The organism is Blautia sp. MSJ-36 (assembly GCF_018917985.1).
Taxonomy (GTDB): Bacteria; Bacillota; Clostridia; order Lachnospirales; family Lachnospiraceae; genus Blautia_A.
The window spans coordinates 403,701-452,603 of sequence record NZ_JAHLPQ010000001.1 but is presented as its reverse complement, the minus strand read 5'-3'; the positions used below and the strand labels follow the sequence as shown (position 1 = coordinate 452,603).

The 48,903-nt window shown below is 43.4% G+C and carries 51 protein-coding genes and 1 pseudogene (1 of these 52 cut by a window edge); 38 read left to right on the top strand and 14 right to left on the bottom strand.

Annotation, left to right across the window (positions count from 1 at the left end; genetic code table 11):
• The first annotated feature begins 209 nt into the window (after nt 1–209).
• Nucleotides 210–1,448 carry an AGE family epimerase/isomerase gene (locus KQI39_RS02095; RefSeq protein WP_216416074.1) on the top strand — a complete coding sequence of 413 codons (1,239 nt, stop codon included), beginning with the start codon at nt 210–212 and terminating at the stop codon, nt 1,446–1,448.
• Nucleotides 1,449–1,591: 143 nt separating this feature from the next.
• On the opposite strand, the gene KQI39_RS02090 is transcribed toward KQI39_RS02095, so the two are convergent.
• Nucleotides 1,592–3,343 (bottom strand): Rqc2 family fibronectin-binding protein, encoded by a 1,752-nt coding sequence (locus KQI39_RS02090; protein WP_216416072.1) that lies wholly within the window; start codon nt 3,341–3,343, stop codon nt 1,592–1,594.
• A 150-nt stretch (nt 3,344–3,493) separates the two neighbouring features.
• Between KQI39_RS02090 and KQI39_RS02085 the strand changes: the two genes are divergently transcribed.
• The 8 genes and pseudogenes from KQI39_RS02085 (at nt 3,494) to KQI39_RS02050 (ending at nt 10,588) form a co-directional block, all read left to right on the top strand.
• Nucleotides 3,494–4,372 carry a YicC/YloC family endoribonuclease gene (locus KQI39_RS02085; protein WP_216416071.1) on the top strand — a complete coding sequence of 293 codons (879 nt, stop codon included), beginning with the start codon at nt 3,494–3,496 and terminating at the stop codon, nt 4,370–4,372.
• A 44-nt stretch (nt 4,373–4,416) separates the two neighbouring features.
• Nucleotides 4,417–4,689, top strand: coding sequence for an extracellular matrix/biofilm biosynthesis regulator RemA family protein (locus KQI39_RS02080; protein WP_148446984.1), 273 nt, complete (start codon nt 4,417–4,419; stop codon nt 4,687–4,689).
• Nucleotides 4,682–5,302, top strand: coding sequence for a guanylate kinase (gene gmk / locus KQI39_RS02075; RefSeq protein WP_148446983.1), 621 nt, complete (start codon nt 4,682–4,684; stop codon nt 5,300–5,302). Before KQI39_RS02080 ends, gmk begins: the two co-directional genes overlap by 8 nt.
• A 53-nt stretch (nt 5,303–5,355) precedes the next feature.
• A pseudogene (gene rpoZ / locus KQI39_RS02070) lies at nt 5,356–5,610 on the top strand (DNA-directed RNA polymerase subunit omega); the annotation flags it as partial.
• A 100-nt stretch (nt 5,611–5,710) separates the two neighbouring features.
• Nucleotides 5,711–7,048 carry a 30S ribosomal protein S12 methylthiotransferase RimO gene (gene rimO / locus KQI39_RS02065; RefSeq protein WP_216416069.1) on the top strand — a complete coding sequence of 446 codons (1,338 nt, stop codon included), beginning with the start codon at nt 5,711–5,713 and terminating at the stop codon, nt 7,046–7,048.
• Nucleotides 7,032–7,571 carry a CDP-diacylglycerol--glycerol-3-phosphate 3-phosphatidyltransferase gene (pgsA, locus tag KQI39_RS02060; RefSeq protein ID WP_216416067.1) on the top strand — a complete coding sequence of 180 codons (540 nt, stop codon included), beginning with the start codon at nt 7,032–7,034 and terminating at the stop codon, nt 7,569–7,571. The genes rimO and pgsA overlap by 17 nt, the downstream gene beginning before the upstream one ends.
• A gap of 31 nt (nt 7,572–7,602) precedes the next feature.
• A complete protein-coding gene (locus KQI39_RS02055; RefSeq protein WP_216416065.1) occupies nt 7,603–8,859 on the top strand; it encodes a competence/damage-inducible protein A in 1,257 nt (418 codons plus the stop codon).
• A 286-nt stretch (nt 8,860–9,145) separates the two neighbouring features.
• Nucleotides 9,146–10,588 (top strand): DUF6935 domain-containing protein, encoded by a 1,443-nt coding sequence (locus tag KQI39_RS02050; RefSeq protein WP_216416063.1) that lies wholly within the window; start codon nt 9,146–9,148, stop codon nt 10,586–10,588.
• A gap of 96 nt (nt 10,589–10,684) precedes the next feature.
• Here KQI39_RS02050 and KQI39_RS02045 read toward each other — a convergent pair whose 3' ends face one another.
• On the bottom strand, nt 10,685–11,515 hold the full coding sequence (locus tag KQI39_RS02045; RefSeq protein ID WP_216416061.1) for a Cof-type HAD-IIB family hydrolase: 831 nt from the start codon (nt 11,513–11,515) through the stop codon (nt 10,685–10,687).
• Nucleotides 11,516–11,602: 87 nt separating this feature from the next.
• On the bottom strand, nt 11,603–13,186 hold the full coding sequence (locus KQI39_RS02040; protein ID WP_216416059.1) for a glucose-6-phosphate isomerase: 1,584 nt from the start codon (nt 13,184–13,186) through the stop codon (nt 11,603–11,605).
• A 314-nt stretch (nt 13,187–13,500) separates the two neighbouring features.
• Here KQI39_RS02040 and KQI39_RS02035 point away from each other — a divergent pair, with 314 nt between their 5' ends.
• The 17 genes from KQI39_RS02035 to rsfS all read left to right on the top strand — a co-directional run bounded on the left by KQI39_RS02035 (nt 13,501) and on the right by rsfS (nt 27,980).
• The gene (locus KQI39_RS02035; RefSeq protein WP_253293019.1) at nt 13,501–14,817 is read left to right on the top strand and encodes a Na+/H+ antiporter NhaC family protein; all 1,317 of its coding nucleotides are present in this window, start codon (nt 13,501–13,503) and stop codon (nt 14,815–14,817) included.
• On the top strand, nt 14,814–15,515 hold the full coding sequence (locus KQI39_RS02030; RefSeq protein ID WP_216416055.1) for a DNA alkylation repair protein: 702 nt from the start codon (nt 14,814–14,816) through the stop codon (nt 15,513–15,515). Before KQI39_RS02035 ends, KQI39_RS02030 begins: the two co-directional genes overlap by 4 nt.
• 22 nt (nt 15,516–15,537) lie before the next feature.
• A complete protein-coding gene (locus tag KQI39_RS02025; RefSeq protein WP_216416053.1) occupies nt 15,538–16,986 on the top strand; it encodes a DNA/RNA helicase domain-containing protein in 1,449 nt (482 codons plus the stop codon).
• Nucleotides 16,987–17,025: 39 nt separating this feature from the next.
• Entirely contained in the window at nt 17,026–17,952 is a 927-nt protein-coding gene (locus tag KQI39_RS02020) for an AEC family transporter (protein ID WP_216416051.1), read from the top strand.
• Between the two features lie 22 nt (nt 17,953–17,974).
• Nucleotides 17,975–18,436 carry an NUDIX hydrolase gene (locus KQI39_RS02015; RefSeq protein WP_216416049.1) on the top strand — a complete coding sequence of 154 codons (462 nt, stop codon included), beginning with the start codon at nt 17,975–17,977 and terminating at the stop codon, nt 18,434–18,436.
• A gap of 73 nt (nt 18,437–18,509) precedes the next feature.
• Complete coding sequence (locus KQI39_RS02010) at nt 18,510–19,400, top strand: alpha/beta hydrolase (RefSeq protein WP_216416047.1); 891 nt, start codon at nt 18,510–18,512, stop codon at nt 19,398–19,400.
• Nucleotides 19,401–19,843: 443 nt separating this feature from the next.
• A complete protein-coding gene (locus KQI39_RS02005) occupies nt 19,844–21,715 on the top strand; it encodes a TIGR03960 family B12-binding radical SAM protein (RefSeq protein ID WP_216416045.1) in 1,872 nt (623 codons plus the stop codon).
• A complete protein-coding gene (locus KQI39_RS02000) occupies nt 21,690–22,406 on the top strand; it encodes a TIGR03936 family radical SAM-associated protein (RefSeq protein WP_334300786.1) in 717 nt (238 codons plus the stop codon). Before KQI39_RS02005 ends, KQI39_RS02000 begins: the two co-directional genes overlap by 26 nt.
• Entirely contained in the window at nt 22,390–23,613 is a 1,224-nt protein-coding gene (locus KQI39_RS01995) for a ribonuclease E/G (RefSeq protein WP_334300785.1), read from the top strand. Before KQI39_RS02000 ends, KQI39_RS01995 begins: the two co-directional genes overlap by 17 nt.
• Before the next feature lie 141 nt (nt 23,614–23,754).
• Entirely contained in the window at nt 23,755–24,060 is a 306-nt protein-coding gene (gene rplU, locus KQI39_RS01990; RefSeq protein ID WP_015525170.1) for a 50S ribosomal protein L21, read from the top strand.
• Between the two features lie 12 nt (nt 24,061–24,072).
• Entirely contained in the window at nt 24,073–24,393 is a 321-nt protein-coding gene (locus KQI39_RS01985; RefSeq protein ID WP_216416041.1) for a ribosomal-processing cysteine protease Prp, read from the top strand.
• Nucleotides 24,394–24,398: 5 nt separating this feature from the next.
• Entirely contained in the window at nt 24,399–24,686 is a 288-nt protein-coding gene (rpmA, locus tag KQI39_RS01980) for a 50S ribosomal protein L27 (protein ID WP_015525168.1), read from the top strand.
• Nucleotides 24,687–24,750: 64 nt separating this feature from the next.
• On the top strand, nt 24,751–26,043 hold the full coding sequence (gene obgE / locus KQI39_RS01975; protein WP_216416039.1) for a GTPase ObgE: 1,293 nt from the start codon (nt 24,751–24,753) through the stop codon (nt 26,041–26,043).
• Nucleotides 26,044–26,055: 12 nt separating this feature from the next.
• Nucleotides 26,056–26,346 carry a ribosome assembly RNA-binding protein YhbY gene (gene yhbY, locus KQI39_RS01970; protein ID WP_021978046.1) on the top strand — a complete coding sequence of 97 codons (291 nt, stop codon included), beginning with the start codon at nt 26,056–26,058 and terminating at the stop codon, nt 26,344–26,346.
• Between the two features lie 16 nt (nt 26,347–26,362).
• The gene (gene nadD / locus KQI39_RS01965) at nt 26,363–27,004 is read left to right on the top strand and encodes a nicotinate-nucleotide adenylyltransferase (RefSeq protein WP_216416037.1); all 642 of its coding nucleotides are present in this window, start codon (nt 26,363–26,365) and stop codon (nt 27,002–27,004) included.
• Nucleotides 26,991–27,605, top strand: a complete 615-nt coding sequence (yqeK, locus tag KQI39_RS01960; protein WP_216416035.1) for a bis(5'-nucleosyl)-tetraphosphatase (symmetrical) YqeK — start codon at nt 26,991–26,993, stop codon at nt 27,603–27,605. Before nadD ends, yqeK begins: the two co-directional genes overlap by 14 nt.
• A gap of 6 nt (nt 27,606–27,611) precedes the next feature.
• Entirely contained in the window at nt 27,612–27,980 is a 369-nt protein-coding gene (rsfS, locus tag KQI39_RS01955) for a ribosome silencing factor (protein WP_021978043.1), read from the top strand.
• A 79-nt stretch (nt 27,981–28,059) separates the two neighbouring features.
• Here the strand turns inward: rsfS and lexA are convergent, their stop codons facing one another.
• Nucleotides 28,060–28,680 (bottom strand): transcriptional repressor LexA, encoded by a 621-nt coding sequence (gene lexA, locus KQI39_RS01950; protein ID WP_021978042.1) that lies wholly within the window; start codon nt 28,678–28,680, stop codon nt 28,060–28,062.
• A 215-nt stretch (nt 28,681–28,895) separates the two neighbouring features.
• Between lexA and KQI39_RS01945 the strand changes: the two genes are divergently transcribed.
• From KQI39_RS01945 to KQI39_RS01895, 11 genes are all read left to right on the top strand, one after another.
• Complete coding sequence (locus tag KQI39_RS01945; protein WP_253293018.1) at nt 28,896–30,341, top strand: HlyD family efflux transporter periplasmic adaptor subunit; 1,446 nt, start codon at nt 28,896–28,898, stop codon at nt 30,339–30,341.
• 18 nt (nt 30,342–30,359) lie between these two features.
• A complete protein-coding gene (locus tag KQI39_RS01940; RefSeq protein ID WP_216416033.1) occupies nt 30,360–31,052 on the top strand; it encodes a YggS family pyridoxal phosphate-dependent enzyme in 693 nt (230 codons plus the stop codon).
• 24 nt (nt 31,053–31,076) lie between these two features.
• Nucleotides 31,077–31,730: a cell division protein SepF gene (locus KQI39_RS01935; protein WP_173761617.1), complete on the top strand. Its 654-nt coding sequence runs from the start codon at nt 31,077–31,079 to the stop codon at nt 31,728–31,730.
• 4 nt (nt 31,731–31,734) lie between these two features.
• Nucleotides 31,735–32,487 carry a YlmH/Sll1252 family protein gene (locus KQI39_RS01930; RefSeq protein ID WP_173761618.1) on the top strand — a complete coding sequence of 251 codons (753 nt, stop codon included), beginning with the start codon at nt 31,735–31,737 and terminating at the stop codon, nt 32,485–32,487.
• 19 nt (nt 32,488–32,506) lie between these two features.
• On the top strand, nt 32,507–33,598 hold the full coding sequence (aroB, locus tag KQI39_RS01925) for a 3-dehydroquinate synthase (protein WP_216416032.1): 1,092 nt from the start codon (nt 32,507–32,509) through the stop codon (nt 33,596–33,598).
• Entirely contained in the window at nt 33,595–34,131 is a 537-nt protein-coding gene (lspA, locus tag KQI39_RS01920) for a signal peptidase II (protein ID WP_216416029.1), read from the top strand. Before aroB ends, lspA begins: the two co-directional genes overlap by 4 nt.
• A gap of 47 nt (nt 34,132–34,178) precedes the next feature.
• Entirely contained in the window at nt 34,179–35,093 is a 915-nt protein-coding gene (locus tag KQI39_RS01915) for an RluA family pseudouridine synthase (protein ID WP_021978035.1), read from the top strand.
• Between the two features lie 102 nt (nt 35,094–35,195).
• Nucleotides 35,196–35,837: a cytidylate kinase-like family protein gene (locus tag KQI39_RS01910; RefSeq protein ID WP_021978034.1), complete on the top strand. Its 642-nt coding sequence runs from the start codon at nt 35,196–35,198 to the stop codon at nt 35,835–35,837.
• A gap of 169 nt (nt 35,838–36,006) precedes the next feature.
• Nucleotides 36,007–37,434, top strand: a complete 1,428-nt coding sequence (locus tag KQI39_RS01905; protein WP_216416027.1) for an AI-2E family transporter — start codon at nt 36,007–36,009, stop codon at nt 37,432–37,434.
• Complete coding sequence (dtd, locus tag KQI39_RS01900) at nt 37,431–37,880, top strand: D-aminoacyl-tRNA deacylase (RefSeq protein WP_118063858.1); 450 nt, start codon at nt 37,431–37,433, stop codon at nt 37,878–37,880. The genes KQI39_RS01905 and dtd overlap by 4 nt, the downstream gene beginning before the upstream one ends.
• Before the next feature lie 231 nt (nt 37,881–38,111).
• Nucleotides 38,112–39,173, top strand: coding sequence for a tyrosine-type recombinase/integrase (locus KQI39_RS01895; RefSeq protein ID WP_195566272.1), 1,062 nt, complete (start codon nt 38,112–38,114; stop codon nt 39,171–39,173).
• 193 nt (nt 39,174–39,366) lie between these two features.
• Here the strand turns inward: KQI39_RS01895 and KQI39_RS01890 are convergent, their stop codons facing one another.
• The 9 genes from KQI39_RS01890 to KQI39_RS01850 form a co-directional block, all read right to left on the bottom strand.
• The gene (locus tag KQI39_RS01890) at nt 39,367–39,624 is read right to left on the bottom strand and encodes a hypothetical protein (RefSeq protein WP_195566270.1); all 258 of its coding nucleotides are present in this window, start codon (nt 39,622–39,624) and stop codon (nt 39,367–39,369) included.
• 154 nt (nt 39,625–39,778) lie between these two features.
• Nucleotides 39,779–40,609 carry a rhamnulose-1-phosphate aldolase gene (gene rhaD / locus KQI39_RS01885; protein ID WP_195566268.1) on the bottom strand — a complete coding sequence of 277 codons (831 nt, stop codon included), beginning with the start codon at nt 40,607–40,609 and terminating at the stop codon, nt 39,779–39,781.
• 390 nt (nt 40,610–40,999) lie between these two features.
• Nucleotides 41,000–41,572 (bottom strand): class IV adenylate cyclase, encoded by a 573-nt coding sequence (cyaB, locus tag KQI39_RS01880; RefSeq protein ID WP_195566266.1) that lies wholly within the window; start codon nt 41,570–41,572, stop codon nt 41,000–41,002.
• A 4-nt stretch (nt 41,573–41,576) separates the two neighbouring features.
• Nucleotides 41,577–41,924 (bottom strand): molecular chaperone Hsp90, encoded by a 348-nt coding sequence (locus tag KQI39_RS01875; RefSeq protein WP_216416025.1) that lies wholly within the window; start codon nt 41,922–41,924, stop codon nt 41,577–41,579.
• A gap of 108 nt (nt 41,925–42,032) precedes the next feature.
• Entirely contained in the window at nt 42,033–42,905 is an 873-nt protein-coding gene (locus KQI39_RS01870) for a DegV family protein (RefSeq protein ID WP_216416023.1), read from the bottom strand.
• Nucleotides 42,906–42,927: 22 nt separating this feature from the next.
• Nucleotides 42,928–43,569, bottom strand: coding sequence for a GNAT family N-acetyltransferase (locus KQI39_RS01865; RefSeq protein WP_216416021.1), 642 nt, complete (start codon nt 43,567–43,569; stop codon nt 42,928–42,930).
• 209 nt (nt 43,570–43,778) lie between these two features.
• Complete coding sequence (locus tag KQI39_RS01860) at nt 43,779–44,789, bottom strand: HAMP domain-containing sensor histidine kinase (protein WP_195566259.1); 1,011 nt, start codon at nt 44,787–44,789, stop codon at nt 43,779–43,781.
• Nucleotides 44,786–45,457, bottom strand: coding sequence for a response regulator transcription factor (locus KQI39_RS01855; protein WP_148446930.1), 672 nt, complete (start codon nt 45,455–45,457; stop codon nt 44,786–44,788). The genes KQI39_RS01860 and KQI39_RS01855 overlap by 4 nt, the downstream gene beginning before the upstream one ends.
• Before the next feature lie 10 nt (nt 45,458–45,467).
• A complete protein-coding gene (locus tag KQI39_RS01850; RefSeq protein WP_216416019.1) occupies nt 45,468–46,796 on the bottom strand; it encodes a uracil-xanthine permease family protein in 1,329 nt (442 codons plus the stop codon).
• A gap of 300 nt (nt 46,797–47,096) precedes the next feature.
• On the opposite strand from KQI39_RS01850, the gene KQI39_RS01845 reads away from it, so the two are divergent.
• Complete coding sequence (locus KQI39_RS01845; protein WP_253293017.1) at nt 47,097–48,479, top strand: citrate/2-methylcitrate synthase; 1,383 nt, start codon at nt 47,097–47,099, stop codon at nt 48,477–48,479.
• A 244-nt stretch (nt 48,480–48,723) separates the two neighbouring features.
• Here the strand turns inward: KQI39_RS01845 and KQI39_RS01840 are convergent, their stop codons facing one another.
• Nucleotides 48,724–48,903: the 3' end of an alpha-amylase family glycosyl hydrolase gene (locus KQI39_RS01840; RefSeq protein WP_216416017.1), read on the bottom strand. The gene runs 1,572 nt beyond the window's last position; only the last 180 of its 1,752 coding nucleotides appear in the window; its start codon lies off the right edge, out of view — the gene reads right to left on this strand; the stop codon is at nt 48,724–48,726.

The following is a 48,903-nucleotide window of genomic DNA, read 5'->3' as shown; positions in this document are numbered from 1 at the left end:
TTAGGTGCGAAAAAAATTGGCAGAAAATCAACGTACAAAGATTTTCTGCCAATTTTCTTTTCTAAAAAGCAGAAAGTGCCGCTCAATCACCTATTCCGGTGATTTTGCGACACTCCCTTTTTTCGTCAATCTGTCAAAAAGATCCAAAAGAATTGAAGTCCCCGAAAAAGAATGGTATCCTAAGGAAAAAAGCAGATGGGGTGGTTAAAATGAACAGCAAATATGAGATCAACACAAAAGAAAACCGGGAATTCCTGAACGCGTCCTGTGAGGATCTTCTGAATTTTGGACACAGGTTTCCTTCTCCAAACGGAGGTTCCTACTATCTGGGGGATGACGGAACACCATGGAAGGACAGAAACCGGGAGACCTGGATCACCTGCCGTATGGCACATGTATACAGCCTGGGGCTGATGCTTGGCCACGAGGGAAGAGGAGAGCTTGTGGATGCAGCGCTTAAGGGCCTTAAAGGAGAGCTTCACGATGACAAAAACGGCGGCTGGTATGCAGGAGTGACACCGGATGGCGGCATTGTGCCGAACAAACAGTGTTATGCCCATGCATTTGTGATCCTGGCAGCATCTTCCGCTCTGACAGCAGGAAGGCCTGGGGCAAAAGAACTCCTTGAGGAGGCGCTGGATGTTTATGATCAGCATTTCTGGAATGAAGAGGAAGGCCTGGCCTGCGATACCTGGAATACAGAATTTACCGTGCTGGACGATTACCGGGGATTAAATGCAAACATGCATACTGTGGAAGCGTTTCTGGCAGCAGGTGATGTCACCGGGGACAAAAAATATCACATCCGCGCAGGCAGGATCATTGACCATGTGATCCGTTGGGCAGAGGATAACTCCTGGAGGATTCCGGAACATTTCACAAAGGAATGGGTGGCAGATCTTGACTGCAACCGCGACCGCCCGGATGATCCGTTCAAACCATATGGTGCAACACCGGGCCATGGAATTGAGTGGGCAAGGCTGATCACTCAATGGGCACTTGCAAACTGCGGGGAAGAGAAAGAAAAACTGGAAAATTATCTCCAGGCAGCAGAGAATCTTTATACAACAGCCATAAAAGACGGCTGGGATGCAGATGGTGCACCGGGGATTGTATACACAACAGACTGGCAGGGAAAACCTGTGGTACATGACCGTATGCACTGGACACTTGCAGAGGCAATCAATACTTCTGCGGTTCTTTATCATGTGACCGGCAGGGAAAAATATGCGAAAGACTATGCAGAATTCATGAAGTATCTGGATGAAGTGGTCATGGATCACGAGAATGGCTCCTGGTTCCATCAGCTGGACGAGCATAATCATCTGAAAGGAACCGTATGGCCGGGAAAATCCGACCTGTATCATGCGCTGCAGTCTACACTGATCCCATATCATAAGGCGGACACATCCATTGCGCCGGCAGTAAAGAAAAAACTGGAGATCTGAATGTCCGCTGCAAGAATATTAAAAGCAATAAAAAACCTTCCTGTGTTTACAGAAAAATCTCTTAGAACAGATACTTACAGAGATACGGGTATCCTGTTCTGAAGAAATACGAGAACACAGGAAGGTTTTTTATTGAATAGTTATTACTCCGTAACTTCTTTCAGATCCGAAATATCCGGAGAGGCCATCAGAGAATAGTTGGTGTAATAAACAACGAAACCAGGCTTTGCACCGGCAGGTTTCTTGACATGTTTTTTCTGGATGTAATCAATCTCTACCTTGGGAGCAGAATGTCCCTTGGAATACCAGGCTGCCAGGCGTCCTGCCTCTTCAAAGGTACGATCCGGAAGTTCCCCGTCTTTGGTGCGGACGATCACATGTGAACCGGCCATTTTTTTTGCATGGAACCACCAGTCATTTCCAGTTGCGAACTTGAAAGTCAGCTCATCATTCTGGAAATTGTTTTTGCCCACATAGATATCAAAACCGTCGCTGGATATGTAGTGGAGCGGCTTGGATTTCGGCTGGGCTTTCTGGCCTTTCTTGTTGGTGTAGTGACGTTTGATATAGCCGTACTCGGTGAGCTCTTCCTTGATCTGGGAAAGGTCACTTTCAGATCTGGCGATATCCAGAGCATTGGAGATGGATTCCAGATGGGAGATCTCACTTTCCGTATCTGCGATCTGTTGGGTGACTGCTTCCTCTGTACGTTTCAGTTTTCCGTATTTATCAAAATATTTCTTGGAATTCTGTGCAGGTGTCAGCGTCGGATCAAGGGGAATGGTGATTTCCTCATTGGTGTAATAATTCAGCGCTTTAAACGATTTGCATCCTTCTTCAAGCCCGTATCCGTAGGTATTGATCAGTTCGCCGTAAACTTTGAATTTATCTTTCTTGGCAGTATCGTTCAGCTGTTTTTTCTGGATGTTATATTTTTTTCGGTTACGTTCCAGAGCAGTCTGTACTACGCGACGAAGATCGGAAGATTTCTGGTGGATCCTTGTCAGCAAACTCTTGGTAGCATAATAAGTCTCCAGCATGGCAGAAACACTGTCAAAAGTTTCGCTGCGGTATTCACTGCCAAACTGCTGATAAGGAAAGACACCGTATTCCACAGGTTCTTCTCCGCGGTAGACAATATTCGGAGTGAACTCTCGGTTCTGGATCTGTTCCATCAGGCGGAGGAAGGTGTGGTAAAGATGGGTGCAGGCCGTCTCATCCAGAGACTGTGCCGCATCACTTCCGTCAATAGATGCACGGTAGCAGATCTCCTCAGCCATTACCGGGCTCATACCGGTGAGGGAAGTATAAAGCGCTTTGGAAATGTTTACCGGTTTTTTGCAGATATGTCCGGTAAATTCTTCCTCGGAAACTGTCAGCGGATTTTCTTTATCCCGGGTATTTGGAATGAAATATTCTCTTCCTGGAAGGACTTCACGGACAGAACTCATATGGGAAGAGACATGTTTGATACTGTCCAGGATCATGCCTTTTTCATCGCAGAAGATGATGTTGCTGTGTTTGCCCATCAGCTCCATGATCAGGCGCTTCTGGCAGGGGTCGCCAAGTTCATTGAGGTGCTCCAGCTCAAATTCCACCACACGCTCCATTCCCGGCTGTTTTACATCCAGGATTCGGGCGCTTCCGATATGCTTTCGAAGAAGCATACAGAAGTTGGGTGCAGTTAAAGGGCTGATACGGTTCTTATCTGTAAAATAGATCAGAGGAAGAGATGCGCTTGCACTTAAGAGAAGACGTTTCTGTCCGTTGGCGCCTTTTCCTGTGATCAGAAGTTCATCGTTTTCCGGCTGGGCGATCTTGTTGATACGTCCGCCTTTTAAATTATCATCGATCTCTGCCACAAGGGCGGAGACTGTAATTCCGTCAAATGCCATGATTTTTACCTCCATTTCAACATCAGTTATTATAACAGTAAAAAAAGAGTTTGACTAGGGTTTTGGAATGAACTATAATAAATCCGTATGCAATCATTGGCTGCATTTATCCGCAGCCGATAAACTTAAGAGGCAGTATTGGAGGATAACATGATAAAAAGTATGACCGGCTTTGGCAGAGCAGAAGCAGTTTCCAGGGAGCGTAAGGTTTCTGTTGAGCTGAAATCCGTCAATCACAGATATCTGGACCTGAACATCAAAATGCCGAAGCGACTCAGCTATTTTGAGGGAGAGATCCGAAATGTGATGAAGACCTATATCCGCCGTGGCAAGGTTGATGTGTTCATCACCTATGAAGACTATACAATGGGCGGAATGGCTCTGAAATATAACGCAGAGCTGGCAAAGGAATATCTGGGCTATTTAAACCAGATGAGTGAGGAACTGGGGATCGAGAATGATATCCGTGTTTCCACACTTTCCAGATATCCGGATGTGTTTACAATGGAGGAACAGGCTCCGGATGAGGAAGAACTCTGGAACTTTCTGGAGGGACCTCTTCATGAGGCATGTCGGAAATTTGTGGAAACCCGTGAGCGTGAGGGCGCCAATCTGAAACGGGATCTTCTGGAGAAGCTTAACGGCCTGGAGGAGAAAGTTGATATTGTGGAGAAACGTTCGCCGGAAGTTGTAAAGGCTTACAGAGAGAAGCTGGAAGCCAAGATGCATGAGCTTCTTGAGGATAACCAGATCGATGATTCCAGGATCGCCGCAGAGGTGATACTTTTTTCAGATAAGATCTGCAATGACGAGGAGACGGTACGTCTTCGGAGCCACATCCACGGAATGAGAAAGATCCTGAATGAGAACGAAGGCGTGGGACGTAAGATGGATTTCATGGCACAGGAGATGAACCGCGAGGCGAACACCATCCTGTCCAAATCCAATGATCTTACCGTATCCAACGCGGCCATCGATCTGAAAACAGAGATCGAGAAGATCCGTGAGCAGATCCAGAATATCGAGTAATCGGACAGATAAAGACTGTACACAGACAGAAAAGGAGAGCGGAAATGGCGAAACTGATCAATGTAGGCTTTGGAAATGTTGTCAATTCACGCAAGATCGTGGCTGTGGTAAGTCCGGATGCCGCTCCTGTGAAGCGCATGATACAGAGTGTCAAGGGAACCCGCACCCTGATCGATGCCACACAGGGAAGAAAAACAAAAGCAGTGATCGTTACTTCCGATGATTATCTTGTGCTTTCCGCTTTGCAGCCGGAAACCATTGCCAAGAGATTTTCGGAAGCCTACGGAGAGGAAGAGAGGGAGGAAGGAAATGAGTAAGGGAATTTTAGTTGTTGTTTCTGGCTTTTCCGGTTCCGGAAAAGGCACCGTCATGAAACGGCTGATGGAGAAATATGACAATTATGCATTATCCGTTTCTGTTACCACCAGAAATCCAAGACCAGGAGAGAAAGACGGAGAGGCATATTTCTTCCGCACAAAAGAAGAATTTGAGCAGCTGATCCGGGAAGACGGACTGATCGAATACGCACAGTATGTAGAGAATTATTACGGTACTCCACGGAAATATGTGGAGGAACAGCTGGCAGCAGGGAAAGATGTGATCCTTGAGATCGAGATCCAGGGAGCCATGAAGATCCGTGAGAAATTCCCGGATACACTGCTTGTATTTGTCTGCCCGCCATCTATGGAAGAGCTTAAGAACCGCCTGGTAGGCCGTGGAACGGAAACGCTGGATGTGATCAACGGACGTCTCAGAAGAGCCGTTGAAGAATCCAAGGGAATGGATAAATACGACTATCTCCTGATCAACGATGATCTGGAGGAATGTGTTGATACACTTCATGAGACTATCCGGTGTGAGCGTATGCGTGCATCCAGGAACCATGATTTTGTATCCAGAATTCAGAAAGAAGCGGAAGCTTTTTTATAAATACCAATTAACAAGTTAAATACGGCCCTGCCGTTACAGAAGGGAGAAAAGATATGATACATCCATCTTATTCAGAATTAATTGAGGCTATCAACACAAACAACGAGGACGACGATGAGGCTCTCGTGCTGAACAGCCGTTATTCTCTTGTACTTGCAGCAAGCAAACGTGCACGTCAGCTGATTGCAGGAGCAGAGCCCCTTGTACCAGGTGCAGCAGGCAAGAAACCGCTTTCTGTTGCCATTGACGAGCTTTATAAAGGCAAAGTAAAGATCCTTCCGGGACAGGAAGAAGAGGAAGAGATCGAAGCTCTGGAAGCAGAGAAAGAGGCTCTTGAGGCAGCAGAAGGTGAGACCGCAGAGAACACTGAGACTGCAGAGACAGCTCAGACAGAAGCGGAGTAACTGTATGAAGATATTATTCATCTCTCTTGGCTGTGATAAAAACCTGGCAGACTCTGAGGAAATGCTGGGACTTCTCACAGCCAGAGGACATGAGATCGTAGACGACGAGACACAGGCAGATGCCATTGTGATCAATACCTGCTGTTTTATCAAGGATGCCAAAGAAGAAAGTGTGGAAACCATTCTCGAGATGGCAGAATACAAGAAAACCGGAAGCTGTCATGCCCTGGTTGTCACCGGATGCATGGCACAGCGGTATCAGAAGGAGATCATCGAGGAGGTTCCGGAGGTAGATGCTGTCCTTGGAACCACATCCTACGGAGACATTGTAAAGGCACTGGAAGAAGCAGTAGCCGGAAATCATTTCGAAGAGTTCCGTGATATTGATTATCTTCCGGATACAGGAAGCAAACGTGTCCTTACCACTGGCGGACATTTCGGTTATCTGAAGATCGCAGAAGGCTGTGACAAGCACTGTACCTACTGTATCATCCCGAAACTCCGTGGCAGGTTCCGAAGCGTTCCCATGGAGCGCCTCATTGCCCAGGCAGAGGATATGGCAGAGCAGGGTGTGAAGGAACTGATCCTGGTAGCACAGGAGACCACTGTTTACGGCAAGGATCTTTACGGCAAAAAATCTCTTCACATTCTTTTAAAGAAGCTCTGTGAGATCAAGGGTATCCGCTGGATCCGTGTTCTTTACTGCTATCCAGAGGAGATCTACGATGAGCTGATCGAGACTATCCGTGATGAGAAGAAGATCTGTCATTACCTGGATATTCCGATCCAGCACGCATCGGACCGCATTCTTAAGAGAATGGGCCGCCGTACTTCCAAACAGGAACTGATCGATATCGTCGGAAAACTCCGTAAGGAAATTCCGGATATCGTACTGCGTACAACATTGATCACCGGATTTCCGGGAGAGACAGAAGAAGATCATGAAGAACTGAAAGAGTTCGTAGATGAGATGGAATTTGACCGTCTTGGTGTCTTCACTTACTCTCCGGAGGAGAATACCCCGGCGGCAGAGATGGCAGACCAGATTCCGGAAGAAGTGAAAGAAGAACGCAGAGACGAACTGATGGAGCTTCAGCAGGAGATCTCTTACGACAAAGGACAGGACCGTATCGGACAGGAACTTCTTGTTATGATCGAGGGAAAAGTTGCAGATGAAAGTGCCTATATCGGACGTACCTACGGGGATGCACCGAAAGTTGACGGATACATTTTCGTTCAGACAGGCGAACTGCTTATGACAGGTGATTTTGCAAAGGTACGTGTGACAGGTGCGCTTGAGTATGATTTGATAGGAGTGCTGAGCGATGAATACACCGAATAAACTGACAGTTGCAAGAATGATACTTGTACCATTTCTTGTAGTTTTCTTACTGACAGGCTGGGGAGGAGAAGCAAACCGCTGGATCTGTCTTGCGATTTTTGTCGCAGCAAGTGTGACAGACTGGTTTGACGGTCATCTTGCCAGAAAATATAACCTGATAACCAATTTTGGAAAATTTATGGATCCGCTGGCAGACAAGCTTCTGGTATGCTCTGCCATGATCTGCATGATCGAGGTTGACAAGCTTCCGGCATGGGTTGTGATCATTATCATCGGACGGGAATTTATCATCAGCGGTTTCCGTCTGATCGCAGCGGAGAACGGAATTGTCATTGCCGCAAACTACTGGGGAAAATTCAAAACCGTTTCCCAGATGATCATGATCATACTTCTGATGCTGGACTTTGGAGGTGTTTTTGCAGTGCTGACACAGGTGTTTATCTGGTTGTCTGTTGCACTGACCATTATCTCCCTGCTGACTTATATCATGCAGAACAGAAAGGTCCTTTCCATGCAGGAGTAGGGATCTGAGCATACGAAAGGAGTTTCTTTTCATGATCACAGAACTGATATCCGTAGGAACCGAGATTCTTCTTGGAAATATCGTAAATACCAACAGTGCCTATCTTTCTGAAAAATGTGCCCTGCTTGGGTTAAGTGTTTACTATCAGGATGTAGTAGGTGATAACGAAGGCCGTATGCGTGACGTGATCCGTACCGCACTGGACCGATCCGATGTTGTGATCCTCACCGGAGGCCTTGGACCAACAGAGGATGATATCACCAAGGAAGTAACTGCTGATCTGATGGGAATGCCGCTTAAGGAAGATTCCCACTCAAGGAAACTGATCGATAAATATCTGAAGGAATATGAAAAAAACAATCCTCAGAGACGTATCACGAAGAACAACTACAAACAGGCCATGGTTCCAAAGGGAGCCATTGTCCTGGATAACCATAACGGAACCGCACCGGGACTGATCCTTGAGAAAAAAGGAAAAACCGCCATTCTTCTTCCAGGGCCTCCAAATGAAATGAAGCCTATGTTTGAGGAGTACATTGTTCCGTATCTGCAGAAAAACCAGCCGGAGATCATTGTATCCCAGATGGTGAAGATCAGCGGGATCGGTGAGAGCCAGGTGGCAGAGGAAATTCAGGATCTGATCGAAAGTCAGACCAATCCTACTATTGCACCTTATGCCAAAACCGGTGAAGTGCATCTTCGTGTGACAGCAAGGGCAGAGAATGAAAAAGCCTGCAGAAAGCTGATCAAACCGGTTGTCAAGGAGTTAAAGAAGCGTTTTGGGGAGAATGTTTTTGCCACAGATGAGAGCAAGACACTGGAGGAAGCTGTGATCGATCTTCTGAAAGAAAAAGATCTGAAGCTTTCCCTGGCGGAATCCCTTACTGGCGGCATGATCGCCCAGCGCATTGTCAATGTATCCGGTGCATCTGAGGTGTTTGGCTACGGCTTCGTGACCTATAGTAATAAGGCCAAGCATAAATGCCTGGGAGTGAAGAAGAGCACTCTGAAGGAGCAGGGTGCAGTTTCTGCCAAATGTGCCAGAGAAATGGCAAAGGGTGCCTGCAAAGCATCCGGAGCAGATATCAGTATTTCCGTGACAGGTTTAGCAGGACCGGGAGGCGGAACAAAGGAAACTCCGGTTGGAACTGTATTTATGGGCTGCTGCTATAAGGGCAAGGCCATTGCCAAAGAGTTCCACTTTACAGGAAACCGCATGCGGATTCGCGAGCAGACTACAGCGCATGCACTGGCGATGTTACGTGACTGTATCATTATGAGCAAATAGCGAATGCCTTTATCGGCCTGGTGTTACAGATCAACATAATATTTTTTTATAAACAGGACTGATTTTTGAACAGATGAAACTTTTGATTTCAAGTATCTGTATCAACAATCAGTCCTGTTTTATTTTTGTTTCCTGACAATAAGCCCGGTATGGACGACGAAAGAATATAAATGTTTATAATGATACTATCATAAGTGCTAGTGTTTTTATCAGGGATTTCCTCTAAAATGTGATTAAAGCAATATATGACGTAAATATACGTTTTACCGGAAAGGGGGAAATCAGAATGAAAAAGAAAAAAAATCTGTTATGTTTTGTGCTGCTGATCAGCCTTGTTTTTACGATGGCATTTGGAAGTGTGACTGTCAGCGCCGCACCAAAACTGAACAGAACAAAAGTAACTCTTTTAAAAGGTGAGAAGACAACACTTAAGGTTACCGGAACCAGACAGAAAGTTGCCTGGAGATCTTCCAAAAAGAGCGTTGCAACCGTAAACAGCAAAGGCCAGGTGGTTGCAAAAAATAAAGGCTCCGCAACGATCTATGCAAAGGTAAGCAAAAAAACATACAAATGTGTTGTAAAGGTAGAGACACCGAAGCTCAGCAGGACATCGCTGACATTAACAGAAAAGAAATCCAGTGCCATTAAACTGACAGGAACAACTGTGAAGGTGAAATATTCTTCTTCTAATCCTAAGGTCGCACGTGTAGATTCCAAAGGAAAGATCACCGCAGTGAAAAAAGGAACGGCAGTGATCACAGCGAAGGCAAATACTAAGAAATTTAACTGTAAGGTTACAGTAAAAGCAGCGCAGAAACCGAAGCCGACACCTACACCGGTGCCGAAACCATCTTTAAGTGCCACCACCTTAAATATGAACAAAGGTGATGTGAGACAGCTTCAGGTAAAGAATTATAAAGAGATTCTTGTATGGACCAGTGACGATACATCTGTTGCAACTGTAGACAGTAAAGGCAAAGTAACGGCGGTGAATGTGGGAACAACAAAGATCCAGGTCCGGGATAAGAGTACTTGGCGAGGCAGCTGTACTGTCCACGTGACACAGACAGTAAAGAAACAGGTGGAGCCGGTTCTTACAAAAGGAACTAAATCTGCAAAAAAAGAGATCACCAATGATAAAGGACAGAAGGAAGTCATTGATGTAACGATAAATACCTATACCTACACCTTTACCACGATCCCGACCAATGCAGAGGAGCTGAAACAGTATGATATCACAACGGCAGACAGCCGCTATAAGACCATGGCTCTTCTGATCCTTGCATATCGTACCTGGACACCGACCAATCCGACGGACTGCGAGGAAATGATTTCTTATCTCAATAATAAAGAGATGACCCAGTATTACAAAAACTTTTTGAGGGATCGTATGAAAGCGGATAACGGATATAAATATCTTGGCAATTCTTACCTGAACGGAGCAACTCCGGCCAACAATTATACTCCGTCTAAACCGATTTCCATTACGTTAAGACAGGACACACTTCCGGGTAAAGGAAATTCCATCAGTGAAGATATCCCGTATTTTGAACCGACCCAGACCACTCCTGCGATCTACAGATCATTTACTGATTTTGCAGGCAGTGACAGTTCCAGATGGATCTGTACATATAAGCACTCCAAAACCGGAAAATGGTATATTTGGGATCAGTCCTGGCATGATCTTCTTACCAGGATCAAACAGCCGGCAGGAAACTATGAATATTGATCGAATGTGAATGTACCGCTATTCAATCCCATTCTAAAAAAGGAACCGACAGCGTAAAAACTGTCGGTTCCTTTTTGACATACATAATAGAATATCTCATCGGTGCAGCGCAAACTTTTCAATGGCATGTGCTACGCCGTCTTCGTCATTGGAAGCAGTAATATAATCGGCTGCTTCCTTCACCTGGGGCTGTGCATTGGCCATGGCTACGCCAAAACCGACTTCCTGTAGAAGATGTACATCGTTGTCACCGTCTCCGCATGCCATAATGGATTCCCGTGGGATTCCAAGCATTTTGCCAAGAGCAACAAGAGCAGTTCCTTTGTTGACACCGGCGGCGTTGATCTCAATATTGTAGCTTAAGGAGCCTACAAGCTCCAGCTCCTTAAGTTCACTTAATTCCTTCCAGGCAGCGGCACGTTCCTCCATGTCTGCAAAAAGCGCCTGGACTTTATCCATGTTTCTGTTTTCTTTTGCAATAACATCCCAGATATCCGGAACGGCGATACGGGTAGTGCGTACATAATTCCACATATTGGGATCGTGATGATATTTTCCCATATTGTCAAGTTTGGCAGCATCCGCATATCCCTGTCCGTCAAAGTAGATCTCACTTAAGGTATCATATTTCTCAAAGATACGGAGAGCCTTTTTGGCGCTTTCCATGGGAAGAAGCTGTTCAATTAAGATTTTGTTGTGATCGGTATCCAGAACCCGGGCTCCGTTAGAAGTCAGAGCATGGTGGATACCCGGAAAAGTACGAAGCTCTTCGGGAATGCCTGTAAAAGGGCGGCCGGTTGCCATAAGGACCAGGATACCGGCATCAATAGCCTCTGCAAGGACACGGCGGGTATGGTCTGTGAGCTCTTTTTTTGTATTCAGAAGAGTGCCGTCCAGATCCAGGCCGATCATTTTTATCTGCTGCATATCTATGAAATTCCTTTCCCTGTTAGGTAATGTATATAGAAAAACCGTCCCGAAAAAATACTTCCCGGGACGGTCCCTATCTGTTTATCAGATGTTCAGAAGATCGCTGTAAACTTTCAGTGCTCCGTCTGTGTCATGAGCAAGAACACGTTTTGCAAGAACTTTACCAAGCTGTACACCTTCCTGGTCAAAGCTGTTCAGGTTCCAGACAAAGCCCTGGAACATGATCTTATTCTCAAAGTGTGCAAGAAGAGCACCCAGAGACTTCGGTGTAAGTTCCTCACCAACAATGATGCTGGAAGGACGTCCGCCCTTGAAGTTTTTGTTCAGGTTCTCATCTTTCTTACCACATGCAAAAGCAACGATCTGTGCTGCAACGTTTGCACAGAGTTTCTGCTGGCTTGTGCTGTTCTCGATATCAACATCAACGCCAAGCTGGCTCTTCTTGAAGCCGATGAACTGAAGCGGAACAATGTTGGTTCCCTGGTGCAGCAGCTGGTAGAAAGAGTGCTGTCCGTTGGTTCCTGGCTCACCGAAAATCACCGGTCCGGTCACATAATCCACCGGCTCACCAAAGCGGTTTACAGATTTACCGTTAGACTCCATATCACACTGCTGAAGATGTGCAGGGAAGCGGCTCAGAGCCTGAGAATATGGTAAAACTGCTGTAGAAGGATATCCCTGTACGTTTCTCTCATAAACACCGATCAGGGCATCCAGCATATCCGGGTTCTCAAGAAGGTTCTTGTTTGTTGCAAGTTTGTCTTCCTCGGCAGCTCCCTCAAGGATGTCTGCGAATACTTCCGGTCCGAATGCGAGGGAAAGGATCGCACCGCCTACACCGGAAACAGAAGAATAACGTCCACCGATATAGTCGTCCATGAAAATAGCGGTAAGGTACTCATCGCTCTTTGCAAGAGGAGAAGTCTCACTGGTTACTGCAAGCATATGTCTGGACGGGTTCAGTCCTGCTTTTTTGAGAGCGTCTTTTACGAATGCCTCGTTTGTCAGAGTCTCAAGGGTTGTACCGGATTTGGATACAACAATGAAAAGAGAATGAGCAAGATCTACAGATGCAAGAACAGCGGCTGCATCATCCGGGTCAACGTTGCTGATGAATTTGGCTTCCATCTTGAAAGTGTTGTTTGCTTTTGCCCAGTTTTCAAGTGCGATATATAATGCACGAGGTCCAAGATCACTTCCGCCGATACCGATCTGTACAACAGTGGTGAATTTCTCACCGGCCTCGTTTGTGATCTCACCGGCATGTACTTTGTTTGCGAAGTCTGCGGCTTTTTTCTGCTGTGCCACATAGAACTCACGCTTGTCTACGCCGTCAACAACAACAGGATCGCCAAGCTGTGTACGTGCAAGATGGTGAAGGACCATACGTTTTTCACCTGTGTTGATCACTGCGCCGTTGTATAATTCCTGGAATTTCTCGATCAGTTCTGCTTCGTCAGCCAGTTTGGAAAGTGCATCAAGAACGGTCTCGTCCACTTCCTTAGCTGCGTAATTGTAAGCCAGGCCTGCTGCCATCGGTACGCTGTACTTCTTTACACGTTCTGCACCCTGCTCGCCGGACATTGCCTCTGCAATGTTCACGTGATCTTTCAGACTGTTAAGTGTGCTGTAAGAAGCAAGAGTGTCCAGATTTTTCCATGTTGCCATAATCATATTCCTCCTTTAATGACTGTGATCAGAGATATCACCATAAATCCTTCGGATATCTTTTTCACAATTGTCTACAGCCAATTATACTGAAAAAAGCTTCGGATTTCAACGGAAGGAATGATTTAATTAATGAAAATCTTGTTAAATAAGGTAAAAAATATCAGAGATAACAGGATCGTGCCGGAAATATGAAGAAGTTTCCGTCAGCAGCAGGACAGGAATAGGGAAATATGATATGATAGAAAACAGATCACCCGGAGAAAAAAGCCGGGAATATAATAAGTGATGAAGGGAATTGTTTTATGGAGGAAATGAAGAAAAAAGGAAATGTGATCGCACTGCTGCCTATCGGTGTTTTTCTGGTCCTGTATCTGGGACTGGGAATATTGTTCGAGTATGTGATGGAGATCCCCATGGGATTTTATAATGTACCCATCGTTGTGGCTTTTCTGGCTGCAATCCTGGTGGCATGTGTTCAGAACAGAATGATCAGCTTTGACAGAAAGCTGGAGCTTATGGCAAAAGGAGTAGGAGATAAAAATATCATCACCATGCTTCTGATCTTTCTGACAGCAGGCTCTTTTGTGGGCGTTGTGGGGCGCAGCAGTGCAGAAAGTGTGGCCTACTGCATGCTTTCTCTGATACCTGCACGTTTTTCCGTTGCGGTACTGTTTGTAGTTGCCTGCTTTGTATCTGTGGCGATGGGAACCTCCGTTGGGACTATCACGCTTCTTACCCCTATTGCGGTAGCGGTTTCCAAAGCCTCCGGTTTTGATATGGCATTTTGTGTGGCGTCGGTGATGGGAGGAGCCATGTTCGGTGACAACCTTTCTTTTATTTCTGATACCACGATCGCGGCCTGCAACGGTCAGGGCTGTCAGATGAAGGATAAATTCCGGGAAAATTTCTGGATCGCATTTCCGGCAGCTGTTGTTACACTGATCCTGATCCTTATCCTGTCTTTTCAGACAGAGATCCAGGGAAGAGTGGTACAGGATTATCACCTCATGCAGATCTTTCCATATGTTCTGGTACTGATCGGCGGTATCATCGGCATTAATGTATTTGTGGTACTTCTGATCGGAATTATCTCCGGAGCATTTATCATGCTTCTTGGAGGGCACATCACGCCGGTGGAACTTCTGACCAATATCGGTTCCGGTGTTTCTGGAATGTTTGAAACTTGTATGGTAGCCATTCTTGTAGCTGCCATGTGTGCGCTGATCCGGGAGTATGGCGGTTTTGAAGCACTTCTTTCCGGAATACAGAGAGTTTTTAAAGGAAAAAAAGGCGGACTTCTTGGCATGGGACTTCTTGTTGGGGCTATGGATATCGCAACAGCCAATAATACAGTAGCCATTGTTATGGCAAACCCAATCGCAAAGGAGATGGCACTGGAATATAAGATCACATCCCGAAAAACAGCGTCCATTCTGGATACATTTTCCTGCATCTTCCAGGGGGTGATCCCCTACGGAGCCCAGATGCTGGTGGCCATTTCTGCGGCAAATGAGCTGGGATGCGAGCTTTCCGCTTTTCAAATCATGCCGAAGCTGTTTTATCCCATGCTTCTCCTTGTAAGTTCTCTGATCGCAATCTTTGGTGTGAAAGGCGGAGATAAGAAATGAATCAGGAAGAAATAATCCACGATGTGCAGAAAAGACTTTTTGAAATGCAGGATGCAGAGTATCGGGATTTTCATGCAAAACTGGTGCCTACAATGGAGAAAACGAAGTTTATCGGGATCCGGACACCGATGTTGCGGAAATTTGCCAAAAAGTTTGGAAAAACAGAAGAATCCGAAATATTTCTCCAGGTTCTTCCCCATCAGTATTACGAGGAAAATAATCTCCATGGACTGCTGATCGAACAGATCAGAGACTATAATAAATGTCTGGAAGAACTGGAGCGTTTTCTCCCGTTTATTGATAACTGGGCGACCTGTGATCTGCTGGCACTCCATATGATGAAAAAACACCGGGATGTATTTATCCGGGAGGTTTATCGTTGGATAGAATCGGATCAGCCGTATACCATCCGGTTTGGGATCGGTATGCTGATGCGCCATTATCTGGATGAGGAATTTAAGACAGAATATCCTGAAAAAGTAGCAGCGATCCGGTCGGAAGAATATTATGTAAATATGATGCGTGCCTGGTATTTTGCCACAGCTCTGGCAAAACAGTATGAGAAAGTTCTTCCTTTCCTGGAAAAGCGTCAGATGGATGTCTGGACTCATAACAAGACGATACAGAAGGCCATTGAAAGTTACCGGATTACATCGGAGCAGAAGGAATATTTAAGGACACTGCGGATAAAGAAATAAACGGTAAAGTAAGGGGCAAAATATGAAAGCAATATCGATATATGCACTTACAAGAAATCAGAATATGGAATGTATCCAGAAACTGGAGCGTCAGCTTTCTGGCAGAGATTTTTTCCTCCGGATTAAAGAGTGGGAACTGGAAAGTATGAAAGCGCTGGTGAAACAGCTGGAACTACATATGGAAGAAGTATATAAACTCCGTTTTTTTTATTCGTTTCAGATTCCGAAGCTTGGAAAGGAGTTTGACCTTCTTCAGATCAAAGATGACCAGATTGTGAATATTGAACTGAAAAGCGGCAGCGTATCGGACGAGGCCATCCGGAGACAGCTGATCCAGAACCGGTATTATCTGTCCGTTTTCGGGAAACCGATCCTGTCGTATACTTATATCAGCAGTGAAGACCGTCTGGTGAGACTGACCAATCACGATCATATTGTGGAGGGAGACTGGAAACAGCTTTGTAATGCATTGGAGAAAGAAACCCCGGACTATGAGGGAGATATTGAAAAGCTGTTTCAGGCAGAACTGTATCTGATCTCTCCACTGACAGAACCGGAACGTTTTCTCAAAAAAGAGTATTTCCTTACCTCTCAGCAGAGAGATATTGAACGACAGATCCTGAAGCGGATTCGTGGAGAAAGAGAAGGATATTTCTGGTTCAGCGGACTTCCCGGAACAGGAAAAACATTGCTGCTTTATGATATTGCGATGAAGCTTTCCGTACGACAGAGGGTTTGTATCATTCACTGCGGAGAGGCTGGAAAAGAATGGAAGCTCCTTCATGAACGTCTGCGGCGGACAGACTTTCTGGCGGATAATCAGTTGAGAAAGACGACAGATCTTGGCTGTTACAGCAGTATTCTGGTGGATGAAGCACATCTTCTGTCCCTGGAAAAATTATCTGTTCTGCTTGCATGGAGTGAGCACAGGCCAGTGATCTTTTCCAGTGACTCCGAAGATGTGATTTCACCGGAAGAGCTGGACCGGAGCATTGTGGAAAGACTGGAGAATCTGCCGGGGCTCCAGAAATTTCATCTGACAAACCGGATCCGTACCAATGCGGAGCTTTCCACTTTTATCCAGAACATGATGCACCTGCCGGAAAAAAGAAGCCCCAGATGGTATCCGCATATTGCAGTGGTGTATGCCAATAATGACCGCGAGGTGGAAAATTTTCTGAATGATTTTGCGGGACAGGGATATCAGCAGCGGATGGCAGAGAGTTCTGGACAGGTTGGTATCCAGGCGGTGAGAGATGTGGAGAAGATCGTTGTATTGCTGGATGAACAATATTATTACGACGAAAAAGGATATTTAAGATCCAGGTGCTCTGTGGAAAAATATTCCAGTGTACGAAAACTTTTTCATCTTCTGAATCAGGCGAAAGAGAGCCTGGCTCTGGTGGTGAGAGAGAATATGACAGTATATGAAGTGCTGCTTCTGATTTTGCAGATGCGCAGAAACAGATAGAAATAAAAAATTTAGGACAATGGAGAGGAAGACAGAAAGATGGAAGTTTTAGAAATTGTTTTGCCTGTACTGGCTATGATTATTCTTGGAATCCTGTGCAGAAAATGGAAACTTTTAGACCAGAATGGTGTTAATAACATGAAAACACTGGTAACAAATATTATGCTTCCTGTGGCAATTTTTCATGCACTGGCAACGGCAGAGTACAGTGGGAAAATCGGAATTCTGGTTCTGATTATGTTTGTAATGCTTCTGATTTCATTTGGGGCAGGATTCTGGATGAAAAGATTTATGGAGAAACCATATAAGAAATATCTTCCGTTTCTGGTCTGTATTTATGAAGGTGGAATGATGGCTTACCCGTTGTATACAAGTCTTTGTGGCAGCGAAAATCTTTCACAGATTGCAGTACTGGATATTGCGGGACTTCTTTTTGGATTCAGTGTGTATATGGGAATGCTGGGACAGACGGAAAACGGGGAAAAGATCAATGCAAAAAGCCTGTTTTACAGTGCATTGCGAACCCCTGCTTTTATAGGAACGGTTCTTGGAATTATTGCGGGACTGACAGGAATGATCACCCGGCTTCTGGACAGTCCTTTTGGCAATTGTTATCTCAGTGTGGAGAATATTCTGACAACGGCCATTACGCCGATTATTCTTATTGTAGTTGGGTACAGTATGGAACTTGCGCCGGAACTTATCAGCCCTTGTCTCAAAACCATATTGCTGAGAGTCCTTTTGCAGGCAGTGATGATTGCGGGAGTTCTCGTGGCAGTAAAATATCTGGTAGGAGGTTCCAGACTTCTGAACCTGGCGGTTATTACATATATGTCCTCGCCGGCTACATTCAGTATGCAGACTTTTCTGAGAAAGAAAGAGAGCAGTGCCTATGCGTCCACAACAAATTCTCTGTATTGTGTGGTCTCAATCCTGGTTTATATCGCACTGGCAGTGGCAGGATGATGGAACTGAAAGAAGGGATTAAATGACGACAACGACATTATGTTATATAGAAAACGATGATAAATTCCTGATGCTTCACAGAGTAAAAAAACAGGATGATATGAATGAGGGCAAATGGATCGGCGTTGGCGGGCATGTGGAAAGTCAGGAAACTCCGGAAGAATGCCTTGTTCGTGAGGTGAAAGAGGAAACAGGGCTGACACTTACCTCCTATAAATTTCGTGGTCTGGTAACATTTATAAACAGTGAATGCGAATCAGAACTTATGTGTGTGTTCACGGCCGATGAATATACAGGGGAATTGATCGAATGTGATGAGGGTGAACTTTGCTGGATTGACAAAACCATGGTGAGAGAGCTTCCGGTATGGGAGGGAGATCAGGTATTTCTTAATCTGCTTCTTTCAGGGGAAGAGCGTTTTTTTTCTGTAAAATTGCAGTATGAGGGCGACAGACTTGTAGAAAAGAAGATGCATCTGTATTAGCTAATATATTGTTTCTGGGTTACTGGGGATCTGGTATACCTGTCTTTTATCAAAATGAAATGGAGGGGAAATCATGTTTAATAAAATGATTGCACAGCAAACCGCAAAAAAAGCAAAACTTCTCGATGATTTTCTGGAAAAACATGAAGCGGAATATCCGTTTCCGGAAGATGTGGAACTCATTCAGGACATTGATTATATGGGAGATGGAAAGCCTTGCCATTTCATGGATATTTACCGTCCCCGAAATTATGAAAAAAAACTTCCGGTCATGTTTAATCTGCACGGAGGAGGTTTTCTTCTTGGCAAAAAAGAAGAGGGCCATTTGTTCTGTGCAGAAATGAGTCAGAGAGGTTTTTTGGTGTTCTCATTTGAATATCCGCTTGCACCGGAAGCGTTGTTTCCGCAGATTCTTAAGGATCTGATGACAGGAATGGGAAATGCAAAGAGATATTTTGAAACCTATGATGGTGACGGAGAACATATTTATATGACAGGAACCAGTGCGGGGGCGAGCCTGTGCGTATATCTGGCCGCTATGTTAAAAAGTCCTGACTTGGCAGAGGCTTTTCAGGTTGTTCCCAGTGATCTGAAAATTCGAGCACTGGGTCTGGTAAGCGGAATGTATTATACAACAAAACCGGACAGCATAGGAATTTTTCTTCCCTCCTGTATTTACGGAAAACACTGGAAAAAAAGTTCATTTTATCCATATATAAATCCGGAAAACAAAGAAATTATCCGAAACCTGCCACCGTCATTTCTGGTCACAGCGTATGGAGATACTCTTCGAAATTACAGCAGACAGTATGCAAAAGCGATAAAAAAAGCCGGTGTGATCTGTCATCTTGAGGATTATGAGGTGGACAAAAAACTTCCGCATGCTTTTAGTACAACTTTTCCTGAAATGGAGGAAAGTAAACGTGCAAATACGCAGATGGTGGAATTTCTTTTTAAATACTGATGAAATGCCAGGAAACCTTACTGGAGTCCGGATCCGGATTATTCTCCCTGCACAAGGATGCAATCGCTATATACAATTTATACAGTTAAGAACACAATTTTCTTGAAATCCTAACCATAGATGATTATAATAGGGAGAAGGTGTGTCAATTTTGTGCTATTAGTGATATTTGGCATTGCATTGTATTTTAATATACAAAATGCCATTTTTCTTTACGATAAGTTCGCGAAAATCCGCAGGATATTAACTGTTTGCGGGTAATGATAACCATTGTTGGCAAGTTGAAAAAATGTCCATTTTTGACCAAACGGGGTTTGGGGCACCATTTTATAGCAACTTTTTACACAAGAATTGGCTTACGAATATAAACATTTTTGATGTTTCACTGAATTTTATATCTTTAAATTCTTTGTGAAATACTACTAATTTTAGAAAGGGATAGAATGAGAAAACTAGCATTAAGTGATGAAATTTTGCTCAAAGTTGATAAAGCTGCCCGCTATATTGGCGGCGAAGTCAACTCTGTAATGAAAGATAAAAATGAGGTAGAAATCCGTTTTGCCATGTGCTTCCCGGATGTCTATGAAATCGGCATGTCCAACCTCGGTATGATGATCCTCTACAACATGTTCAACCAGCGTGAGGATGTTTGGTGTGAGCGCCTTTTTTCTCCGTGGCCGGATCTGGATAAGGTGATGAGAGAACAGAATATCCCGTTATTTGCACTGGAGTCCCAGGAGCCGATCCGTGATTTTGATTTTCTTGGTATTACTCTTGGTTATGAAATGTGTTATACCAATATCCTCCAGGTACTGGATCTCAGCGGGATTCCGCTGAAAAGTGCGGACCGTGGTGAGGATTTCCCGATTGTGATCGGTGGTGGTGCCTGTGCGTATAATCCGGAGCCGCTGGCGCCGTTTTTTGACCTGTTCTATATTGGAGAGGGCGAGACGGTTTATGATGCTCTTTTTGATGCTTATAAGGCCAATAAGAAAGCTGGCGGCAGCAGGAGAGATTTTCTTCTGGCAGCAGCTAAGATCCCTGGAATTTATGTTCCATCTCTTTATGAAGTTACCTATAAAGAAGACGGCACGATCGCATCCTTTGCTCCAACAGAGGCTGGCGTTCCGGAAAAAGTCCAGAAACAGCTGATTATAGATATGGAGAAGGAATACCGTGCAGTGGAAGCACCGGTTGTTCCACATATCAAAGCTACACAGGATCGTGTAACTCTGGAAATCCAGCGAGGATGTATCCGTGGGTGTCGTTTCTGCCAGGCAGGAATGATCTACCGTCCTACCCGTGAACGTGATGTGGAGACTCTGAAAGAATCCGCACGTATCATGCTGAAAAATACAGGACACGAAGAGATTTCCCTCAGTTCTCTAAGTTCCAGTGATTATTCCCAGCTGAAAGAACTGGTGAATTTCCTGATCGAGGAGTTCCATGGAAAAGCGATCAATATCTCTCTTCCGTCTCTCAGGATCGATGCTTTTGCGCTGGATGTTATGAGTAAAGTGCAGGATGTAAAGAAAAGCAGCCTGACTTTTGCACCGGAGGCCGGTTCTCAGCGTCTCCGTGACGTTATCAACAAAGGACTGACAGAGGAAGTGATCCTCCATGGTGCTGGCGAGGCGTTCAAAGGCGGCTGGAATCAGGTAAAACTTTACTTTATGCTTGGCCTTCCAACAGAAACGGAAGACGATATGAAGGGAATCGCACATCTGGCTCAGAAGATCGCGGAAACCTATTATGAGGTAGTTCCGAAAGAACAGAGGAAAGGGAAAGTACAGATCAATGTAAGCACTTCCTTCTTTGTACCGAAACCGTTTACACCATTCCAGTGGGCACCGATGTATACAGAGCAGGATTTTGTGGAAAAAGCCAAAGTTGTTAAAAGTGAGATCCGTGCACAGCTGAATCAGAGAAGTATCCGTTACAACTGGCATGAACCGGATGTGACAGCGCTGGAAGGATTTCTCGCACGTGGTGACAGACGATGTGCGGACGTGATCCTGAAAGCTTATGAAAAAGGTGCTCTCTATGATGCCTGGACAGAAAATTTTGATTATGATATCTGGAAAGAAGCCATGGCTGAATGTGGCGTAGATATGACATTCTATACACTTCGTGAAAGAAGCCTGGATGAGATCCTTCCATGGGATTTCATTGATACTGGTGTCAGCCGTAAATTCCTGGAGCGTGAATGGCAGCGTGCAAAAGAGGGCGTTGTGACAGAAAACTGCCGTCAGAAATGTTCCGCATGTGGAGCTATGAAATTTAAAGGAGGTGTCTGCCTTGAAGGTAAGAATTAAATTCAGTAAAGAAGGCCCTATGAAGTTTGTGGGACATCTGGATACCATGCGTTATTTCCAGAAAGCACTTCGTCGTGCAGAACTTCCGGTAGCTTTTTCCGGTGGATACAGCCCCCATATGATCATGTCTTTTGCAGTTCCACTTGGTGTTGGAATGGAAAGCCTGGGAGATTATTTTGACCTGGAGATGGCAGAAGATATGCCCACTGATGAGATTGCAGCCCGTCTGGACGAACAGATGGCAGAGGGAATGCATATCGTAAGTGTCCGTAAGGTAGAGGATGGAAAAGCTGGTAAAGCGATGGCGCTGGTGGCAGCAGCAGATTACCTTGTGGAGTTCCGGCCGGGCAAGGAGCCTTCTATTGAATGGAAAAACCGTGTGGAAGAATTTCTGGCACAGCCGGAGATCAAAGTGACCAAACAGACCAAGCGCAGTGAAAAGGAAATCGATCTTCGTCCGAATATCTATAAAATGGAAGTAAGAAATAATAGTCTCTTCTATATGCTGGCATCCGCAAGCTCCAATTACACGAAACCGGAACTGGTAACAAATACATTCTTCAAATGGCTGGGAGAAGAACTTCCGGAATTTGCCTTTACAGTAAAACGTCTGGAAATGTATGCAGACCAGGGAGAAAATGCAAGTCCGCGTTTTGTAACGCTGGAATCATTAGGTGAGGAAATTGAGTAAACTGATCATAACAAGGATGGAGATCCATGATGTACCCTGTACAGTTGCGGCTCTTGTTGAGGAGGAACGGATCGTAGAGGTCCGGCTGGAATCCGATCAGGAAAAATCCATTCTTGGAAATATCTATACCGGACAGGTTGAAAATATCGCATCCAATATCCAGGCGGCTTTTGTTCAGATCGAACCTGGAAAGAGATGTTACTATCCTCTTGCGGAAGCGCAGAGAGCTGTTTTTTCTGCAGGAAGAAAAGGGAACGGGCCATTACGTCCGGGAGATGAACTTCTGGTCCAGGTGAGCAGGGATGCTATGAAGGGAAAACTTCCTGCACTGACATCCAATCTGAATTTTACAGGAAGATATCTTGTTCTTACGACAGGAGATAAAAAATTTGGCCTGTCTTCCAAACTGACACAGGAAGACCGTCGTCGTCTCAGCGGATGGCTGAAAGAAGAAGCAGACCGTCCGGATAAGGAATTCGGGATCATTGTCCGTACCAATGCCGCAGACGCTTCCAAAGAAGAAATCCTGAAGGAACTGGAATGGCTAAAGGGCCGTTACCACAAAGCTGTAGTTCAGGGGCGTAACCGCATCTGCTTCAGTCTGGTTCTGGAGACCGAACCATTTTATGTGGCGGCTGTACGGGATGCTTATGGCCGTGACCTGGATGAGATCATCACCGATGTGCCCGAGATCTGGGAAATGATTCAGGGATATCTGGAAGAGATCAGTCCGGAGCTTAAAGAAAAGCTTCGTTTTTATCAGGATAAACTGCTGCCGCTTTATAAACTGTATCGCGTGGAAACTGCACTGGATACGATCCAGAAAGAAAAAGTATGGCTGAACAGCGGCGGATTTCTGGTAATCCAGCAGACGGAGGCTTTTGTATCCATTGATGTAAACAGTGGAAAATATACCGGAAAGAAGAAAATGGAAGAAACGTTCCGCAAGATCAACCTGGAAGCTGCGGCGGAGATCAGCCGACAGTTACGGCTTCGTAATCTTTCCGGTATTATCCTGATCGATTTTATCAATATGGAAAACCCGGATCACAGAGATGAACTGTTCCATGTTTTACAGAAGCTTCTCAGAAAAGATCCAATAAAGAGCCGGGCCATTGATATCACGCCACTACACATCCTGGAAATGACCAGAAAGAAAGTAAGACGTCCTGTGATCGAAGATATCCGGGAACTTGCAAAAAAATAATAAAAATGTCAAAAAAACTATTGACAGAACAGTAAGTCGCTGTTATGATAATTGAGTATGCCGCACAAAGAGGTTAAAGCGCTTCGGTTTTAAGACAGAAGCCACCGAATTTGGCGAGTAAATAATTAGGAGGTGCCACAGATGTACGCAATTATTGCAACAGGTGGTAAACAGTACAAGGTTGCCGAGGGTGACGTAATTAAAGTTGAAAAGCTCGGTGTAGAAGCTGGTGAAACCGTAACATTTGACAACGTAATCGCAGTTAGCAATGACGGATTAAAAGTTGGCGAAGATGTAAAAGATGCCAGTGTTACCGCTTCTGTAGTTGAAAACGGTAAGAATCGCAAGGTCATCGTTTACAAATACAAACGCAAAACTGGATATCACAAGAAAAACGGACACAGACAGCAGTACACCAAAGTTAAGATCGAAAAGATTAACGGTTAATCTGGTGTCATCATGATTACAATTAAAGTCAGAAAGAAAAACGGATCTTACGAAGAATTTATTTCGAAGGGACATGCCGGTTATGCGGAAGCCGGGCAAGATATTGTCTGTGCTGCTGTGTCTGCACTGATTATTAACACGGTGAATTCTCTTGAGAAATTCACAGACGATAAGTTTGATGTGCAGGAAAAGGATGGATTTGTTTCTATTCATTTCAGAAATGATCTTTCTGAACAGGGAATGCTCCTTATGGATTCCTTACTTCTCGGTCTGACGGAAATTGCTGGTAGTTATAACAATCGATATTTGACAGTAAAAGTCAAGGAGGTGTAACAACAATGATGAAGATGAACCTTCAGTTATTCGCACATAAAAAGGGAGTTGGTTCTACAAAGAACGGTCGTGATTCCGAGTCTAAGAGATTAGGTGCGAAAAGAGCAGACGGACAGTTTGTAAAAGCCGGAAACATTCTTTACAGACAGCGCGGAACCAAGATTCACCCAGGTGAAAACGTAGGCTGCGGTAAAGACTATACTTTATTTGCACTTACAGACGGAGTCGTAAGATTCACAAGAAAAGGTCGCGATAAGAAACAGGTTTCTATCGTTCCTGTAGACGCAGAGTAATGAAATAGGTAAAAGGCTTCAAATCGATCCGGTTTGGAGCCTTTTTTTGGAATAGAGGTGTAATATGTTTGCAGATAGAGCAAGGATCATTATCCGCTCCGGTAAAGGCGGCGACGGACATGTAAGCTTCCGCCGTGAGCTGTATGTGCCAAATGGTGGCCCGGACGGCGGCGATGGCGGCCGTGGCGGTGATGTGATTTTTGAGATCGACGAGGGGCAGAATACTCTCGGAGACTACAGACACAGAAGAAAATATAAAGCTGAGGATGGCCAGGAAGGCGGTAAAAAACGCTGTCATGGCGCCGATGGCAAAGATGTTGTCCTGAAAGTTCCGGAAGGAACGGTCATCATGGATGCGGAATCCGGCAAGGTCATTGCGGATATGTCCGGTGAAAACCGCAGACAGATCGTGTTAAAGGGCGGCCGTGGCGGAAAAGGCAATCAGCACTACGCAACAGCTACCATGCAGGTACCAAAATACGCACAGCCAGGACAGCCGGCTCAGGAGCTTGAAGTTCTCCTTGAGCTCAAAGTGATCGCGGATGTTGGTCTGGTAGGATTCCCGAATGTTGGTAAATCCACTTTCCTTTCCCGTGTGACCAATGCACAGCCGAAGATCGCCAATTATCACTTTACAACATTAAGCCCGAATCTTGGCGTTGTAGATACGGATAACGGTGGTTTTGTTATTGCGGATATCCCGGGACTGATCGAGGGTGCATCTGAAGGTGTGGGACTTGGACATGAATTCCTCCGTCATATTGAGCGTACACGAGTTATTATCCACATTGTAGATGCAGCTTCCGTAGAAGGTCGTGATCCGGTAGAGGATATCCACAAGATCAATAAAGAGCTGGAAGCTTATAATCCGGAAATTGCGGCAAGACCGCAGGTGATCGCAGCCAACAAGATCGACTGCATTTTTGACGATGGTGAAGAAAACCCCATCGATCGACTGAAAGAAGAATTTGAGCCGCAGGGCATTTCCGTATATCCGATTTCAGCTGTTACTGGACAGGGTGTCAGAGAGCTTCTTTTCCATGTAAAAGAGCTTCTGGATAAGAGTCCTATGAAACCGGTCGTGTTTGAACAGGAGTTCTTCCCTGAGGATGTTCTGGTAAATGAGAATCTTCCGTTTACTGTGGAACGCAGCGAAGAAGATCCGGAAATCTTCCTTGTGGAAGGTCCTAAGATTGAAAAAATGCTTGGCTATACAAATCTGGATTCTGAGAAGGGATTTGCGTTCTTCCAGAGATTCCTGAAAGAAGGCGGCATTCTGGAAGAACTGGAAAAGGCCGGTATCCAGGAAGGCGATACGGTTCGTATGTATGGCTTTGATTTCGATTATTATAAATAAGAGGTATGACAAATGACAAGTAAACAGAGAGCATATTTAAAAGGCCTTGCCATGACCATGGATCCGATCCTTCAGCTTGGCAAAGGAGGTCTTACTCCTGAAAATACTGCTGCTGTTGAGGAAGCTCTTGCAGCAAGAGAGCTGATCAAGATCAGTGTTCTTCAGAACTGTCTGGAAGATCCGCGCGAAATGGCACAGGTTCTTGCAGAGAGAACAAGATCTCAGGTAGTACAGGTGATCGGTAAAAAGATCGTTCTCTACAGAGAAGGTAAAAAGGATAAGAAAAAGATCATTCTTCCGTAATTTCGGGAGGTCATAAATGAGCAAAAAAGTAAAAAAGATAGGAATCATGGGCGGCACTTTTGATCCCATTCATATGGGTCATCTGATCCTGGGAGAAAAAGCCTATGAACAACTGGGACTTGATAAGGTTTTGTTTATGCCCTGTGGAAATCCCCCGCATAAACGAAACCGGAAAGGTCGGGCTACCGATGAACAACGTGCGGAAATGGTCCGTCTTGCCATAGAGGACAATTCTCATTTTGAGTTGTCTCTGATCGAGATGCATGAGGAAGGTTATACGTATACTTACCGGACGCTGGAACAGTTGAATGCAGAGAATCCAGATACAGAATATTATTTTATTATCGGTGCGGATTCCCTTTATAATTTTGATACCTGGAGGGAACCGGGACGCATCTGTCAGGAAGCAGTGCTGGTAGTAGCAACCAGAGATCATACCCCGTTAAAGGAGCTTGATCAGCAGATGGAACTTCTGGCACAGAAGTACAGCGGGAATTTTATCCGACTGGATACAATGAATATTGATGTTTCCAGCGAGCTTCTCCGTTCCTGGCATAAAAGCGGACAGAGTCTCCGATACTATGTTCCCCAGCCTGTGATTTCCTATATTGAGAAAAACGATATATATAAAGGAAATGATTCAGATGGGAAAATATGATTTTATCAAGATAAAAAAGAAACTTTCCAAATATCTGGATGAAGCCAGATTTGAGCATACGATGGGAGTTATGTACACCTGTGCCGCACTTGCCATGGTTTATGGTTATGATCTGGAGGATGCACAGGCTGCTGGTCTTCTTCATGACAGTGCTAAGTGTATTCCTAATAAAAAGAAACTGAAACTGTGCAGCCAGCATGATATTTCGGTATCAGATTTTGAAAAGGATCATCCATTTCTTCTCCATGCAAAGCTGGGGGCTTATGTGGCTAGCAGTAAATATGACATTAAAGATGAAGAGATCCTGACAGCGATCACGTATCATACGACAGGAAGGCCGGGAATGAGTCTTCTTGAGAAGATCGTATATATTTCAGACTATATCGAACCAATGCGTGACAAAGCCCCGAATCTTCCAAAAGTGCGAAAGATCGCTTTTGAAGATCTGGATGAGTGTATGTATGAGATTTTGAAAGATACACTGGAATATCTGGAGGAAAATCCCAAGGAGATCGACAGTACGACCAGGGATGCTTATGTTTATTATAAAGACCTCCATGACAAAAAAATGCAGGATGCAGCCAACAGACAGGAGGATTAAAATTCTATGAGTATCGAAAAAGAGATGGTCCGGATCGCCTGCAAGGCACTGGATGATAAAAAAGCAAAAGATATCAAGATCATTGATATCCATGAGGTTTCTGTGATCGCAGATTATTTTGTGATCGCAAGTGCTTCCAACCAGAATCAGGTACAGGCAATGGTTGACAATGCAGATGAGATGCTTGGTCGTGCCGGATACGAGGCAAAACAGATCGAGGGAACCAGAAACTCCAGCTGGGTTCTTATGGATTACGGCGATATGATCATCCATATCTTTGACGAAGAGAACAGACTGTTTTATGATCTGGAGAGAATCTGGAGAGACGGAAAGATTCTTGATGCCCAGGAATTCCTGGCAGAGGGTGAAGAATAAATAAGCTGAACACTAAAAATGCGGTATCCTTTAAACAGATACCGCATTTTGCTGTTTTCGCATAACTGAAAATCATAGTTTAAGAAAAGAAACGGAACACCCCAAATACCTTGCCGAGGATTTTCAGGTTTCCTGTGATAATAATCGGTTCCATATTGTCATTTTCCGGCTGAAGACGATAATAACCATTTTCTTTATAAAATGTTTTGACTGTGGCAGAATCATCAATCAGTGCAACTACCATATCTCCGTTTTCAGCGGTGGACTGCTGTTTTACAAGTACCTGATCGCCATCAAAAATACCGGCGTTGATCATACTGTCACCCTTTACTGTCAGCATAAAACTCTGTTCATTTGGCATATATTCCGCCGGGATTGGAAAGTAGGCATCAATGTTTTCGACAGCCAGGATCGGCTGTCCTGCGGCAACGGTACCTACAAGCGGGACGTTGACAACTTCACGGCGTACCAGATTGAAATTATCGTCTATAATTTCAATTGCACGAGGTTTGGTGGCGTCTCTGCGAATATATCCGTTTTTTTCGAGGGCTTCCAGGTGAGAATGAACAGAAGAGGTGGACTTCAGATTTACTGCTTCACAGATCTCACGTACAGAAGGTGGAAAACCTCTGTTGAGAATTTCATTTTTCATATAATCTAGTATTTCCTGCTGCTTTTTGCTGATTCTGCCATATGTCATATGTATTTACCTCCCTGGGTTAAAGTTTATCTGCTGCCGGACGTAATATGACAGCGTCACGAAATTATATTTTGAATATTATAACATACTTTTGTAAAAATAGCAAACGGATATTCGGAAAGTATGTTCGGACTTTTTAAAGCTTGTATTCAGGAAAAGAAAATGTTACAATAAAACGGATTTTAAGAAATGAAAGATGTAAAGGAGGCATTCGTTTGCCTGATAATAAAGCACACTCCAGCAGCACACCTGGAATACTAGCAAAACTTCGTAAAATTTTTGGTCTGAACATAGGAACGGTAATGTTTGGAGCGATTCTTATTTATATGATTTTCAGTGTGATTCTTTATCTTACGGCTTCTCATATGGAGTCCTATCAGGTTCCGTCAGGTCCCTTGTCCATGAATGAAACATACACCGGGCTGTCTATTATGACAGAAAATGTAGTACAGGCAGATGCCGGTGGGTATGTTACCTATTATGCAAGAGAGGGAACCAAGATCAATGCAAATGGAGCTGTATACAGTTTAAACAGTTCCAAGGCCGCAGACAGTGGTTCTTCTCTGAGTAAGGATGAGCTGGCAGATATCCGCAGTAATATGCAGAGTTTTTCCAAAGGCTTTGATGCAAGTAAATTTAACAGTACATACAGTTTTAAATATCAACTGAACGGAAGTATTCTTCAGTATGCCGCTGATAACTCCAGTGTGTCTACCACCAATACGGTGAATGAAGATGGGGAGGAAGTTACAACAACTACAACAACCGTTTCCAGTGATCCGAATATCCGTCGTGCACAGACCGATGGGATTATTTTGTATTCTACGGATGGATACGAGTCAAAAACGGTTGACACTGTTACAGCTGCAGATTTTGATCAGAATTCTTATCAGGAGACAGATCTGAAAACAGATGGCCAGGTAAATGCCGGAGACGATATTTATACAATTATCACGGATGAACGATGGAGTCTTTTGATTCCGCTAAGTGAAAAACAGGCTGCCAATCTGAAAGACCGCACGTCCATACGTGTCAAATTTTTAAAAGATGATTTGACTCAGACCGGAGATTTTTCCATTATGGAGATTGACGGATCTAAATATGGAAGGATTGATTTCAATAAAGGCCTTATCCGATATGCATCAGATCGTTTCCTTGAAATAGAGCTGGTTACCAATAATGTGACCGGACTGAAAGTTCCGTTATCATCTATAGTAACGAAGGAATTTTATGCAATTCCCTCAAAATATATGACAACGGATAAAGATACACAGCAGTCAGGCTTCATGCTTTCAGGCAGAAACAAAAAAGGAAACAGTACTACAACGTTTATAAATACGGGTATTTACGGACGTGATGAGGTTACGGATGAAAAAACACAGAAAGTAAGTTATATTTATTACGTTGATAAAAGTAAATTCAATGAGGGCGATGCAATCATTGATCCGGACAGTGGAGAAAAGTTTGTAATCGGAGATACAGAAGTTCTGGAGGGCGTTTACTGCATCAACCAAGGGTATGCTGTATTTCGCAGAATTGAAATTCTGGATGAAAATGAAGAATACGCGGTTGTTTCCAAAGAAACATATAATGGACTTGTCAGATATGACCGTATTGTAAAAAATGCAGATAAAGTAAGTGAACAAGATATACTTTATTAATAAAGGAGGCTTTCGGCTATGGTAGCGGAAAATTTAGTACAGGTACAAAAAAATATTGAAGAATCCTGTAAGAAGGTAAATAGAGATCCGGGAGAGGTGACACTTATTGCTGTCAGCAAAACCAAACCAGTGGAAATGCTTCAGGAGGCTTATGCCGCAGGTGCACGTGTTTTCGGAGAAAATAAAGTACAGGAGATTGTGGATAAATATGATCAGATGTCGGCGGATGTTCAGTGGCATATGATCGGACATCTGCAGCGTAACAAAGTAAAATATATTGTGGATAAGGTTGCGATGATTCATTCTGTAGATTCTCTTCGACTGGCTGAAACCATAGAAAAAGAGGCAGAGAAAAAGGATGTAGTCGTACCGATTCTTATAGAAGTAAATGTAGCTCAGGAAGAGAGCAAATTTGGCTTAAAACCGGAAGAAGTTTTGCCCTTTATTGAACAGATTGCAGGTTTTTCCCATATACAGGTCAAAGGCCTTATGACAATTGCTCCTTATGTAGAAAATGCTGAGGAAAATCGTGAAATTTTCCGTGAACTCAAGAAATTAAGTGTTGACATTGCAGCTAAAAACATTAATAATGTTACTATGAGTGTTCTGAGTATGGGAATGACCGGAGATTATATGGTCGCCGTGCAGGAGGGCGCTACGATGGTGCGTGTAGGTACCGGTATTTTCGGTGCAAGAAATTACGCAATATAAGACTAATAAGATTGGAGATTTAAAATGGGCGTTTTAGATAAATTTTTAGATGCCATCAAACTGAACGACGATTATGACGATGACGAATTATTAGATGACAGCATCCTTGAGGAAGAAGATGATTACGACGACGACTTCCTTGATGATGACGATGATATGGAAGAAAAACCGAAGAAAAAGTTTTTTGAGAAATTTTCCAAAAAGAAAACAGAGGAAGAAGAGGATTTTCTGGATGATGAGCCGGAAGAAGAACCAATTAAAGTGGCTTCTCCAAAGGTAACAGCCAAGACTGCTGCAACAAAAGCACCTGCAAGACAGGAACGTGTTTCCAGACCAGCTCCGTCTTCGAAAATCACACCAATGCGTACAAGTAAGCGTTCCGCACAGACTGTAAATATGGAAGTCTGTGTAATTAAACCGACTACTATGGAAGAAGCCAGAGAGATTGCGGATACACTTGTTGACAATTCTACTGTAATTCTGAATCTTGAGGGAATTGATGTGGAACTTGCTCAGAGGATCATTGATTTTACTTCAGGAGCATGTTATTCCCTGGGAGGAAGTCTTCAGCAGGTATCCAGCTACATTTTTGTACTTGGACCATATAATGTAGATATTACCGGTGATCTTCAGAATATCCTTGGAGGATCTGTACCATCTGTAAGAGTAGGGTACTGATTTCATGGATAAAGAAGAACTTTTTATCAAGAGAATCCGTGAACTGGCGAATATGGCATATCAGCGAGATATTACCACATTTACGGATTTTCTTAATTTAAATGAACGAAATATTTTAAACAGCCAGAATTTTCATAAGCTGGGCGTAACAGCGGAAAGTTTTGGAGGATATGAAAATGCAGAGCGTCAGATGGTAGCCTTTCATTCTGATGCTCTTACTTTTACAGGGGAATATCCTATTGACTGTATCCGTCTGGAACCCAAGGCAGTAAAATTTTCGGAAGATTTGACACATCGGGATTATCTTGGAGCCATATTAAATCTTGGTGTTGATAGAAGTGTTGTGGGGGATATTCTCATAGAAGATCATACGGCAAGTTTCTTCTGCCTGCATAGAATGACAGATTTTTTTCTGGAGAATCTGTGCCGTGTAAGACATACCACCGTTGTGGCTTCCAGGATAGAAGACCCCGGTGAATTTCCACAGCCGAAAATGACACCAATTACAGGTACCTGTGCTTCTGTACGTCTGGATTCATTGATCGCACTGGCTTTTGGGACGTCAAGAAGCAGTATTGTACATTGTATTGAAGAAGGTCTTGTATTTGTAAATGGAAAACTGATTACATCCAATGGCTATGAGCCTAAAGAAGGCGATATTATATCCGTTCGAAAAAAAGGACGTTTTATTTTTGATGGAGTATCCCGCCGGACGAAAAAAGGACGTCTCGGTGTACGTATTCTGCTTTATATCTGACAGCAAGGAGGAAAACGCGATGGCTGAATCAAAATTACTTGTAAAGCGTGAGGGGGATTTTAGATATCCAATCTGTTTTGAAGAGGATTTTTCCAATCTGGCTCAGGTTATGAGAGAAGAAGGACTTGCGGACAGAAAAATCTGTATTGTAACAGATTCTAATGTAGGTCCATTGTATGAAGCACCTGTAAAAAAAGCTTTAAGTGAAGTAAGCTCTGATATTTCCGTGTTTACTTTTAAGGCCGGAGAAAAAAATAAAAATCTGGATACCGTTTCCAGCTTGTATCAGGCACTGATTAGTAACGGACTTGATCGAAAAAGTCTTCTTGTTGCTCTGGGTGGCGGTGTTGTAGGTGATCTTACCGGATTTGGAGCGGCTACTTATCTTCGGGGAATTGATTTTATTCAGGTTCCAACGACGTTACTTGCTCAGGTAGACAGCAGCGTTGGTGGAAAAACAGGAGTAGATTTCCAGCAGTATAAAAATATGGTTGGAGCTTTTCATCAGCCACGTCTTGTTTATATGAATATGAGTACTCTTTCTTCTCTGCCGGCAGAACAGTTTGCGTGTGGAATGGGTGAGATCCTGAAAACAGGACTGATCTGTGATGAAGAATTTTTCCGTTTTGTATGCCGTGAGCAGAAAGAGATTAAAAAGCTGGACATGAAACGGATTGCCAGAATGGTACGCAAATGCTGTGAGATCAAAGCTGGTGTTGTGGAGCGTGATCCAAAGGAGCAGGGAGAGCGTGCACTTCTCAACCTGGGACACACCGTAGGTCATGCGGTAGAAAAACTCAAGAATTTCATCTTGCTTCATGGGCAGTGTGTGGGAGCCGGACTGGTAGCTGCGGCGTATCTTTCCATGAAACGAGGACTTTTGACAGAAGAAGAATATCAGGAAATTCGTCAGGGATGTGCGGACTATGATCTTCCTGTACATGTAGATGGCCTTATTCCGGAAGAAGTTCTTTTGGCAACAAAGAAAGATAAAAAAATGGAACAGGGTCATATTAAGTTTATCCTGATGGACGGCATCGGAAAAAGTTTTATTGACAAAACAGTTACCGATGAAGAACTGTTATCCTGTATTCAGGAGATAACTTTATGATCAGCCGTGTTAACCATCATCAGAAAATGTCTCCTGGCAAATGTCTGGCAGGGGATATTTTCCTGATGATCTTACTTGTAGCCACAGATCAGGTGGCGAAATGGCTGTCATATCTGTATCTGAAAGGGCAACTGTCGATTTCGCTGATTCCCGGTGTACTTGAACTTCATTATCTTTATCCGGAAAACAGGGGAATTGCTTTTGGAATGTTTCAGGGAAGTGTACTTTTCTTTGCAATTGTAAGTGTGCTGTTTCTGGGAGTGATTCTCTATGCATGGATCCGTATTCCAAAAGAGCGTTTTTATCTGCCGCTGCTTACAATTGCCACAGTACTTGCTGCCGGTGCTCTGGGGAATTTTATTGATCGTTTTTTCAGAGGATATGTGATTGATTTTATCTATTTCTCCCTGATTGATTTTCCGGTGTTTAATCTGGCAGATATTTATGTGGTTGCAAGTGGGATTTTTCTGATTCTGTTTGTGTGTACCAAATACAGAGATGATGATTTTTCATTTCTGAATATTAAACGGTGATTTGGTCAGAGGATGATGGATTCATCTGATTTTGCAGGAGATATAAAATGGAAATATACGATTATACAGTAGAAAAAGAAGAATCAGGTATACGAATCGACCGCTATCTTGCAGAAAAAGACAGCGGTCTTTCCAGGTCGTTCATTCAGAAACTTCTGAAAGATGGACAGATTACAGTTGGGGATAAGGCTGCCAAATCCAATTATAAGGTCAGGGAAAACGACAGAATTCATCTGGAGATTCCGGATTCCAGTGAACCGGATATTGTTCCGGAGGATATTCCGCTGGATATTCTTTATGAGGATGAAGATGTGCTGATCGTTAATAAGCCCAAAGGAATGGTGGTACATCCTGCTGCCGGGCATTATCAGGGAACACTGGTAAATGCGGTTATGGCCCATTGTGGTGACAGCCTTTCCGGGATCAACGGGGTGATGAGACCTGGAATTGTCCACAGAATTGATAAAGATACTACCGGTGCGCTTCTGGTGTGCAAGAACGATACGGCCCACCGGGATCTGGCAGAACAGCTGAAATGCCACAGTATCCGGAGACGTTATCGTGCAGTTGTACAGGGAAATCTGAAAGAGGACGAGGGAACCATAGAAGGTCCTATCGGACGTCATCCAACAGATCGTAAAAAAATGGCCATCAATTACAAAAATGGGAAAGATGCGGTAACACATTACAAAGTACTGGAACGTTTTGGACAGGCAACCTATGTGGAATGCCGGCTAGAAACAGGGCGTACCCATCAGATCCGCGTGCATATGGCCAGCATCGGACATCCACTTCTGGGAGATACGGTATATGGGTCTTCAAAAAATCCCTATCATCTGGAGGGACAGGCTCTTCATGCAATGATTCTTGGGTTTGTTCATCCACGTACCTGTGAATATATGGAATTTACAGCTCCACTTCCGGAATATTTTGTTAAATTGCTGTCAAAATTGCGAAAATAACTGGAAAACTTGTGAAATATAGTGTATAATAGCTGTATTAAAGAGGAAGCGAAGTTCATATTTATGAATTTGCTGAATCGAAGCAGAAAGGATGTGGCTGTTATGAGTAACAATACAACAAGTTCTATTATTACAATTGGTCGTAAATATGGTAGTGCCGGAAGACAGATCGGCCAGGAAGTTGCTAAGTATTTTGGAATTAAATGCTATGATAAAGAGCTGCTGGAGCACGCAGCCAATGATAGTGGAATCTGTAAGGAACTGTTTGAGCATCATGATGAGAAACCTACAAACAGTTTTCTTTATTCTCTTGTAATGGATACGTATTCTTTTGGATATTCATCCGCAGGGTTTACAGATATGCCTATGAACCATAAGATTTTCCTTGCACAGTTTGAGGCGATCAAGAAGCTTGCTTCAGAAGGCCCCTGTGTAATGGTAGGCAGATGTGCAGATTATGCACTTGCAGATAATCCGGATTGTTTCAGCGTATTTGTCCATGCAAATCTTGACTGGCGTATCAACCGTATTTCCCAGAAATACAATAAGAACGCCAAAGAAGCCAAAGACATGATCAACAAAACAGACAAGAGCCGTTCCAGTTACTATAATTATTACACCAATAAGAAATGGGGATCTGCCGACAGCTATAATCTTTGTCTGGACAGCAGCAAGCTTGGTATTGATGGAACTGCGAAGGCCATTATTGAAGCCATTCACATTTATGACAGCCTGAAAAAATAAACGTCAGATTTTTATAGGCACCCTGCCATTTTATGGCAGGGTGTTTTCGGTATCAGCGAAAAAATACAGACAGAATTTATCCTTATGAGTTTTGAGAGAGAATGTTTATGCTTTTTTTAGACACAAACCGGAGATGCTATGTTATAATCACATGGTGGAGGAAATTACTATGAAAATTCGTTGGAATCATCGCTACGTGCAGTTAGGTGTGACTGCATTTCTGGTCATTGCTGCCAGTATTTTATTTTATTACGGGATTTTCCACATGAAATCCCTGGTTACCGGAATTAAAACATTTTTCAGCATTATGGCGCCGATTATTTATGGAGCCGCCATAGCATATCTGTTAACCCCCATTGTTAATTTTCTGGAGCGGAAGATTATTTTTCCTATTTTTGAAAAAAGACACAAAACCCTTCAGAAAAAGGGCAGAAAAGTAGTACGCTGGATCTGTGTAATTCTTTCTGTATTTTTTATGTTCCTGATCATTTATGCCCTTGTCATGATGATCCTTCCGCAGTTGATCCGAAGCATCATGAATATTATCTACAGTTTTCCTCATTACGTAAATGTTGTGGAAAGCTGGCTGAATTCCGTTGTGGAAAAGGGCTGGAAGCTGAATCCGGATATGATCAGCCAGATCAACCAGTATTCCAGCAGATTGCAGGAATATCTGACAAATACGATCCTTCCTCAGATGCAGTTCATGATGAAAAACATATCTGCGAGTTTTCTGGATCTTCTTGTTTTTTTGAAGAATTTCCTTATTGGAGCGATTGTATCACTTTATATCCTGGCAGATAAAGAGGGATTTGTTGCAAAGGCCAAAATGGCTACCTATGCGGTTCTTCCGGCCAAATGGGCGACTTTTCTTGTTCATTCCATGCGTTTTACGCATAAGACTTTTGGCGGATTTATCAGTGGCAAGATCCTGGATTCTGCAATTATCGGTGTATTGTGTTATGTGGGAACATCCATCATTGGAACGCCATATGCGATTCTGGTCAGTGTGATCGTTGGCGTGACAAACGTTATCCCGTTTTTTGGACCATATCTTGGAGCGATTCCGTGTATTCTTCTTATTTTGCTGGTAGATCCGATTCAGAGTCTGTATTTCCTGATCTTTATTCTGGTTCTTCAACAGTTTGATGGAAATATTCTTGGACCTAAGATTTTGGGGGAATCTACCGGATTGTCCAGTTTCATGGTCATTGTTGCAATTATGGTTGGCGGTGGTTTATTCGGAGTTCCGGGAATGATTGTCGGCGTTCCGGTTTTTGCGGTTCTGAATGCGGCTGTATGGAAGCTGATCGGACGTAGCCTTGATGAAAAAGAGATGTCTGCAGATGCTGAGTTTTATAAAGATATTGATTGTGTAGATCCCGTTTCCGGAAAAGCGTTGCCCATGCCGGTAAAAGAATCTGCAACAAAAGCAAAAATGCAGGCAGTTGCAATAAAAGCAGAAAAACACAGAGTGTGGACCGGAGCATGGAACGAAATCAAACGAATGTTTGCATTTTTGGCCAAGTTTGTCCAGGCAAAATATATAGGTTTTCGACTGAAACAGAAAAACAGACGGAGGAAGAATAAACGATGAAATTTGTAATTCAGCGTGTAAATCATGCAGAAGTTAAAGTAGATGGAGAAACAGTTGGAAAAATTGGAAAAGGATTTCTTGTTTTGATCGGCGTTGGCCGTGGGGATACCAGGGAAGATGCAGACTGGTATTTGAAAAAACTTCTGGGACTTCGTATTTTTGAGGATGAAAATGGAAAGACCAATTTATCCCTGGCAGATGTAAACGGGGAATTGCTTTTGGTTTCACAGTTTACTTTATATGCAAACTGCCGTAAGGGAAATCGTCCAAGTTTCATAGAAGCCGGTGCGCCAGATGAAGCAAATAAATTATATGAATATATTATTTCAGAAGCCAGTAAACAGGTTCCGGTTGTGGAACACGGAATTTTTGGTGCAGATATGAAAGTATCTCTGGAAAATGACGGACCGTTTACCGTTATTTTTGATGAAAACCTCAGAGGGTAACGACAAATAATAATAAAAAGTGCTTCCATAAGGAGGCACTTTATTTACTTGAAAATTTATCAAAAACAGGCAATTTTGCAGGAAGTAGCTGTTTATACTACCCATCTATTTGAAAAACTCGGGTTTGTCGTATAGATATAGATGAGTGCAAAACCACTTCTTTTAACCTTTTAAACCGGTATTTCAGGTGTTTTCTGCAAATTATGTATAAAATCATATAAAGGAGTTTTTATGGATAATAAAATTACTTACCATGAACAAAATGATATTGACAATACTTTAAAACTCCGTGAAGTTTTAAAAACACTTCCGCCATTTTGCAGGGATTATTTTCGAGCCATTGACGCAACAACGACAACCAAGACCAGAATTTCCTATGCATATGACATTCGTATATTTTTTCAGTTTTTACTGGAGCAAAATCCAATGTTTAAAGATAAAACCATGTCGGATTTCACAGTTGATGTTCTGGACCAGATCAAAGCTGTTGATCTTGAGGAATATGAAGAATATTTAAAAGTTTATAAATCTGCGGACTCTTCCAAAACCGAAACAAACGGCGAACGTGGCGTCAAGCGTAAAATTTCTGCATTGCGTAGTTTTTATGCATATTACTACAGACATGAAATGATCACCACCAACCCATCTGTTCTGATCGATGTACCGAAGATCCACGACAAAAGCATTATCCGTCTGGATACCGATGAAGTTGCCCTGCTCCTTGATTATATCGAGCACTGCGGGGATACTCTGACTGGCCAGAAACGGATGTATTATGAAAAAACAAAGGACAGAGATCTTGCGATCGTAACTCTCCTTCTTGGTACTGGAATCCGTGTATCCGAATGTGTCGGACTGGATGTTGAAGATGTGGATTTCAAAAATAACGGGATCAAAGTCACTCGAAAAGGTGGAAATGAAATGGTTGTATATTTTGGACCGGAGGTAGAAAAAGCGCTCAAAAAATATCTGGAAGTCCGGGAAAATATTACTCCACTGGCAGGTCATGAACACGCTCTCTTCTATTCTACCCAGCGCCGCCGGATCGGTGTCCAGGCAATTGAAAATCTGGTTAAAAAATATGCCAGAGAGATTACAACAACAAAGAAAATCACACCGCATAAGCTCCGCAGCACTTATGGTACTGCCCTGTACCAGGAAACCGGTGATATTTACCTTGTGGCAGATGTTCTGGGTCATAAGGATGTCAATACGACAAAGAAGCATTATGCGGCTCTGGATGATGCCAGACGGCGTCAGGCGGCCAAGGCGGTACGCCTTCGTGAAGACTGATGTATAATTAGATTGCGGAGTAACGGATTCGTTTGGCATACACTGTATATAATATAAATATAGAGGCAGTTAGTTCACATAATATAAATTATGTAAATCAACTGCCTCTATATATTTAATCACATCAGGAAAATCCCGAATCCCCTGTAGGGTTCCCAAAAAACATTAAACAGTGGTTGGAGATATGCTTAACTTATTTATCAAAATCTGTCTCAAATACACCTTCCGGAGTACGCATGGTGAGAACACCAAGATTAAACTCGCTGTCCATAATAGTAATATGATATTCAAAGATCACATCATCATCAAACTTGGAAAGCAATACATAACTTCCGTTCTCTTTCCCATCGATCTGATCGCAAATGTCATCGTAGACATCCTCTCCGGAAATCTTTCGTGGATATCCGCTTGCCTTGATCTTCTCTTCGATCGCTTTATATAATTCTTCCATACTTTATCCATATCCTTTCTGAAATTAATTAGCTGATAAACCAGATATGTTTTTATCATACCAGATTTATCAGCAAAAATCAGCAAATATTTGGTTGTTTCCGATAAAGTTTCAGATAGAGATACAGGTTATAGAATGCACCGTACGAAGAGTTTTATTTTTTCTCGTAAAGGAATTCTTCTGGCAGAGTTACTTTGAAATCTTTTGCAAGAGCACGGAAGTCATTCGGTGTGATGGTCTGCAGTTTCTGCGGAGCCATGGATAAAATCTTAACCAGGATCTCGGCGGATTTTTCAACGGTATGAAGAAGTCCGAAAGTCAGGTCAAAATCCTCACCTGAACAGAACATTCCATGATGTGCCCAGATAACAACATCGTATTTTTTCATCAGTTCCGCGGTTTTGATGGCGATATCTCTTCCGCCTGGAACCATCCATCCGATGACACCCACACCATCCGGGAATACTACCGGACACTCTGTTGCAGATTCCCAGAGTTCACGGGTGAATACCTTATCATCCAGAGGAAGAACAAAGGTAAGTGCAATGGTATTGGTAGTATGTGCATGATAGATAACACGATGTTTTCCGTTGGTAAGTTTTTTCTTTACTTCATGGTTCATCAGATGAGTTGGAAGCTCACTGGTCGGACGGCCGCCTTCCACAAGGCCCCAGCGGATACGGTAGTTGGTTCCTGTCTCGTCAAGCTCGATGATCGCAAGACATACTTCCGGGTCAACGATGATATTACGGAAATATTTGCCGCTTCCTGTTACCAGGAAAAACTCTCCTGCCAGTCCCGGAACTTCAACACCGATAGGGGTCCATTCTCCAGGTGCGTTCAGTCGTGGACGGATCATCTCCACTTCTTCTGCTTTCAGACGATAACTTAAGTTTCCACCGTTTCTCTCATGCCATCCCTGCTGATATCCATCATCTGCCATTTTGATAAAGCCCTGTACGAATTTAGATTCAAGAATTTTCATAATATATTTCCTCCGTATTTATGTGTGGTTTGTTGTTGATTTTGCGATTGCTTTAATATTGTTTCTTGTTGTTTGTGACTTTATTATATGACCGATGATGTGGATTTGTAAAGTACTTTTTTGAAAAAATATCAACAAATCCACATATAAAATACAAAAAATCTTGTAAGCATTCAACAAACCACATAAAAATAAACGAAAAACAACAAAAAATACAATTAATCCATCGTAATGACATGTGATTTGGATGTGGTTTGGTGTTGCTTTATGAGGTGGGATTTATAGTATGTTAGAAAAACTTGGAGCGCCGAAGAATTATAAGAAAAGAAAGAACAGGAACATTTCCGTATTCTGTAGCTTAGATACTCATACGAAAATATTCCTGCTGGTTTAAAGAAGATTTTTATTCGATTTTTTCTGAAGCATACTGAGATAGGAAGTCTGCACAGTATCTGACATGTGATATCCCAATATGGCAAGCAGATCCTCCATTTTTGATAAAATTTTTTTCCGTTCACTTTCCTGCTCTGCGATCACCTCAAGCTCCAGAAAGGCTCCAAGCCCTTCTACCTGATCCAGACAGGCGGTAAATCTGCCGCGGTTCAGGTATTTCCGCGTTTTCATGACAGACGCTACCGTGAAAAAATCCAGATGAACGAGAATGCTTTTAAGCACTTCGGCATCGGATACTTCGGTTTCCAGTTCCATTCGGGACATGGAGATTTTATCTAGTTTTGGTCCTTTAAAATTAATCTGGGTCTTGGAAACACCGGATCTGCAATCTGTGCTTGTTCGGATCCGCAGTGCTTCATCCCGTTTTTTTACATCATGATAGACACTGTTAAAATAGGTATCTTCTTCCCTGATTTCTGCTGTCTCATGAAATCCCTGATCTGTCAGAATCTCCAGTGTTTCTTTAAGATTCTTTAGCGGAAGCTTGATTTCAATTTCAAACTGGGCCATGTGATTACTTCAGAATTTCTGCTTTTTTGTTCAGAAGTGCTTCGCAGGCTGCACATGCCGGGCAGTCGCAGTATTTTGCACCGGAAGCTTTGATCTCCTCAGCGTGAGCCAGGATCTTTTTTGCGCCATCTGCGCCAAATACCTGTGCGCCCATGTCAGAACCTGCAAAAGAGATCAGTCCGTCGATGGGCATGATATCTGCTTCCAGCTCTTTTACATAAGCAGTTGCCGCTTCTGCTTCTTTCTCAGTTCCTGCAGCATCCAGATAATTCTGTGCCGCTTCTTTTACTTCTTTGTATGCAGAGGGTGCCTGAAGAAGATCCTGTGTTAATTCTTTGATTGTTTTTGCCATGGTAATTTCTCCCTTCTGATCAATAACAGATAATATCTGTCAGTTATGTATTGATAACAATATCATACCACAACTTTGGGCTATTTGCAGAAAATATTGAGCTGTTTTTTATAAAGGCATACAGGAACATCCGATCCCCAGTCCGTCCGGACCGATATGGCAGGAAAGTCCAAGGGAAAGATCATCACACATCACATCCATTCCCGGAAAGCTTTCTCGGATCTGTGAGATCCAGTCTGCGGTAACTTCCGGAGTGCTGCTGGATGCAGCCATAAGATACACTTTTCCGGCGTCATATTCTTTTTGGAAAGTTGTTTCCAGTTCGTTGTGCATGGCATCGATCATGGCTTTCCTTGATTTTTTCATGCCTCTGCATTTCTGGAAGATATCCAGTTTACCGGTTCCAAACTTCATAACCGGTTTGATATTGAGAAGATTTGCCGCCAGTGCTGTGGTGGCATTGATGCGACCGCCTTTTTTCAGATATTCCAGTGTGCTCAAGCCAACGTAGATCACGGTTTTTTCACGGGAAGCTTCCAGAATATCCTTGATTTGTGGTGCCGTATATCCATCTTCCATCAGGTCTCTCGCATCCAGAATGGAACGATGAAGAGGTGTGGAAACACGACCGTTATCTACAACGAACACTTTGTCCTCGTATTTTGGTTCCTTGGACAAGGCGGCAGCGGTCATACAGGAACCACTTAAACTACTGCTTAAGGGAATGTAGAGAATCTGTTCATAAGATAAAAGCATTTTGTCCCACATTTCCATAACTTCCTGCGGGGAAGGCTGTGAAGTTGAAACCTCTGCTCCTTCACGCAGTTTTTCATAAAATTCTTTTCTGGAAAAATTTAAGTCTTCCTGAAAAAGTTCTCCGTTCAGATAAAAAGGCATGGGAAGAACATGGATATCCAGTTCCTCTGCTTCCTGTTTTAAAATGCCACTGTGGCTGTCTGCCATGATTCCTATTTTTTTCATATCCTATGTTCTCCTGTGTAACTCATGAATGTGCTTCGCAATGTGGTTCCTTTTGATAAAGAGCTACGCTTTCCCGAAAGCGTTTTTTGTTCAGCTCCCGCATCTGAGAAACCTCGTTTTTCTTTACGAAACCATGACTTTCCATAAAAGCTCTGTGATCCAGCTGGTCCATATATATGGAACAATCCGATTTCTTCTCTGTTGAAATCTGTTTCAGAAGTCCGGTGCCGATCCCGTTTCTGCGGTAATCTTTGCTTACATAAAGAAAGAGGATATTTTCGTGAGCAGGATTCTCTTGGGAAACGTTCAATTGTTTTTTCATATCCTGAAGTTTGTTAAAATGCTCCAGGTTCTTCCGGCCTTCCCTGGTAAGTTTCAGGCGCAGAAAATGATAGCCTTTTTTCAGACGGAAAAACGGGGCAAAATGGCCGTGAGAGCCTTTGCCGGTTATGAGTACTCCAACTACCTGATCCCGGTAGGTTGCCACGGTAACCTTGTCTCTGGAAATCATATAGGTATAAAACAAGAGCCTGGTCAGGCGTTTTTCAGTATGTGCTTCCTCGAATTCCCAGCGGTCTTTATAATTTCTCCGGATAAATTCCCGGATCAGTGGAAAATCTTCTTTTTCTGCCTTCCTGTAGGCAGGTTCTTTTTTTAATAACATATTTCATATCTCCTGTAGTTTTCATAAATACTTATCCTATACTTTAAAAGATGATCTACAACTAAATATCAACTGTTTCTCAACAATTGTTGAAGTTTATGAAAAAGTTTGTGTAAAACAAAAAACAACGGAAACACCTCATTATGAGAAAAATAAGATGTCCGTTGTTTTTTATTCTCGAGATATAGTAAAGCATTTATTTTACAATTTTACAGTACAACCGTAAAACGGCAGCCACTTCCTGGAACATTTTCCACGGAGATTGTTCCCTTGCACAGATTCAGGATCTGTTTTACAAGGGCAAGTCCAAGACCGTTTCCTTCCTGTTTATGGGAACTGTCGCCCTGGTAAAATTTGTCAAAAATATGTTTCATGGAGTCTTCACTGATCTGGGGTCCTTCGTTTTCTATGGAAAAACGAATCTTTTCCCCTTCCGGCATCATCCGGATATAGATTGTGCCACCACAGGGACTGAACTTGATGGCATTGGAAAGCAGGTTATCCCATACATGGCAGATGAGATTTTCGTTTCCCAGATACTCTACATCCATCATGTCCACATCAAATTCAATCTCTTTTTCGGACCATTTCGGTTCCATCATAACAATGGACTGCCGGATCTGTTCATCCAGGCGGTACCAGTTCTGTCGGGTCTGGATTGCCTGGTGTTCAATTTTGGACAGAAGCAGGATATTTCCTGCCAGGTGGGAAAGCCTTCTGGTATTAAAAAGGATTTTGTCGATGTACTGCTCCTGCTCTTTTGATATGGGCATGTCGCTATCCTGCAGAAGAGTTGCATAACCCTCAATGGCACTGATGGGCGTTTTAAATTCATGGGAAACATTGGAAACGAAATCTGTCTGCAGGATCTCCGTTGCTTCCAGTTCCTGGACCATCAGGTTAAAATTGGAATAAATATCCTGGATTTCTTTCAGCTGTTTTCCGGTTTTCAGCCGGACGGAAAAGTCGCCCTCTGCGACTTGCTGCATGGCTTTTTCCAGCTTTAATACAGGGCAGAAGTACCGGATACTGAGGAAGTTGTTGAGAACGCCCCCTGCGATTACACTGGCCAGGATGATCCATACAATGTACGGAACATCTGAAATATGCAGAACATCCATAACAAGCCAGGATATCAGAGATACACAGATAAGTTCCAGCATGATCATAAGGATAAAACGTATACGGATGCTTAAATTTTCGAAAGGCTTCTTTTTCATGCTTTTACCACCTTATATCCAACTCCGCGGATCGTTACGATCTTAAAATCCGGATTATCCCGGAAGCGTTCCCGAAGTCTTCCGATGTGGACATCTACCGTATGGGCATCGCTTGCGGAATCATATCCCCAGATATCATCCATAAGCTGCTGTCTGGTGAAGATTTTTCCCGGAAAGGATACCATCTTATACAAAAGCATGAACTCTTTCTGAGGAAGGACCATACTTTCCGAGGAGGTGGATACTGTCAGGGAGTCGCACTCCAGAATGGTATCGCCGATCCGTTGTTTCCGCTCATTGATCATCTGCGCTCTGCGAAGAAGGGCACCTACCCGCAAAACCAGTTCGTTGATGTTAACCGGTTTTACCATATAATCATCGGTGCCGGACAAAAATCCCATACGCATATCATCAAAAGCATCTTTGGCAGTGACCATAAGTACAGGAATAGAATCCCCGGCATCTCTGAGTGAACGGACCAGTTCATAGCCATCCATGTTTGGCATCATAATATCCGAGATGATCAGATCATAATAATCTTTTTCCAGGGCATCCAATGCTTCCTGCCCGTCGGCAACTCCTTTTACCGTATAACCATTTTTCAGCAGGACATGTTGGAAAAGCTGGCGGAGTTCCCGGTCATCTTCCGCAATGAGAATTTTAAACATTTTTACATCCCTATTCCTTGATTTTTTCGATATCCATGTTTTCAGGCAGGATACAGCTTAAAACAATGGATATGATAAACACAACAGCAACTACATTTTCCGCAAAAACAGACTGTATGATAGACGGGAAGATATCCCAGATTCCGCTCTCACTGGCTGCAGTAAATCCAATTCCTACAGCAAGGGAAAGAGAAACAATGGTAATATTCCTCTGGGAAAAACCGCAGGAAGCGATCATCTGCACACCGGAAGTCAGAATGGAACCGAACATCATAATGGTACATCCTCCCACAACAGAATCCGGAAGTGAAGCGAAAAAGTTTCCGATAGGCGGCAGCAGGCCAGCCAGGATCATGCATACAGCTCCTGTCATAATGGTAAACCGGTTTACAACCTTTGTCATGGCAACCAGTCCTACGTTCTGTGAGAAAGATGTTACAGGAGGACAGCCGAACAGGGAAGAGATCGTGGAGGCATAACCATCACAGGCAAGAGAACCTGAAATTTCTTTTCCGGTGATCTCACGATCCAGTCCGGAAGAAACAAGTGCAGAAGTATCGCCGATGGTCTCTGCCGCGGATACCAGGAAGATAATGCAGGTGGAAACAATGGCTCCCGCATGAAATTCCGGTTTTACAGGAAACAGATGAGGAAGGGAAATAAGTCCTCCGGATAAGATGGAACCAAGGTCGACTTTTCCCATAAAAATGGCAATGATGTATCCGACTACCAGACCGGCAAGTACAGATAACTGTTTCAGATATCCTTTGCTGAGAACATTCCAGAGCAGACACACAGCAAGTGTAATAGTACCAAGAAGCAGGTTTTGTGCAGAGCCGAAATCTTCATTATATCCGCCGCCAAAAGATCTGGCTCCTACGGTAAACAGTGAAAAGCCGATAGAAGTTACTACAGAAGCGGCCACTACCGGTGTGATGATCTTCCGCCAGTATTTTGCAAGAAGGCCAAGGGTTCCTTCCATGATACCGCCGATCATAACCGCACCGATCACGGCAGGATAACCGTAATTGGCCGCAACGGTACTTAAAACAGTGACAAAGGTAAAACTGACTCCCATTACAACCGGAAGTCTGGAACCGATCTTCCATATGGGGTAAAGCTGGATCAGTGTAGCGATTCCGGCCACAAACATGGCATTCTGGAGCAGAATTGCGATCTGTGCCTGGGTAAGAGCAGGCTGGGCTGAGGCTGCAATCAGTGTGATCGGTGTCAGGTTTGAGACAAACATGGCAAGGATGTGCTGAAGCCCAAACGGGATCGCCTTGGCAATGGGGACGGTTCCGTCCAGCTTGTAAATGTTGTTGATGCTGCTTTGCATTCTTTTAAATTCTCCCTTCTATTATAAGAAAAAGTTACGGAACAATCATAACACAGGTTTGTTGCGGAAACCAGACGGATTTTGATGAATAAATGTAATAATAGATGAAATATATCGACTTATGAATATTTATGCACGAAAAAAAGAAATACCCTCTTGCATTTTCGGAACTTTTACTGTAGAATTATTAACCAGGTGAACACAAATGTATGCCATACCCGAACACTGATTACGAAGATGTAACCAATCTTAACTGTATCAGTGTTTTTTAATATACAATGGGGAAATGAGGAAAAGATTATGGAAAAAAAGCATGAAATGATGAGTCTGGAAGACTCCGAACAGCTGAAAGGCAGAATGAAATTCTTTGAGCAGGAGCTGATGAAGAATCATCACATCGATCCCAATCTCTATGTGGAATACGATGTAAAAAGAGGTCTTCGTGATTCCGCAGGTAAAGGTGTTCTCACAGGCCTTACCGAGATTTCTGATGTTACCGGCTACAAGCTGGTCAATGGCAGACGTATTCCGGCGGATGGTGAGTTGTACTATCAGGGAATTAATGTACAGGACATTGTTAATGACCTGAAGGACAGACGTTTTGGCTTTGAGGAGACAATTTATCTTCTGATCTTTGGCAAACTTCCAAGTAAGGAAGAACTTTCCAGATTTCTGGAACTTCTTTCCGATATGGAAGATCTGGGAGGACGTTTTGTCCGTGACGTTGTCATGAAGGGAACCAATGCCAATATTATGAACGCTATGGAGCGTTGCGTTCTTGCTCTCTATACATATGACGATAATCCGGAAGATATTTCCGTAGAAAATGTACTCCGCCAGTCTCTGGAACTGATCGCCAAGCTTCCTGAAATTGCGGTTTACTCCTATCATGCATATCGTCATTTCCGTAAAGACGAGACTCTCTTTATCCGTAATCCGCAGAAGGGACTTTCCCTTGCCGAGAATATCCTTCTGATGCTTCGTCCGGATGGCAAGTATACAGAGCTTGAGGCCAAGGTTCTTGATATCGCACTTGTCCTTCATGCAGAGCATGGTGGTGGTAACAACTCTACCTTTACCACACATGTAGTAACTTCTTCCGGAACAGACAGCTACTCTTCCACTTCTGCTTCCATTGGATCACTGAAAGGACCGCGCCATGGTGGTGCAAACCTGAAAGTCCAGAACATGTTCACAGATCTGAAAGCCAATGTAAAAGACTGGGAAAGTGAAGAAGAGATCACCGCATATCTGCAGAAGATCCTGAATAAAGAAGCATTTGACCATGCAGGTCTGATCTATGGTATGGGACATGCAGTCTATACACTCTCCGATCCGCGAGAAGTGATCCTGAAGCGTTTTGCACAGGCTCTCGCAGAGGAGAAAGGCATGACAGAGGAATTCAAGCTCTACGATAAAGTTGAGAGCATTGCCGGCAACCTGATCATGGAACACAGAAAGCTGTTCAAGAATGTCTGTGCAAACGTGGACTTCTACAGCGGATTTGTTTATACCATGCTTGGTATCCCGGAAGAACTCTTCACTCCGATCTTTGCCATTGCACGTATGCCAGGCTGGAGCGCACATCGTCTGGAAGAGCTGATCAGTGCCAACAAAATCATCCGTCCTGCTTACAAATATGTGGGACATCATACAGATTTTGTACCGTTTGATGAGAGATAAATAAAAAAATGATAAAAGCAGTGGAGATTTCTGTCTTATTTAAGGTGGAAAGCTCTGCTGTTTTTTGTTCTCTTGATTTACAGAAAAACAGGATCATAACTTTACATAATATATTTTATGTAAAGTAAATGCTTGGATCGTTTTTATAAATTATTTTTATAAATTTCTACAAAAAAACAAGGCTTTCCGCGTAAGACCGGATTGCCTTGTTTTTTTTATGGAATGTTCGTTTATTATTTATTTCCTATCGAAAGCTCTTCAGCCAGTTCACCAGGGAATCATGCCAGATGTTATCGTATACCGTCTTTTTCATCTGGTCATCTACAGGGCCGTTTCCTGCCATTTTTGCAAGGATGGCAGCCTGAAGTTCGCCTACGGTCATCTCTTCCGGTGTTTTGTTTGGATTCGGGGTAACAGTTTCGGC

Bases quoted from the DNA above. Each gene is read 5' to 3' on its own strand.
- KQI39_RS02095 (WP_216416074.1), top strand. From the start codon at position 210: ATGAACAGCAAATATGAGATCAACACAAAAGAAAACCGGGAATTCCTG.
- KQI39_RS02090 (WP_216416072.1), bottom strand. From the start codon at position 3,343: ATGGCATTTGACGGAATTACAGTCTCCGCCCTTGTGGCAGAGATCGAT.
- KQI39_RS02085 (WP_216416071.1), top strand. From the start codon at position 3,494: ATGATAAAAAGTATGACCGGCTTTGGCAGAGCAGAAGCAGTTTCCAGG.
- KQI39_RS02080 (WP_148446984.1), top strand. From the start codon at position 4,417: ATGGCGAAACTGATCAATGTAGGCTTTGGAAATGTTGTCAATTCACGC.
- gmk (WP_148446983.1), top strand. From the start codon at position 4,682: ATGAGTAAGGGAATTTTAGTTGTTGTTTCTGGCTTTTCCGGTTCCGGA.
- rimO (WP_216416069.1), top strand. From the start codon at position 5,711: ATGAAGATATTATTCATCTCTCTTGGCTGTGATAAAAACCTGGCAGAC.
- pgsA (WP_216416067.1), top strand. From the start codon at position 7,032: ATGAATACACCGAATAAACTGACAGTTGCAAGAATGATACTTGTACCA.
- KQI39_RS02055 (WP_216416065.1), top strand. From the start codon at position 7,603: ATGATCACAGAACTGATATCCGTAGGAACCGAGATTCTTCTTGGAAAT.
- KQI39_RS02050 (WP_216416063.1), top strand. From the start codon at position 9,146: ATGAAAAAGAAAAAAAATCTGTTATGTTTTGTGCTGCTGATCAGCCTT.
- KQI39_RS02045 (WP_216416061.1), bottom strand. From the start codon at position 11,515: ATGCAGCAGATAAAAATGATCGGCCTGGATCTGGACGGCACTCTTCTG.
- KQI39_RS02040 (WP_216416059.1), bottom strand. From the start codon at position 13,186: ATGGCAACATGGAAAAATCTGGACACTCTTGCTTCTTACAGCACACTT.
- KQI39_RS02035 (WP_253293019.1), top strand. From the start codon at position 13,501: ATGAAGAAAAAAGGAAATGTGATCGCACTGCTGCCTATCGGTGTTTTT.
- KQI39_RS02030 (WP_216416055.1), top strand. From the start codon at position 14,814: ATGAATCAGGAAGAAATAATCCACGATGTGCAGAAAAGACTTTTTGAA.
- KQI39_RS02025 (WP_216416053.1), top strand. From the start codon at position 15,538: ATGAAAGCAATATCGATATATGCACTTACAAGAAATCAGAATATGGAA.
- KQI39_RS02020 (WP_216416051.1), top strand. From the start codon at position 17,026: ATGGAAGTTTTAGAAATTGTTTTGCCTGTACTGGCTATGATTATTCTT.
- KQI39_RS02015 (WP_216416049.1), top strand. From the start codon at position 17,975: ATGACGACAACGACATTATGTTATATAGAAAACGATGATAAATTCCTG.
- KQI39_RS02010 (WP_216416047.1), top strand. From the start codon at position 18,510: ATGTTTAATAAAATGATTGCACAGCAAACCGCAAAAAAAGCAAAACTT.
- KQI39_RS02005 (WP_216416045.1), top strand. From the start codon at position 19,844: ATGAGAAAACTAGCATTAAGTGATGAAATTTTGCTCAAAGTTGATAAA.
- rplU (WP_015525170.1), top strand. From the start codon at position 23,755: ATGTACGCAATTATTGCAACAGGTGGTAAACAGTACAAGGTTGCCGAG.
- KQI39_RS01985 (WP_216416041.1), top strand. From the start codon at position 24,073: ATGATTACAATTAAAGTCAGAAAGAAAAACGGATCTTACGAAGAATTT.
- rpmA (WP_015525168.1), top strand. From the start codon at position 24,399: ATGATGAAGATGAACCTTCAGTTATTCGCACATAAAAAGGGAGTTGGT.
- obgE (WP_216416039.1), top strand. From the start codon at position 24,751: ATGTTTGCAGATAGAGCAAGGATCATTATCCGCTCCGGTAAAGGCGGC.
- yhbY (WP_021978046.1), top strand. From the start codon at position 26,056: ATGACAAGTAAACAGAGAGCATATTTAAAAGGCCTTGCCATGACCATG.
- nadD (WP_216416037.1), top strand. From the start codon at position 26,363: ATGAGCAAAAAAGTAAAAAAGATAGGAATCATGGGCGGCACTTTTGAT.
- yqeK (WP_216416035.1), top strand. From the start codon at position 26,991: ATGGGAAAATATGATTTTATCAAGATAAAAAAGAAACTTTCCAAATAT.
- rsfS (WP_021978043.1), top strand. From the start codon at position 27,612: ATGAGTATCGAAAAAGAGATGGTCCGGATCGCCTGCAAGGCACTGGAT.
- lexA (WP_021978042.1), bottom strand. From the start codon at position 28,680: ATGACATATGGCAGAATCAGCAAAAAGCAGCAGGAAATACTAGATTAT.
- KQI39_RS01940 (WP_216416033.1), top strand. From the start codon at position 30,360: ATGGTAGCGGAAAATTTAGTACAGGTACAAAAAAATATTGAAGAATCC.
- KQI39_RS01935 (WP_173761617.1), top strand. From the start codon at position 31,077: ATGGGCGTTTTAGATAAATTTTTAGATGCCATCAAACTGAACGACGAT.
- KQI39_RS01930 (WP_173761618.1), top strand. From the start codon at position 31,735: ATGGATAAAGAAGAACTTTTTATCAAGAGAATCCGTGAACTGGCGAAT.
- aroB (WP_216416032.1), top strand. From the start codon at position 32,507: ATGGCTGAATCAAAATTACTTGTAAAGCGTGAGGGGGATTTTAGATAT.
- lspA (WP_216416029.1), top strand. From the start codon at position 33,595: ATGATCAGCCGTGTTAACCATCATCAGAAAATGTCTCCTGGCAAATGT.
- KQI39_RS01915 (WP_021978035.1), top strand. From the start codon at position 34,179: ATGGAAATATACGATTATACAGTAGAAAAAGAAGAATCAGGTATACGA.
- KQI39_RS01910 (WP_021978034.1), top strand. From the start codon at position 35,196: ATGAGTAACAATACAACAAGTTCTATTATTACAATTGGTCGTAAATAT.
- KQI39_RS01905 (WP_216416027.1), top strand. From the start codon at position 36,007: ATGAAAATTCGTTGGAATCATCGCTACGTGCAGTTAGGTGTGACTGCA.
- dtd (WP_118063858.1), top strand. From the start codon at position 37,431: ATGAAATTTGTAATTCAGCGTGTAAATCATGCAGAAGTTAAAGTAGAT.
- KQI39_RS01895 (WP_195566272.1), top strand. From the start codon at position 38,112: ATGGATAATAAAATTACTTACCATGAACAAAATGATATTGACAATACT.
- KQI39_RS01890 (WP_195566270.1), bottom strand. From the start codon at position 39,624: ATGGAAGAATTATATAAAGCGATCGAAGAGAAGATCAAGGCAAGCGGA.
- rhaD (WP_195566268.1), bottom strand. From the start codon at position 40,609: ATGAAAATTCTTGAATCTAAATTCGTACAGGGCTTTATCAAAATGGCA.
- cyaB (WP_195566266.1), bottom strand. From the start codon at position 41,572: ATGGCCCAGTTTGAAATTGAAATCAAGCTTCCGCTAAAGAATCTTAAA.
- KQI39_RS01875 (WP_216416025.1), bottom strand. From the start codon at position 41,924: ATGGCAAAAACAATCAAAGAATTAACACAGGATCTTCTTCAGGCACCC.
- KQI39_RS01870 (WP_216416023.1), bottom strand. From the start codon at position 42,905: ATGAAAAAAATAGGAATCATGGCAGACAGCCACAGTGGCATTTTAAAA.
- KQI39_RS01865 (WP_216416021.1), bottom strand. From the start codon at position 43,569: ATGTTATTAAAAAAAGAACCTGCCTACAGGAAGGCAGAAAAAGAAGAT.
- KQI39_RS01860 (WP_195566259.1), bottom strand. From the start codon at position 44,789: ATGAAAAAGAAGCCTTTCGAAAATTTAAGCATCCGTATACGTTTTATC.
- KQI39_RS01855 (WP_148446930.1), bottom strand. From the start codon at position 45,457: ATGTTTAAAATTCTCATTGCGGAAGATGACCGGGAACTCCGCCAGCTT.
- KQI39_RS01850 (WP_216416019.1), bottom strand. From the start codon at position 46,796: ATGCAAAGCAGCATCAACAACATTTACAAGCTGGACGGAACCGTCCCC.
- KQI39_RS01845 (WP_253293017.1), top strand. From the start codon at position 47,097: ATGGAAAAAAAGCATGAAATGATGAGTCTGGAAGACTCCGAACAGCTG.